We start from the raw sequence: 55980 nt of genomic DNA, 5'->3' as shown, positions 1-55980 counted from the left end.
GTTAACATCATGGGATTCTGTAAGGAATTTAACGCTCGTACAGCAGATCAAGCTGGATTGATCATTCCTGTTGAAATCACGGTATTTGAAGACCGTTCATTTACATTTATTACGAAAACTCCTCCTGCTGCCGTTCTTTTGAAAGTAGCAGCTGGAATTCAGTCTGGTTCAGGCCAGCCTAACCGTAATAAAGTAGCAACAGTAAAGCGTGGTACAGTACGCGAGATTGCGGAACAAAAAATGCCTGACCTTAACGCAGCTAGCGTTGAAGCAGCAATGCGCATGGTTGAAGGTACTGCACGCAGCATGGGTATCGTAATCGAAGATTAATCCATGTGAAACTGGTTGTTTGTAATGAGGGGTTGCGCGTTAATAATACTCGCAGCCCTTATTCGTGGGAGAATTATTCGCTAAAACCACAATTTAGGAGGAAATAAAAATGGCTAAAAAAGGTAAAAAGTACCTAGAAGCTGTAAAGCTTGTAGATCGTACAAAAGCTTACCCAATTGCTGAAGCAGTTGAGCTTGCGAAGCAAACAAACTATGCAAAATTCGATGCAACTCTTGAAGTTGCTTTCCGCTTAGGCGTTGACCCTAAGAAAGCTGACCAGCAAATCCGTGGAGCTGTTGTGCTTCCAAACGGTACTGGTAAAACTCAACGCGTATTAGTATTCGCGAAGGGTGAAAAAGTGAAAGAAGCTGAAGCAGCTGGCGCTGACTATGTAGGCGATGCAGAATACATCAACAAAATCCAACAAGGTTGGTTCGATTTTGATGTAATCGTTGCAACTCCTGACATGATGGGTGAAGTTGGTAAGCTTGGTCGTGTATTAGGACCTAAAGGCTTAATGCCAAACCCTAAGACTGGTACAGTTACATTTGATGTAACAAAAGCCATCAATGAAATCAAAGCAGGTAAAGTTGAATACCGTGTTGACAAAGCTGGAAACATCCACGTGCCAATCGGAAAAGCATCTTTCGAAAACGAAAAGCTAGTTGAAAACTTTACAACTGTATTTGAAACAATGTTAAAAGTTAAACCATCTGCTGCAAAAGGAACATACATGAAGAACGTAACTGTTACTTCAACAATGGGCCCTGGCGTAAAAGTAGATCCTTCTACAGTTGCAGCTAGATAATTTTACCAATTGACAATTAATGCAACATCATATAGAATATATTTTGTTGTTTAATATTATAAACATTTGTACTGTAGACAGCAGGTGCCGCAAGGCTTAATGTCCTGCCGAGGTAGAGCGAATAGATTCAACTGAGTTGTTCAGTTGTTATATGCTGCCTCCATGTCTAAGATTGATATGGAGGCTTTTACTTGCCTGGTATAAATGTAGACATTCTACAGGAGGTGTAAAGATGAGCAGTGCAATCGAAACAAAAAAACATATTGTTGAAGAAATCACCGATAAGTTAAAGAGCAGCGTATCAACAATCGTTGTTGATTACCGCGGACTAACAGTTGCTGAAGTAACTGAACTTCGTAAACAACTTCGTGAAGCTGGAATTGAGTTCAAAGTTTACAAAAACACTATGACTCGCCGTGCTGCAGAAGCTGCTGAGCTTGCTGGTTTAAATGATGCATTAACAGGTCCAAACGCAATCGCGTTCAGTACTGAAGATGTAGTTGCTCCAGCGAAGATCCTAAACGACTTCGCGAAAAAGCATGAAGCACTTGAAATTAAAGCAGGTGTAATCGAAGGTAATGTTGCTACAGTTGAAGAGGTTAAAGCTCTTGCTGAACTTCCTTCGCGCGAAGGCTTGCTATCTATGCTACTCAGCGTACTACAAGCTCCAATCCGCAATCTTGCTCTTGCTGCAAAAGCTGTGGCAGAACAAAAAGAAGAACAAGGCGCGTAAGTTAATCTTAATCGCAAATTAAAATAGTAAACGAAAACTAAGGAGGAAACATTATCATGACTAAAGAACAAATCATTGAAGCAGTTAAAAATATGACTGTTTTAGAACTTAACGATCTAGTAAAAGCAATCGAAGAAGAATTCGGCGTAACTGCTGCTGCTCCTGTAGCAATGGTAGGCGGAGCTGGTGCTGCTGCTGTTGAAGAAAAAACAGAATTCGACGTAATCCTAGCTGGCGCTGGAGACCAAAAAATCAAGGTTATCAAAGTTGTTCGTGAAATCACTGGTCTTGGTCTTAAAGAAGCAAAAGATCTTGTTGACAACACTCCAAAGCCACTTAAAGAAGGTATTGCTAAAGAAGAAGCTGAAGCAATCAAAGCTAAGCTTGATGAAGTTGGAGCAAACGTTGAAGTTAAGTAATTTTGATATAAGAAAGCTCGCTGTATAAGCGGGCTTTTTTCTACTTCCTCAATTTTCTACAATATATACTCCTCTGGAGGTGAGTCTATTGTCAGAACACTACTATTCTCGAACCCAAAAGGTTGAAAGCGATCCGAAATATTGGGATTTCAGCTTAAGAAACCATACCTTCCGTTTTAAAACGGATAATGGTGTTTTTTCTAAAAGAGAAGTAGATTTTGGCTCACGGTTATTAATTGAGTCTTTTGAATTGCCGGCTGTGGAAGGGTTTGTACTGGATGTTGGCTGCGGCTATGGACCGATAGGATTGTCTTTGGCGAAAACCTATCAAGATCGACTTGTACATATGGTTGATGTGAATGAACGGGCGCTTGAATTAGCTAGGGAAAATGCGGAACTCAACCGTATTGACAATGTGAATATTTATGAAAGTGATCGGCTGCAAAATGTGAATGAAAATTCTTTCTCTGCTATTCTTACAAATCCGCCGATTCGAGCTGGAAAAAAGACGGTGCATGATATTTTTGAGCAAAGCTATGAACATCTTGTTGAGCAAGGAGAGCTTTGGGTAGTCATTCAAAAGAAACAAGGTGCACCATCCGCGCTTGAAAAATTAAAAACTTTATTTTCCCATGTAGAAACTATTGACAAATCGAAAGGTTATTTTATCATAAAAGCGATAAAGTAGTTGACTCGGAATTGTCATTGTGGTAGCATTATAAAATGCCATCATAATATTTACCGAATTATTCCTAAAAATACTTATTTTTTTAGTATAAAATCGGAGTAAGAAGGAAATGATGACAAAATAATAGTCAAAATGTGAAAATGTGGTTTTTGAGCAAAAAACCCTTTTTCTTTTTGTCTTATAGAAAGGTCTTCAGTTCCTTCTATAAGATGTAATAGATTTTTTTAAATAACGCTTGATTTGAGGGGTGAATCAGTTGACAGGTCAACTAGTTCAGTATGGACGACACCGCCAACGAAGAAGTTACGCGCGAATCAGTGAAGTTTTAGAATTACCAAATCTAATCGAAATTCAAACCTCTTCCTATCAATGGTTTCTTGATGAGGGGTTACGTGAAATGTTCCAGGATATTTCACCGATTGAAGACTTTACTGGTAACCTATCACTAGAATTTATTGATTACAGTCTTGGCGATCCAAAGTATTCTGTTGAAGAGTCTAAAGAACGGGACGTTACATATTCAGCTCCATTGCGTGTAAAAGTACGTCTTGTAAACAAAGAAACAGGCGAAGTAAAAGATCAGGATGTCTTCATGGGTGATTTCCCGCTCATGACTGAAACAGGCACGTTTGTTATCAATGGTGCAGAACGCGTTATTGTTTCACAATTAGTGCGTTCACCAAGTGTCTACTTCAGTGGCAAACTTGATAAAAACGGAAAAAAAGGTTTTACAGCAACTGTAATTCCGAACCGCGGCGCTTGGCTAGAGTATGAAACTGATGCCAAAGATGTCGTATATGTCAGAATAGATCGTACTCGGAAACTGCCCGTTACGGTTCTTTTGCGTGCCCTTGGGTTCGGCTCTGATCAAGAAATCATCGAATTGATTGGTGACAACGAATATATTCGCAACACGCTTGAAAAGGACAACACGGAAGGTGTAGACAAAGCGTTACTAGAAATCTATGAACGCCTTCGTCCAGGTGAACCGCCTACCGTTGATAACGCTAAAAGCTTATTAGTTTCGCGTTTCTTCGATCCAAAGCGCTATGACCTTGCCAATGTTGGACGTTACAAAATTAATAAGAAGCTTCACATTAAAAACCGTTTATTCAATCAACGTTTAGCAGAATCACTTGCTGATCCTGAGACAGGTGAAATCCTTGCTGAAAAAGGATTATTACTTGATAGAAGAAACCTTGATAGAATTTTACCGGCGCTTGAAAAACATATTAATTTCAAGAACTTTAATCCTGTTGGCGGCGTTGTGGAAGAAGAGATTACCCTTCAGGGCATTAAAATTTATGCGCCTGGAGATGAAAACGAAAAAGTCATTAATGTTCTCGGCAACGCCTATGTTGCGGAACCAATTAAAAATATTACTCCTGCAGATATCATTGCATCAATCAGCTATTTCTTTAACTTGCTGCATGGTGTAGGTGATACAGATGATATCGACCACTTGGGTAACAGACGTCTTCGTTCTGTTGGAGAACTATTGCAGAATCAGTTCCGTATCGGTTTATCCCGTATGGAGCGTGTAGTTCGTGAAAGAATGTCGATTCAAGACACAGCGACGATTACTCCGCAGCAGTTAATTAATATTCGTCCAGTAATAGCGTCAATTAAAGAATTCTTCGGAAGCTCACAATTATCGCAGTTCATGGATCAAACGAATCCGTTAGCTGAATTAACACATAAAAGACGTCTATCTGCATTAGGACCAGGTGGATTAACGCGTGAACGTGCAGGCTTTGAAGTGCGTGACGTTCACTATTCTCACTATGGCCGGATGTGTCCTATTGAAACACCGGAAGGTCCGAACATCGGGTTGATCAACTCCTTATCATCCTATGCGAAGGTAAATCGTTTCGGATTTATTGAAACACCATATCGCAGAGTTGACCCTGATACTGGAAAAGTAACAAGCAGAATCGATTACTTAACAGCAGATGAGGAAGATAACTATGTTACGGCACAGGCGAACTCTCGTCTAGGAGATGATGGTTCTTTCTTGGATGAAGATATCGTAGCCCGTTTCCGTGGTGAAAACACTGTAGTTAAACGTGAACGAATTGACTATATGGATGTATCACCAAAACAGGTTGTTTCTGCGGCGACTGCTTGTATTCCGTTCCTTGAAAACGATGACTCGAACCGTGCCTTAATGGGGGCGAACATGCAGCGTCAAGCAGTGCCACTAATGCAGCCAGAAGCACCAAGGGTAGGAACAGGTATGGAATATGTATCTGGTAAAGACTCCGGTGCAGCTGTTATTTGTAAGCATGAAGGTATTGTTGAGCACGTGGAAGCGCGCGAAGTATGGGTTCGTCGTATTAAAGAGGTAGACGGACAAGAAGTGAAAGGCGATCTTGATAAATATCGCATGTTAAAGTTCATTCGTTCCAACCAAGGAACATGCTATAACCAACGCCCAATTGTGGCTGTTGGAAACCGTGTAACAAAAGGTGAAATTCTCGCTGACGGTCCATCCATGGAACTAGGTGAGTTAGCACTTGGACGTAACGTTCTCGTTGCCTTTATGACATGGGATGGTTACAACTACGAAGACGCGATTATCATGAGTCAGCGTCTAGTAAAAGAAGATGTATACACATCGATCCACATTGAAGAATATGAATCAGAATCTCGCGATACGAAACTTGGACCAGAAGAAATTACCCGTGATATTCCTAACGTAGGGGAAGATGCTCTTCGCAACTTGGATGAGCGCGGTATTATCCGCACTGGTGCTGAAGTAAAAGATGGAGACCTGCTCGTTGGTAAAGTAACCCCTAAGGGTGTAACGGAGCTGACTGCAGAAGAGCGTCTTCTTCATGCGATCTTTGGTGAAAAGGCCCGTGAAGTTCGTGATACATCACTTCGCGTTCCACATGGCGGCGGCGGTATTGTTCTTGATGTTAAAGTCTTTAATCGTGAAGACGGCGATGAACTGCCACCAGGCGTGAATCAGCTTGTCCGCGTATATATCGTTCAGAAACGTAAGATTTCTGAAGGAGATAAAATGGCAGGACGCCACGGAAACAAAGGGGTTATCTCAAGAATTTTACCAGAGGAAGATATGCCATATCTTCCAGACGGTACACCAGTTGATATCATGTTAAACCCATTAGGGGTACCATCTCGAATGAACATCGGACAGGTGCTTGAGCTCCATCTAGGAATGGCAGCTAGAGCCTTAGGTATTCACGTTGCTTCGCCGGTTTTTGACGGTGCCCGTGAGGAAGATGTTTGGGGTACAATCGAAGAAGCTGGAATGGCCCGTGATGCGAAAACTGTTCTGTATGATGGACGTTCTGGTGAACCGTTTGATAATCGTGTATCTGTTGGTGTCATGTATATGATCAAACTGGCACACATGGTAGATGATAAATTGCATGCTCGTTCCACTGGACCTTACTCACTTGTTACGCAGCAGCCACTTGGCGGTAAAGCTCAGTTTGGCGGACAGCGCTTCGGTGAGATGGAGGTTTGGGCACTTGAAGCATACGGTGCTGCATACACACTTCAAGAAATTCTTACCGTTAAATCAGATGACGTGGTTGGCCGTGTGAAAACATATGAAGCCATCGTAAAAGGTGAAAATGTTCCAGAACCTGGCGTCCCTGAGTCCTTTAAAGTATTAATAAAAGAGCTTCAAAGCTTAGGTATGGATGTGAAAATTCTATCTGGCGATGAAAAAGAAATTGAAATGCGTGATACGGAAGATGACGATGAATTACAGCAAGTCGATACGTTAAACATTGTTCCAGAGGCACCAAACCTTGAATCCGAAAAGGTTGGTTCAAAAGAATAGATTTTTACGTTAAAAGCGCACAACCAATGTGTGTGCGCTTTTAACCTTTCTTTACTTCCTAGCTGCAGCGCGCAGCCAGTTTTCATCCCGAATAAGCTACTTGAGTATCTTGCGATAAGCGTTAGCTTTGAGCAGCTCGAGGTCATAAGCCAAAATCCTCCAGAAGGCAAAAACGCCTTCTTGCGGATTTCGTCTTATGCTTGTCGGGGCTAAGACGCGCGCTTCCGCTTTATTATGCACTAAGGGTAGAACCTGGAGAACGAAAGGGAGGTAGGCCCCTTGATAGACGTTAATAATTTTGAGTATATGAAAATTGGTCTTGCTTCACCGGATAAAATCCGTTCATGGTCGTTCGGAGAAGTCAAAAAGCCAGAAACCATTAACTATCGTACGTTAAAGCCAGAAAAGGACGGTTTATTCTGTGAGCGTATCTTCGGTCCGACAAAGGACTGGGAATGTCATTGCGGGAAGTACAAGCGTGTCCGTTATAAAGGTGTAGTCTGTGACCGATGCGGCGTTGAAGTAACGCGTGCGAAAGTTCGCCGTGAACGTATGGGTCATATTGAGCTAGCTGCACCTGTTTCTCATATTTGGTACTTTAAAGGAATCCCAAGCCGGATGGGTCTTGTGTTAGACATGTCCCCAAGGGCGCTCGAGGAAGTTATTTATTTTGCTTCCTATGTCGTAACTGAATCCGGTGATACTGCACTTGATAAAAAGCAACTGCTTTCTGAAAAAGAATATCGGGCTTACCGTGAAAAGTACGGAAACAAATTCCAAGCTGCCATGGGTGCCGAAGCGATTAAAAAGCTTCTTTCTGATATCGATTTAGAAAAAGAAGTAGATAGCTTAAAGGAAGAATTGAAAACTGCTCAAGGCCAGCGCCGTACGCGTGCGATTAAGCGGCTTGAAGTCTTAGAAGCATTCCGTGGTTCAGGCAACGAGCCTTCATGGATGATTCTCGATGTTCTGCCAGTTATCCCGCCAGAATTACGTCCAATGGTTCAATTGGATGGCGGAAGATTTGCAACATCTGACTTAAACGATCTTTACCGTCGAGTGATTAACCGTAACAATCGTCTTAAGCGTTTATTAGATCTTGGTGCACCTAGCATTATCGTTCAAAACGAAAAGCGGATGCTACAAGAAGCAGTTGACGCCTTGATTGATAACGGCCGCCGAGGTCGTCCGGTTACAGGTCCTGGTAACCGTCCGTTGAAGTCACTTTCCCATATGTTAAAAGGAAAGCAAGGACGTTTCCGTCAAAACCTGCTCGGAAAACGTGTTGACTATTCAGGACGTTCTGTTATCGTTGTAGGTCCAAACTTAAAAATGTATCAGTGCGGCCTTCCGAAAGAAATGGCACTTGAACTATTCAAGCCATTTGTGATGAAGGAGCTTGTTGAAAAAGGTTTAGCCCATAATATTAAATCAGCAAAACGTAAAATTGAACGAGTATCTCCAGATGTTTGGGATGTACTTGAAGATGTTATCAGAGAGCATCCGGTTTTATTAAACCGTGCCCCTACACTGCATAGATTAGGGATCCAAGCATTCGAGCCTACACTAGTTGAAGGTAGAGCAATTCGACTTCACCCGCTTGTATGTACAGCATATAACGCGGACTTCGACGGTGACCAAATGGCGGTTCACGTACCGCTTTCATCTGAAGCACAAGCAGAAGCCCGTCTGTTAATGCTTGCAGCCCAAAACATCTTGAACCCTAAAGATGGTAAACCGGTTGTTACTCCGTCTCAAGACATGGTATTAGGGAACTATTACTTGACTCTTGAACGTGAAGGCACAGTCGGTGAGGGTATGATTTTTAAAGATACAAACGAGGCGGTCCTTGCATATCAAAACGGTTATGCCCACTTCCATACTCGTGTCGCTGTACATGCCGGATCATTAGGAAATGAAACTTTTACAGAAGAGCAAAATAATAAGTTATTAATCACGACGGTTGGTAAGCTTATTTTTAATGAAATTCTGCCAAAGTCATTCCCGTATATCAATGAACCAACCCGACACAATTTAGAAGTTGAAACACCTGCCAAATATTTTGTAGAAAAAGGCGAAGATATCTCTGCGAAAATTAAAGATATGCCATTAGTTGATCCGTTCAAGAAGAAAATCCTTGGAAATATCATTGCAGAAGTATTCAAGCGTTTCAAGATTACTGAAACATCAAAAATGCTTGACCGCATGAAAGACTTAGGATTTAAGCATTCAACTAAAGCTGGTATTACTGTTGGTGTGGCAGATATCGTCGTACTAGGCGAAAAACAAGAAATTCTGAAAGAAGCACAAGGTAAAGTAGATAACGTCTTGAAACAGTTCAGACGTGGTTTAATTACCGAAGATGAGCGTTATGACCGTGTAATCGCCATCTGGAGTGCAGCTAAAGATACCATTCAAGGCAAGCTGATGAAATCCTTGAATAAAACGAACCCAATTTTCATGATGTCTGATTCCGGTGCCCGTGGTAACGCCTCAAACTTCACCCAGCTTGCTGGTATGCGCGGATTGATGGCCAACCCGGCTGGACGTATCATCGAGTTGCCGATTAAATCAAGTTTCCGTGAAGGATTAACGGTATTAGAGTACTTTATCTCTACACACGGTGCGCGTAAAGGTCTTGCCGATACCGCTCTTAAAACCGCTGACTCTGGTTACTTGACTCGTCGTCTTGTTGACGTTGCACAGGATGTTATTGTCCGAGAAGACGATTGCGGAACCGATCGCGGCTTTACAATTAGTGCCTTAAAAGACGGTACGGAAATCATTGAAGGATTGGATGAACGCTTAATCGGACGCTATGCACGCAAAGCGATCAAGCATCCTGAAACAAAAGAAGTACTTGTTCCTGAAAATGGTCTGATTACTGAAGATTTAGCGGAAATCATTGTTGGCGCAGGTATTGATACCGTGAAAATTCGCTCTGCCTTTACATGTAATACCCGACATGGAGTATGTAAGAAGTGTTATGGACGTAACTTGGCAACTGGTGAAGAGGTCGAAGTGGGCGAAGCAGTTGGTATTATCGCTGCTCAATCCATCGGTGAACCAGGTACACAGTTAACCATGCGTACATTCCATACGGGTGGTGTTGCCGGAGACGATATCACTCAAGGTTTACCGCGTATCCAAGAGATTTTCGAAGCCCGTAACCCTAAAGGTCAAGCTGTTATTTCTGAAATTGAGGGTGTTGTTGTTGGTATTAATGAGGGCCGTGACCGCCAGCATGAAATCGTTGTTCAAGGCGAGGTTGAATCGCGCACTTATAATGCACCGTATACAGCACGCTTGAAAGTAGCTATCAATGATCATGTTGGCCGCGGACAGGAATTAACAGAGGGCTCTATTGACCCTAAAGAATTAATCAAAGTAAAAGACGTGACATCTGTTCAAGAATACCTATTGCGTGAAGTGCAAAAGGTTTACCGTATGCAAGGGGTAGAAATTGGCGATAAGCACGTTGAAGTAATGGTACGTCAAATGCTGCGTAAAATCCGTGTCAGCGATGCGGGTGAAACAGATGTATTACCAGGTACACTTCTGGATATTCACCAGTTTACGGATGCGAACGAAAAAGCATTACTGTCTGGGAAAATGCCGGCGACAGGCCGTCCTGTTTTACTTGGTATTACAAAAGCATCACTTGAAACCGATTCATTCTTGTCAGCAGCATCGTTCCAAGAAACAACAAGAGTTCTTACTGATGCAGCGATCAAAGGCAAGCGCGATGAATTACTCGGCTTAAAAGAAAATGTTATCATCGGAAAACTTGTACCAGCTGGTACCGGCATGCAGCGCTACCGCAAAGCAGAGCCTGTCCTGAGGGATACGACTTCTGAAGAAACAGTGGCAGTAGATTAAAAATATTTTGTACGGTATCTGCCCAATGGCAGATACCGTATTTTAAGAAAAAAGTTTAATGTATTGTTGACATCTTATTTCGAAGATGTTACTATATCAAAGGTGCTCCTATTCACCTGATACTTTGGAGGATATGATTAATGTCTTATGAAAAAGTATTACAGGCACAAAAGATCATTATAGGAACTAAACAAACAGTGAAAGCCCTAAAGGAAGGGAAAGTTCAAGAAGTTGTCGTCGCAACCGATGCAGAACCAAAGGTTACTGGAAAGATTGTAGAAGAAGCTCTTGGATTCAACGTTCCGGTTCAATACGTTGACTCGATGAAAAAACTCGGGAAAGCGTGCGGAATTGAAGTAGGTGCGGCAGCTGTAGCAATTATCCGTTAAAAACTGTTTTTGTAGATAGAGTAGTCTGCAAAAACTTTGTTTTTGCAAAAAAATGAACCACCTGGATGTGTGGGCTTACAAATAATGAAGGGAGGAAAAATTCATGCCTACTATTAACCAATTAGTGCGCAAGCCTCGTCAATCTAAAGAGGAAAAGTCAAAATCACCTGCGCTAAATAAAGGTTACAACAGCTTCAAGAAATCACAAACTGATGTATCTTCACCACAAAAACGCGGAGTATGTACTCGTGTTGGTACAATGACTCCTAAGAAACCAAACTCAGCGTTACGTAAATATGCACGTGTACGTTTGACAAATGGTATCGAGGTGACTGCATACATTCCTGGTATCGGCCACAACCTTCAAGAACACAGCGTTGTTCTTATTCGTGGAGGACGTGTAAAGGACTTACCGGGGGTACGTTATCACATCGTACGTGGAGCGCTTGATACAGCTGGTGTAAACAACCGTATGCAAGGCCGTTCTAAATATGGTACTAAGAGACCAAAAGCAGCAAAAAAATAATTTGACACTAAATAGAAGCTTCTTTGAAAGGAGGAAAAACAATGCCACGTAAAGGTCCTGTAGCAAAGAGAGACGTGTTACCAGATCCGCTTTACAATTCAAAATTAGTTACTCGTCTAATCAACAAAATGATGATCGACGGTAAAAGAGGTAAATCTCAAGAAATTCTTTACTCTGCATTCAATACTATTCGTGAACGTTCTGGCAAAGAGCCAATGGAAGTATTCGAAGCAGCAATGAAAAACATCATGCCAGTTCTAGAAGTAAGAGCACGCCGTGTTGGTGGTGCTAACTACCAAGTTCCAGTTGAGGTGCGTCCTGACCGCCGTACAACTCTTGGTCTTCGCTGGTTAGTTAACTATTCACGTCTTCGCGGTGAAAAAACGATGGAAGAGCGTTTAGCTAACGAAATCATGGATGCAGCTAACAACTCTGGTGCTTCAGTTAAGAAGCGTGAAGATACACACAAAATGGCAGAAGCAAACAAAGCGTTTGCTCACTATCGTTGGTAATTTAACCTTCAATATAAAAACTTTCATACTAGGAAGGAGAAAGACCCAATGGCAAGAGAGTTCTCCTTAAACAACACTCGTAATATCGGTATCATGGCACATATTGATGCTGGTAAAACGACGACCACTGAGCGTGTCCTTTATTACACTGGTAAGATTCATAAAATCGGTGAAACACATGAAGGTGCATCTCAGATGGACTGGATGGAGCAAGAACAAGAACGCGGAATCACAATCACTTCCGCTGCAACAACTGCACAATGGAAAGGCCACCGTGTTAACATCATCGACACCCCAGGACACGTAGACTTCACAGTTGAAGTTGAACGTTCCCTGCGTGTACTTGATGGTGCGGTAGCTGTCCTAGATGCACAATCAGGCGTTGAGCCGCAAACTGAAACAGTTTGGCGCCAAGCCACAACTTACGGTGTACCACGTGTTGTATTCGTAAACAAGATGGACAAAATCGGAGCTGACTTCCTATATTCTGTAGGAACAATTCATGACCGTCTTCAAGCGAATGCTCATGCAATTCAGTTACCAATCGGTGCTGAAGATCAGTTTGAAGCAATCATTGACCTTGTGGAAATGAATGCTGTATTCTACGGAAACGACTTAGGTACTGATATTGAAGTACGTGAGATTCCTGACGAATTCCGCGCTCAAGCTGAAGAATACCGTGAAAAGCTAGTAGAAGCAGTTGCTGAACTAGATGAAGAGTTAATGGAAAAGTACCTTGGTGGTGAAGAAATCACTAAAGAAGAACTTAAAGCAGGGATTCGTAAAGGTACTGTTAACGTTGAATTCTATCCAGTAATTTGTGGATCTGCATTCAAAAACAAAGGTGTTCAGTTAATGCTAGATGCTGTTATTGATTATCTTCCATCTCCACTTGATGTACCTGCAATCAAAGGTCATGCTGTTGATGATGAAGAAGAAGCAATTGAGCGTCATTCAAGTGATGAAGAGCCATTCTCAGCTCTTGCATTCAAAGTTATGACTGACCCTTATGTTGGTAAATTAACGTTCTTCCGCGTTTACTCTGGTACTTTAGAATCTGGATCATATGTTCAGAACTCAACTAAAGGCAAGCGTGAGCGTATCGGACGTATCCTGCAAATGCACGCAAACAGCCGTCAAGAAATCTCTAAGGTTTATGCCGGTGACATTGCAGCTGCTGTAGGTTTGAAAGATACAACAACTGGTGATACTCTATGTGATGACAAAAACCCTGTTATCCTAGAGTCTATGCAATTCCCTGAACCAGTTATTCAACTTTCTGTTGAACCAAAATCAAAAGCTGACCAAGATAAGATGACAACAGCTCTACAGAAGCTTCAAGAAGAAGATCCGACTTTCCGTGCACATACTGACCAGGAAACTGGACAGGTTATCATCGCTGGTATGGGTGAACTTCACCTAGATATCATCGTTGACCGTATGCGCCGTGAATTTAAGGTCGAGGCTAACGTAGGTGCGCCTCAGGTTGCCTACCGCGAAACTTTCCGTGCTTCTGCACAAGTTGAAGGTAAATTCGCTCGTCAATCTGGTGGTCGTGGACAATACGGTCACGTTTGGATCGAATTCTCACCTAACGAAGAAGGAAAAGGATTCGAATTTGAAAACGGTATTGTCGGTGGTGTTGTTCCTCGTGAATACATCGCTCCAGTTCAAGCAGGACTTGAAGATGCTCTAAATCGTGGTGTTCTTGCTGGATATCCATTAGTTGATATTAAAGCAAGACTATTCGACGGATCATACCATGATGTTGACTCCTCTGAAATGGCGTTTAAGATTGCCGCTTCAATGGCTCTTAAAAATGCTGCTTCTAAGTGTCAGCCTGTAATCCTTGAGCCTATGATGAGAGTTGAAGTTGTTATCCCTGAAGAATATCTTGGTGATATCATGGGACAAATCACTGCTCGTCGTGGACGCGTAGAAGGTATGGAAGCTCGTGGTAATGCACAAGTTGTTCGTTCAATGGTTCCACTTTCAGAAATGTTTGGTTATGCTACAGCTCTTCGTTCAAGTACACAAGGTCGCGGCGTATTCTCTATGCACTTCGATCACTATGAAGAAGTTCCTAAATCAGTTTCTGAAGAAATCATCAAAAAAAATAAAGGTGAATAATTGATTTTCATCTTTAGATAAAGTATAAATACTATTGTTAGATATGGTTTCTATGAAGATAGATTGGCTCTATCTTCATAAACCCATATATATACTTAACTATTTCTTTTAAATTAAAGGAGGATTTCCTAATGGGTAAAGCTAAATTCGACCGTTCAAAGCCACACGTAAATATCGGAACAATTGGTCACGTTGACCACGGTAAAACTACTCTAACTGCTGCAATCACTTCTGTTCTTGCTAAATCTGGTAAAGCAGAAGCTCGCGCATACGATCAAATCGACGGTGCTCCTGAAGAAAGAGAACGTGGTATCACAATCTCTACTGCTCACGTTGAGTATGAAACAGATCTTCGTCACTATGCACACGTAGACTGCCCAGGACACGCTGACTATGTTAAAAACATGATCACTGGTGCTGCGCAAATGGACGGCGGTATCCTAGTTGTTTCTGCAACTGACGGCCCAATGCCACAAACTCGTGAGCACATCCTTCTTTCTCGTCAGGTAGGCGTACCTTACCTTGTTGTATTCATGAACAAGTGTGATATGGTTGACGACGAAGAACTTCTTGAATTAGTAGAAATGGAAATTCGTGATCTATTATCAGAATACGATTTCCCTGGCGATGACACTCCAGTTATCAAAGGTTCTGCTCTAAAAGCATTAGAAGGCGACGCTGCTTGGGAAGAAAAAATCTTTGAACTTATGACTGCTGTTGACGAGTTCATCCCAACTCCTGCTCGTGACACTGACAAGCCTTTCATGATGCCAGTTGAGGATGTATTCTCAATCACTGGTCGTGGAACAGTTGCTACAGGACGTGTTGAGCGTGGTGTAGTTAAAGTTGGTGACGTAGTTGAAATCGTAGGTTTCACTGAAGAGCCAAAATCTACTACTGTAACAGGTGTAGAAATGTTCCGTAAGCTTCTTGACTTTGCTGAAGCTGGTGACAACATTGGTGCCCTTCTTCGTGGTGTTGCTCGTGAAGAAATCGAACGTGGACAAGTTTTGGCTAAGCCAAAATCAATCACTCCACACACAAAGTTCAAAGCACAAGTTTACGTTTTAACAAAAGAAGAAGGTGGACGTCATACTCCATTCTTCACTAACTACCGTCCACAATTCTATTTCCGTACTTCTGATATTACTGGTATTTGTAACCTTCCAGAAGGTACTGAAATGGTTATGCCTGGCGACCACATCGAAATGACTGTTGAGCTAATCGCTCCAGTTGCGATCGAAGAAGGAACTAAGTTCTCTATTCGTGAAGGTGGCCGTACAGTAGGTTCAGGTTCAATCACTGAAATCACTGAGTAATCAATATATGTAAAAGCAGATGGATGACGATCCATCTGCTTTTTTTTATTTGTCAATAAACAAAATCGTCAATAGCTGCCCTTTTTTCTTGTCTTACTTACTATTAATAATAATAATGGGATAAAGAGTCCAAAAGGGAGAGAAAAAGAGGTCCACCATTCAGCTTGTTTATTAGATTCAACTATATTCTTATTTATAATGAGAGAGAGAACAAGCGTAATTAACCCTAATGGAAATGTTAAACATTTATATTCCTTTAGTTCTAGAATTTGACCCATACATATAATGGAGGCATAAAAATAAAGTGTGATTTTAATATATATGGTAATGAACCAAATGAAGGCCATGACGGCCTCTATGCGCTGCCAAAAGCCGCCAATATTGATTTTTAGTGCCAGAGCATAGGTTACGAATTCCATATTCTCAGAAAAATAAGTACCGAGGCACAAAATACTAAGCAAAGTAACGATTGTTAAAACACTTCCACCAATTATTGTTCCAAGCAAAAAGGATTTTTTTGCTTTTATCGATTGGTTTACTGCAGGGAAGACCATTAAGAACAGCACTAATTGCAAATAAGGTGTCCCAAGGGATTTCACAGCAGCACTAATTACGGGTTTCATCCCATTGTCTAATATGGGCTGAAGCTGCTGAAATTGAATCATCGGAAAAATCGATATGATAAAGATAAGAAAAAGTAAAAAAATGATAGGAAAGAAAATTTCTATCGCTCGAGAAAAGGTTTCTAGTCCGTATCGGATGCTCATAATCATTATGACGATTAAAAGAATATGAAGTGGTAAAATTGGCGTATCCGGGAGAATTTGTATGATTACAAAGTCACCGATTTGTCTTATGAATACAGCAAGGCTAAGAAAGAAATAAATGAAATACAACAAGGATACGAATTTTCCAAGCCATTTCCCTAATATTTTTTCGTTATATTCAGCTAGGTTCATCGTCGGAAATCTACTTCCTAGTAAATTGAACAATGACACCAGTAATAGCCCAAGCCCGACGACAATAATATTAGCAAGCCAAGCATCCTGTTTCGCACTATGTACAAGACCTGAGGGGACATACAGAACGCTTCCGCCCACAATAAAACATGCAATCATTATTGTAAATTGATGAGGTGAAATTTTACCATTCTCAAGCATGCTTGTTCCTCACTTTTTCCATAAAACCATATTTAATATGATTGGGAAGATCTATTTATATTTCATTTCATGAAGTGGAGAATTATTGATTGTACCCGTTTGACGAATATTCATATCCACCTTAACGGAAACCGGCATCTGTGAATACAATTGCTCCCATTCCTTTTTATGTTTTTTCCAATAATCAGGTTCAGAGCGATAAAGTGCTTCACCGAAACCGAAAATATCAGTTCGAAAGTCTTTTTGAGTATGTTGTATCGTCGATTTAATAATTTTTGTAATTGCCTTTTCTGATTCCTTTTCTAAATAGGGAATCGATTTTGGATCTGTTAAATCCAAGCTTTGACAATCAACTTCCGCGACATTTCCTTGTATTTTAATGTTAATAGAACCGTGCGGACGGCCCTTAATAATTGCGGAATTTAATTTGGATTTTGTTTTGACCACCTCAAGGACCACTTTTCCGCCTTGCGGACATTTTACAAAGCCTACACTGCTCTTCACCTTGCCCAAGGCATAATGAACCGCTTTACTTTCTCTTTCATTCATCCAGCCAATCAGTTTATCATGTTTAAAGACTGCCAGCCCTTTATATCGCAGTGAGGTTTTAGGACTTGTCTGATCTACATTCTTATTACTTTCACCTGCTTGTACAGGTCCCTTAATTTCTATACCAGTTAATATAGGATTATTTCCTTCACTCACCATGTTAGAAACAAGTTTATCTATTGTTACACCTTCGGTAGGGGACCATGCTTTTGCTGATACCTCGAGCGAAGCAAATAAACTATTAGCTGGTATTTTTTCTAATGGGGTTAATACTTTTAAAACATCAGCTGCCTTTGAATTCTTGGATACTGCTATATAAAAATCATCCCGCACCTCTGAATTCCTAATTAGTGCGTCAATCATTTCGCCAATACCTTCTTTTGCTAAATCTTCACCGAAGACCAGAATTCGTAAATGGGCGAAATAAAGCTTTCTTGGGGCAACAGTGGTTATTTTTCTAACTGCTTCAAATAATGTTTCTCCCTTACTTTGATAAACAATCACAGGCGCTTTTCCACTGCCTCCTTTCTTAGAGGCAATTTCACTTGGATTTACCACTTGAGCCGTGATAATATATTGCTCTTTTTCTTTATCAATCCCCAACCCTAATAAAATGGACAGCTCATTTAATTCTCTTTTGTTCCAGCAGCCAGTGAGGAGGATAACAGAGCTGAATAATATGATCATTAGGATTTTTCGTTTCATTTCAAGCCTCCAATCCGATGCCTTTATTCACGAGTCCATTGATCGTTGAGATAGTAAAGCTGGTTAGTCCTTAATTTTATTGAGAGGGGAGTTTTTAATTTTTCCTAAGTTATGTATTTTTACCTTTACTTCTATTTCTACCGGCAATTTTTCAAAGATTTGCATCCAATCCTTCTTAATCAAATGCCAATAATCAGGGTTGGAACGATGCGCGGCTTCACCAAAACCAAATGGGTCTATTTTAAATTTTCTTTGTGCTGCATTTATAGACTTGTAAATGGTATGTTCAATACTTTGCTTTGTTTTTCTCTCTAAAAAACTTATAGTTTCTGGTTTGGTTAATTCGAGTGTCTTACACTGGACATTTCGAACATTACCTTCTGTGGCAATTTTTATGATTCCTTTTGGCTTATGACCTGATATCTCTGTTTTTAATTCTGATTTTGTATGAATCATTTCAATAGCAGTTATACCTTTTTGAGGGCATGGAATGGTTACAACAGTATTTGTAACATTCCCTAAAGCATAGTTGAGACCTTTGCTTTCTTCTTCTGATAACCAGCCAATAAATTTATCCTTTCTAAATACTCCAATTGAATCATATTTTAGGAATGCATTAGGCTTAGTTTGCTGTGTGTTTTCCAATTTTTCTCCATCTTTAACACTTCCAATTAACTTAATTCCAGTTAATTTGGCACTAATGCCCTCACTAATAATATCGTAAATCAATTGATCCATCGTAATTTGCATGGTTGTTGCCCATGCTTCCTCCGAAGACAGAAGTGATTCAAATACTTGTTGAACAGGTATTCTTTCCATAGTAGTTACAATTTTTAAGATATCGCCTGCTTTTTTATTTTTAGCTACAACAATATAAAAATCAGTTCGCATTTCTGGATCCCTTGATAAAAAGTCTAACGATTTTGCAATTCCTTTTTTGGCAAATTCCTCTCCTAAAAGAAGAAGCCGAAGATGGGAGAAATATAATTTTCGTGGTGAAACCGTGGTAATTCTTCTGATTGCCTCAAACAACGTATTTCCTTTTTCTTGATAAACGACCACGGGTGATTTTCCACCGCCGCCTTGCGATTCCGCTATTTCTCCAGGGTTTACCACTTGTACAGTCACAATAAATTTTCCGTCCTCAATATCAATCCCCATTCCAACCACAATGGCCAATTCGTTTAATTCTTTTCGGTTCCAACATGAAGTCAGAAGGGAAAGAGAGCATATTGAAATGATGATTAAAAGGAATTTTCGGTTCATGCCATTACTCCTTTTAGAATAAAAACTAGTTATATACTCCCCAAAATATGGCTTTTTAAGCAATGAAAAAAGCAATTAAAGTTGTAATTCGTGAAGGTTCGACAAAAATCAGCCGAAGGTAAGAATGGGACTGTAGAGAATTGGATATTTTATCTAGTAATTAAGAAAAGAGAATAGGAAAATTTTGTGATGAAATTTGAATAGAGGGAGCATTTGCAGATGCTGGGTTTTGCAGGAACAGTTGTTGCAGCACTAATAATGATTGCTTTTGAAATTCCTTACTTGAGGAAAAAGAAGTTAACGAAAGAATTATGGGTATTTTCTTTCTTAATGCTGTTTGCTGTAGGATTAGGCATTGCCAAAAGTTTAAATTGGCCCATTCCGAATCCGCTTGATGGAATAAGGACTGTTTTGCAGCCATTTAGTGATTTTATATACGGAATGCTGAAATAGGTATGGTGAAGAATATGCTGAGAACGGTTAAAATTAGTGCACGGCAATTCGCAATATTAGTCATTCTATTTTCTGTAGGTACTACTATATTAGTGATTCCTGGAATTCTTGCACATGAGGTAAAACAAGATGCGTGGATAGCAGCATTACTCGGTACAGTCATTGGTTTATTGATAGTGGCTTTACACATCGCAATAGGGAGGAAGTTCCCGACGATGACTCTGGTTGAAATCATTGAAATACTTCTAGGCAAATGGTTAGGGAAGGCCGTTTCTCTAACCTTTGTTTTCTATTCATTTATCGGCGCAACAGAGTTATTGTATTATGTTGGGTCATTCTTGACCACACAGCTTATTAAGGAAACACCTCCTGCTGCAATCCATATTATATTCGCGGGTATCTTAGTGATGGGAATTCGTCTTGGTCTGGAAACAGTAGCCCGTTCAGCAGAATTGTTATTTCCTTTATTTATTTTTTTCTTTATATTAATAATGGTTTCTGTATTAGTAACTCCTGAATTATGGAAGATTGATAACCTGCAGCCTATATTGAAAACAGGAATAAAACCGATGATACGGGCTGTTTTTCTTTTTTCCAGTGTTTTCGCCTTGCCATTGATTGTTTTTTTAATGGTTTTTCCTATCTCAGTGACTCAACCTAAGGAAGCAGAGAAAAAATTTTTTAGTGCCATTGTGATAGGCGGTGTATGTTTATTTATCCTCATCACTTTAACTATTTTAGTTGTAGGTCCAGAAACTAGTTCCAGACAGTTGTATCCAAGCTATACTTTAGCCAGGAGGTTAAAAGTAGGGGGTTTTTTGCAGCGAATCGAAGCTATATTAGCCATCATGTGGGAAATAACGATCTTTTTTAAGATGACGATTTATTTTTACGCCTCCATAACAGGCTTGGTACAAACCATGAACATAAAAGATTATCGACCGCTTGTAATACCGTTAGGGATGATTATGGTCACCCTTTCTTTGGTTTCACATCCTAATGTTATCCATTCTGCCAAATTTGACTATAATATTTGGCCCATTTACTCTTTAACATATGGACTTGTTCTTCCTTTACTCCTATTAGTTGTCTATGCAATCAGAAAAATAATAAATCTTGATAAAAAACTGTTTGTAAAAAATGAGTAGAAGCTGCCTTTATGGAAAAAAGGCAGCTTCTACTCATTTTATTATCATTAATCCAATTCGTTTTGGGAACTTATTTTGGATCCGGTTTTGGGGCAGGGGTGTCTTCACGTGTTATATTCGTCTGACTAATTAAACGAGGTCGTGAAAACATGGCCCATCTTGGAAAACGGAAAACAGCATCCTTTTGATCATCTTTAATAAAAGGGCCGAACGGAGCCATATAAGGTATACCAAATGAACGTAAACTGCACATATGAAGAATTAACGCAATCAATCCAACAATGATGCCGAATAAACCAAATGATGCAGCAATCCCCATGAAAGGAAAGCGTAACATCCTGATTGAAATGGCTAATTCATAATTACTAACTATAAAACTTGAAATGGCGGTAATGGCGACAACGATTACCATTGCTGCTGACACAAATCCGGCTTCGACAGCTGCTGAGCCAATGACCAGTGTCCCAACGATGGATACCGCCTGGCCAATCGCTTTTGGCATTCTTAGCCCTGCTTCACGTAAGATTTCAAAGCTGACTTCCATCGCAAGGGCTTCAATAAAGGCTGGAAAAGGAACACCTTCCCGCTGGGCAGCAAGAGTAATAAGTAATTGCGTGGGCAGCATTTCTTGATGGAAGGTTGTAATCGCAATATAAAACGAGGGTGCTAACAATGCAATTAAAAAACCGACATATCGCAGGAAACGAAGAAGCGTTGTAATATCTGCCCGGTTATAATAATCCTCTGGGGACTGTAAAAATTGTGCGAATATGACAGGAACTGTAATGACAAAGGGTGTTCCATCAACTAGGATTGCAATGCGGCCCTCTAATAAATCGGCAGCAATGGCATCTGGCCGTTCTGAATGATACATGGTAGGAAAAGGGGACCATTTTGCATCCTGAATTAATTCTTCGATATAACCGGTTTCTAAAATACTGTCAATCTTTATTCGATCGAGTCTTCTACGTACTTCTTCTATAATCTTATCATTTGCAATACCCTTGATATACATAATCGAGACGTTTGTTTTAGATACTTTTCCAATTTTTCTGGATTCAATCCATAGGTTATGGTCTCTAATCTTTCTTCTTAGTAAAGCAGTGTTGACTCGTATATTTTCTGTAAATCCCTCTCGTGGCCCCCTGATAGTCGTTTCTGTTGTAGGCTCCTCAACAGACCGTTCTTTTCCGCCTTTCATCTCAACTGCGAAACCTTGGCAATATCCTTCAAACAAAAGAATTACTTTCCCATTTAGAAGAGAATCGAGCAGATTATTAAAATCACTTATATCCTGAATGTCTCCGACCGTTAAAACCATTTCTTTTAAATAGTGTAAAAGGTTTGAACCAGTGACTGATTCTGATTCTAGATCGGTTGTTCGCCAATCAAACATTAACGATTCCATGATGAAGTTTTGGGCGGATTGACTATCTATCAAACCGTCGGTAAAAATGATACAAGCTCTAATCCTGCCTTCCTTGCCTATTCTGATTTCCCGCATAATAATGTCGTTGCTGTTTCCGAACAAATCTTTAATTCTTTGGAGGTTATAAGTTAAACTCGATTCTAAAGGTTCGCTTTTTTCTTCGGTTAGTTTGGTTTGAATCGTTTGTTCAGAAGCTTTTTTTTGTAAATCTTCCCACATGAATTTAATTGATTTTTTGTTTTTCATTTTGAAAAAATTCAAAGTTTTTCCCTCGTATTCCTGCTATTTTTAAGGTTATTATTTCCACTTAAGACAGGCGTATTCTATAAATACGGGGGCTTTAAATTTATGTATATATAGATGAAATAAAGTGGAGGTTTAATTTACCAGTAAAAAGTTAAAAATATTAAATGAAAATTTTCGTTTTAATGGGAAGGAATTTATATAAATGGAAAATGCGAAAATTGATTCAAAACAATTGTTTTCTCTTATGTTTCTATTTCAATTAGGAACCGGAATTGTGACAAGAATGGGGATGCAAGCGAAACAAGATGCTTGGATATCAATCACGCTTGGCATGCTTGGCGCACTCATTCTTTTTTTCTTTGTATACCTCCAAATATTCAAACGGTATCCAACCCTTCCTTTTACCGGTATTTTAATTAAAGTATTTAGCAAATATATCGGACTTCCATTAGGCATAGTATATATTTGCTATTTTACCTTTGTTGCCGCAGTCAATGCGCGTCATTTAGGAGATACAATGGGGACCTATATTTTACCGGAAACGCCAGTCTCTGTGATTATTTTAATCGGCCTGTTATTGGTTTCTTATGCTTGCTATTTAGGGATAGAAGTGGTGGGGAGGACGGCGGAGATCCTTGTTGATGCAATGGCTGTCTTTGGTGTAATTGGGAATTTAACGGTTATTGCTTCCGGGATTATCAAAATTAAAAACGTACAGCCTGTTTTAGAATTTGGCTGGCTTCCTGTTTTAAAACAGGCTGTACCCCTAACGTTGTTTTTCCCTTTTGGGGAAATTTTTCTTTTTCTCATGATTTTCCCTTACTTAAATAAGCCTGAATTGGTCAAAAGAACGGGCGTACTGTCCATTTTGTTAAGTGGGTTAGGTCTTTCGTGGACCTTTTTATTGATTATTAGTGTAATTGGTATTGGCGCCCAGGCTGTTGAAATCCCTTTGCTTTTGACAGTTGAAAAGATCAACGTTGGCCATATTATCCAGAGGATGGACTCCATTGTTGTTGGGACATTTGCGGTAGGATTTTTTATAAAAATTATTCTCTATGTCTATGCAGTTTTGATTGGGTTATCGGACATTTTCAAATTTAAAAGGTATCAGCCTTGGATTATCCCCGTAATTTCTCTCATTTTTATTTACTCATTGATTGGATCGAAAAATAAGATTGCCTATCAAGAATTTTTTTATTATAAAATGCCCTATTTCGTCGGGTTACCGCTTTTAGTGGGAATACCCTTCATTGCTCTAATAATGATTTTGATTCGAAGCTATTTTAGTAAATCACGAGCAAATATACCAAAGTAGCAAAAAAGCTAGGTAAAAAGAATAAATCATACATGTTTTTAAATTGGTTGCTGTAATTAGCTGCTCCATTGATTGGTTCAATCTTGATATGCGTCTGTTTACTATTATTTGCTCACATGGAGTTGATGCTTTTTTTTTAAACATAAGGTGAATCAGGGATTGAGTTTTATGTTGAAATCAGTTTCTTCTATTATATATGTACGAATTGAATTGATTAAATATTTGGAGTAATAAATTAGGAGAATATTGGAGATTTAATTTAGGGATTGAAATTGAAAATGTCAGCCGCTATAATTAAAAAAGTGTTCAGCACAGAAAGCATAAAAAAAATCGTAATATATGTTGCGTTTGCTTTATGTTTTATGTATAATAGACAATGTTGGTCTTTGACTGCGATGAGGTGGAAGGTTGCTGACACACCCGGCCGCTTTGCCATGGCGAGTGTGTGGGAAATTTTCACTGAGAACTGTCTATTTCGAAAATAGGCGAATAAAGGAGGGAAAATAATGGCAAAACAAAAAATTCGTATCCGCTTAAAAGCATATGATCACAGAATCCTTGATCAATCTGCAGAAAAAATCGTTGAAACAGCAAAACGTTCAGGTGCGGCAGTTTCAGGTCCGATTCCGCTTCCAACTGAAAAATCCGTTTACACAATTCTTCGTGCGGTTCATAAGTACAAAGATTCTCGTGAGCAGTTCGAAATGCGGACACATAAGCGTCTAATCGACATCGTTAACCCAACTCCACAAACAGTTGATGCGTTAATGCGTTTAGATTTACCATCTGGTGTAGATATCGAAATCAAACTTTAATCAAAATAAATGAACAAATTTACAGGAGGTGTGACTTAAATGACCAAAGGAATCTTAGGAAGAAAGATTGGTATGACTCAAGTATTTGCTAGTAACGGCAACTTAATCCCTGTAACTGTAGTTGAGGCAGCTGCTAACGTAGTTCTTCAAAAGAAATCAGTTGAAATTGACGGATATACTGCAGTTCAAGTTGGTTTTGAAGATAAGCGTGAGAAGTTAACTAACAAACCAGAAAAAGGCCATGTTGCTAAAGCAAATACTGCTCCTAAGCGCTTCGTTCGCGAATTCCGCGGAGACGACTTAGCAGCACTTGAAGTTGGTCAAGAAGTCAAAGTTGATATTTTCGCTGCAGGCGATATTGTAGATGTAACAGGAATCTCAAAGGGTAAAGGTTTCCAAGGCTCAATCAAGCGCCACGGACAATCACGCGGCCCAATGGCTCACGGTTCACGTTACCACCGTCGTCCTGGTTCAATGGGACCTGTTGCTCCAAACCGTGTATTCAAAGGTAAATTATTACCTGGACGTATGGGTGGAGAACAAGTTACTGTACAAAACCTTGAAATTGTTAAGGTTGACGTTGAGCGTAACCTATTATTGATCAAAGGTAATGTTCCAGGAGCTAGAAAAGCATTATTAAAAATTAAAGGTGCGGTAAAAGCATAGTCACTTTATAAGAAAGGAGGAACAAAGGAATGCCAAAAGTAGCATTATTAAACCAAAACGGATCACAAGTTGGTGATATCGAGCTTAATGAATCAGTTTTTGGTATTGAGCCTAACCAGCACGTATTATTCGAAGCGATTGTTATGCAACGTGCTTCATTACGTCAAGGTACTCATAAAACTAAAATTCGTTCTGAAGTTGCAGGCGGTGGCCGCAAGCCATGGCGTCAAAAAGGAACTGGCCGTGCTCGTCAAGGGTCAATCCGTTCTCCACAATGGCGCGGAGGTGGTACTGTATTTGGTCCAACACCACGCAGCTACAGCTATAAATTACCTAAGAAGGTTCGTCGCTTAGCAATCAAATCTGCATTATCTTCTAAAGTATTAGAAGAAAATATCTTAGTATTAGAAAGCCTAGCGTTCGAAGCTCCAAAAACAAAAGATTTCAAAGCTGTTTTAAACGGTCTTTCTGTTGAGAAAAAAGCACTTATTGTTACAGCTAACCTAGATGAAAATGTAGCGCTTTCTGCTCGCAACATTCCTGGTGTAACAGTAGTAACAGCTGATGGAATCAACGTATTAGATGTTGTAAACCATGATCAATTAATCATGACTAAAGCAGCGGTTGAAAAAGTAGAGGAGGTGCTTGCATAATGGATGCACGCGATATCATTAAGCGCCCCGTTATCACTGAGCGTTCTACTGACCTAATGGCTGAAAAGAAATATACGTTCGAAGTTGATGTGAGAGCTAACAAAACACAAGTTAAAGATGCTATTGTAGAAATCTTTGGCGTTGATGTTGAGAAAGTTAACATCATGAACTATAAAGGTAAATTCAAGCGTATGGGTAAATTCGGCGGTTACACAAACAAGCGTCGTAAAGCAATCGTAAAATTAACAGCTGACAGCAAAGAAATCGAATTCTTTGAAAGCTAAAAACTAACAAGAAGAGGAGGGAATAAAATGGCGATTAAAAAGTACAAACCTACCTCCAATGGTCGTCGCGGAATGACTAGCTCTGATTTTGCTGAAATCACAACTAGCACTCCAGAAAAATCTCTATTAGCTCCATTAACGAGAAAAGGCGGCCGTAATAACCAAGGTAAGTTAACTGTTCGTCATCAAGGTGGCGGCCATAAGCGTCAATATCGTTTAATCGATTTTAAGCGTAACAAAGATGGCATTCCAGGACGCGTTGCCACAATTGAGTATGATCCAAACCGTTCTGCAAATATTGCATTAATCAATTATGTTGATGGAGAAAAGCGTTATATCTTAGCTCCTAAAAACCTTCAAGTTGGCATGGAAGTAATGTCTGGCCCAGAGGCGGATATTAAAGTGGGTAACGCTCTTCCACTAGCTAACATCCCTGTTGGTACAGTTGTACACAACATCGAATTAAAGCCTGGTAAAGGCGGACAATTAGTTCGTTCTGCTGGAACTAGCGCACAAGTACTTGGTAAAGAAGGCAAGTATGTTCTTGTACGTTTGACTTCTGGGGAAGTTCGTATGATTCTTGCTGAGTGCCGTGCATCTATCGGTCAAGTAGGTAACGAACAACACGAACTTATTAAGATTGGTAAAGCAGGTCGTTCTCGCTGGTTAGGCAAGCGCCCAACTGTACGTGGATCTGTAATGAACCCTAACGATCACCCACACGGTGGTGGTGAAGGACGTTCGCCTATCGGACGTAAGTCACCAATGACTCCATGGGGTAAACCAACTCTTGGATACAAAACTCGTAAGAAGAAAAACAAATCAGATAAATTTATCGTACGTCGTCGCAAAAAATAACGTGTCTCTACTACGGTTCAAAGATAGAACCGTAGAACAGTCACGAAGGGAGGTACCTTCATGGGTCGCAGCTTAAAAAAAGGACCATTCGTTGATGATCATTTAATGGTTAAGGTCGAAAAGTTAAATGAAACTGAGAGCAAACAAGTTGTTAAGACTTGGTCTCGCCGTTCTACGATCTTCCCACAATTTATCGGCCACACAATCGCAGTTTATGATGGTCGCAAACATGTGCCTGTATATGTTACTGAAGACATGGTAGGTCACAAGCTTGGAGAATTCGCTCCAACACGTGCTTACAAAGGGCATGGCAATGATGACAAGAAAACAAGACGTTAAGAGAGGAGGGCATCCAAATGCAAGCTAAAGCTGTTGCAAGAACAGTTCGTATTGCTCCTCGTAAAGCACGTTTAGTCGTTGATTTAATCCGAGGAAAGCAAGTTGGTGAAGCTGTGGCGATTTTAAATCTCACTCCTAAGGCTGCTTCTCCAATCGTTGAAAAAGTTTTAAAATCTGCTATGGCAAACGCTGAGCACAACTATGAAATGGACGTAAACAATCTAGTTGTTGCGCAAGCATTTGTTGACGAAGGACCAACATTAAAACGTTTCCGTCCTCGCGCAATGGGCCGTGCAAGCCAAATTAACAAACGCACAAGCCATATTACAATCGTTTTAACAGAAAAGAAGGAGGGATAAGCTGTGGGTCAAAAAGTAAATCCAGTCGGTTTGCGTATCGGAATCATCCGTGATTGGGAATCTAAGTGGTACGCAGGTAAAGACTTCGCTGATCTTTTACACGAAGACCTTAAAGTTCGTGAGTATATCACGAAGCGTTTAAAAGATGCTTCTGTTTCTAAAGTAGAAATCGAACGTGCTGCTAACCGTGTTAACGTAACAGTTCATACAGCTAAGCCTGGTATGGTTATCGGTAAAGGCGGTACTGAAGTTGAAGCACTTCGTAAAGCATTAAATCAACTTACTGGCAAACGTGTTCACATCAATATCCTTGAAATCAAGAGAGCTGATCTGGATGCGAAATTAGTTGCTGAAAATATTGCTCGTCAATTAGAAAATCGTGTATCTTTCCGTCGTGCACAAAAGCAAGTTATTCAACGTGCAATGCGCGCTGGTGCGAAAGGTATTAAAACAATGGTATCTGGTCGTCTTGGCGGCGCTGATATCGCTCGTTCTGAACATTATAGCGAAGGAACTGTTCCACTTCATACACTTCGCGCTGATATCGACTATGCTACAGCTGAAGCGGATACTACTTACGGTAAGCTAGGCGTAAAAGTATGGATCTATAAGGGAGAAGTCCTTCCTACTAAGAAGAAAAATGCGGAAGGAGGCAAATAATAATGTTATTGCCAAAACGCGTAAAATATCGCCGTCAACACCGTGGTAATATGCGTGGTAACGCAAAAGGCGGCACTGAAGTAACTTTCGGTGAATTCGGTCTACAAGCTATGGAAGCTTCATGGATCACAAACCGTCAAATCGAAGCTGCCCGTATTGCTATGACACGTTACATGAAACGTGGCGGTAAAGTTTGGATTAAAATCTTCCCACATAAGCCTTACACTGCTAAGCCTCTAGAAGTGCGGATGGGTTCCGGTAAAGGTTCTCCTGAAGGATGGGTAGCTGTTGTAAAGCCTGGAAAAATCATGTTCGAAATTGCGGGTGTTTCTGAAGAAATCGCACGTGAAGCACTTCGTCTTGCAATGCACAAGCTTCCAGTAAAATGTAAGTTTGTAAAACGAGAAGAAATTGGTGGTGAATCAAGTGAAAGCTAATGAACTTCGTGACCTTACCACTGCTGAAATTGAACAAAAAGTAAAATCTCTTAAAGAAGAGCTTTTCAACCTACGCTTTCAATTGGCGACAGGACAACTAGAAAACACTGCTCGCATTCGTGAAGTACGCAAAGCGATTGCTCGTATGAAAACTGTTGTTCGTGAAAGAGAAATCAGCGTAAACAAGTAATCATTGAGAGGAGGTTCACTAAATGAGTGAACGTAACCAACGCAAAGTTTACACAGGACGCGTTGTTTCTGACAAGATGGACAAAACCGTTACAGTTCTTGTTGAAACTTACAAAAAGCATCCTTTATACGGTAAACGCGTTAAGTACTCTAAAAAGTATAAAGCTCATGATGAGCAAAACCAGGCAAAAATCGGTGATGTTGTTCGCATTATGGAAACTCGCCCACTTTCAGCTACTAAACGCTTCCGTTTAGTCGAAGTTGTAGAAAAAGCCGTTATTATTTAATTGTTCGGATAAGCTTCAATCCGAAGGGAGGTTACACACATGATTCAACAAGAATCACGTTTAAAAGTTGCTGACAACTCTGGTGCTCGTGAAGTACTTACGATTAAAGTTCTTGGTGGCTCTGGTCGTAAAACTGCTGGTATTGGTGATGTGATCGTTTGTACAGTAAAACAAGCAACACCTGGTGGCGTTGTTAAAAAAGGTGACGTTGTTAAGGCTGTTATCGTTCGTACAAAGAGTGGCGCTCGCCGTCCTGATGGTTCTTACATTCGTTTCGATGAAAACGCATGTGTAATCATTAAAGATGATAAGAGCCCACGTGGAACACGTATCTTCGGACCAGTTGCCCGCGAACTTCGCGATAACAACTTTATGAAAATCGTTTCTCTTGCTCCAGAAGTATTATAATTTTAAAATCAATTGCCTTTAAGGAGGTGCGACAAGATGCATGTAAAAAAAGGTGATAAAGTCAGAGTTATTTCTGGCAAGGATAAAGGCAAAACAGGTGTAATCCTAGCTGCTTATCCTAAAGACAGCCGTGTTCTAGTAGAAGGCGTAAACATCGTAAAAAAGCACTCAAAGCCTTCTCAAGTGAATCCACAAGGCGGAATTATCAGCTTTGAGGCTCCAATTCATGTATCAAACGTAATGCCTATCGATCCTAAATCAGGTAACCCAACTCGTGTAGGTTACAAAACGGTTGATGGCAAAAAAGTACGCGTAGCAAAATCCGGTGAAGTATTAGATAAATAGTTTAAATTAAGAAGGGAGGTACACACATGAACCGCCTAAAAGAAAAGTTTGTTAAAGAAATTACTCCTGCTCTAATGAGCAAGTTCAACTATAATTCAGTTATGCAAGTTCCTAAGATTGAAAAGATCGTTGTAAACATGGGTGTTGGTGATGCAGTTGCAAACGCAAAAGCTCTTGATAACGCTGTTGAAGAATTAGCAACGATCACTGGTCAAAAGCCACTTATCACTCGTGCGAAAAAATCTATCGCTGGCTTCCGTCTTCGTGAAGGTATGCCAATCGGTGCAAAGGTTACTCTTCGTGGTGAGCGCATGTATGAATTCATGGATAAATTAGTTTCTGTTTCTTTACCTCGTGTACGTGACTTCCGTGGTGTTTCTAAGAAAGCTTTCGATGGTCGCGGTAACTATACATTGGGTGTTAAAGAACAATTAATCTTCCCTGAAATTGATTACGATAAAGTAAGCAAAGTTCGTGGTATGGATATCGTTATCGTAACGACTGCTAACACTGATGAAGAATCTCGTGAACTTTTAACTCAATTTGGAATGCCATTCCAAAAGTAATCGCTAAATAAGGGAGGCGAAAACGTGGCTAAAAAGTCAATGATTGCGAAACAAAAACGCACGCCTAAATATGCTGTTCAAGAGTACACTCGCTGCGAACGTTGCGGCCGTCCGCACTCTGTATACCGTAAATTTAAGCTTTGCCGTATTTGTTTCCGTGAATTAGCATACAAAGGACAAATTCCTGGTGTTAAAAAAGCTAGCTGGTAAAACCCAGAGTTGTGGAAGGAGGTAAAAATAATGGTCATGACAGATCCAATTGCAGATTTGCTTACTCGCATTCGTAATGCGAACATGGTACGTCACGAAAAGTTAGAAGTGCCTGCTTCTAATATGAAAAAAGAAATCGCTGAAATTTTAAAGCGTGAAGGTTTCGTACGTGACGTTGAGTTTATCGACGACAACAAACAAGGTATCATCCGTATCTTCTTAAAGTACGGTACAAATAATGAGCGTGTTATTACTGGTCTTAAGCGTATAAGCAAGCCTGGTCTTCGTGTTTATGCAAAATCTAATGAGGTGCCACGTGTTCTTAACGGTCTTGGTATCGCACTAGTATCTACATCACAAGGTGTTATTACAGATAAAGAAGCTCGTGCAAAACAAATCGGTGGAGAAGTTTTAGCATACGTTTGGTAATCGAGTTTTTGAATGAATGGAGGTGCACTAAATGTCTCGCGTAGGAAAAAAACCTATCGAAATTCCAGCAGGAGTTACGGTTACTTTAAATAACAATACAGTTACAGTAAAAGGCCCTAAAGGCGAACTTACTCGTACTTTTAATCCTGAGATTGCGATCACTGTTGAAGAGAACATCGTTACAGTGGCTCGTCCATCTGATGTAAAAGAAATTCGCGCATTACATGGTACTACTCGTGCCGTGATAGCAAACATGGTTGAAGGTGTTTCTAAAGGCTTTGAAAGAGGCTTAGAATTAATCGGGGTTGGTTACCGTGCTCAAAAGCAAGGTACTAAGCTTGTATTAAACGTTGGTTACTCTCATCCAGTTGAAATCGAACCTGAAACAGGTCTTGAAATTGAAGTACCTTCTAATACAAAAGTTATTGTTAAAGGTACTGATAAAGAACGTGTTGGTGCATTAGCAGCCAATATTCGCGGAGTTCGTCCTCCAGAGCCATATAAAGGCAAAGGGATTCGTTACGAAGGCGAATTTGTTCGTCGCAAAGAAGGTAAAACAGGTAAGTAATGCCGCGTAGGTAAACGAAAGGAGTGACGTAAATGATTACGAAGCTTGATAAAAACGCTACTCGCAAGAAAAGACATGCCCGTGTTCGTGCGAAACTTAGCGGAACTTCAACTCGTCCACGTCTAAATGTGTTCCGTTCTAACAAACACATTTATGCTCAAATTATCGATGACATGAATGGAGTAACTTTAGCAAGTGCTTCTACAATAGAAAAAGACTTCGGTCTTGAATCTACAAGCAACCTTGAAGCTGCACAAAAAGTCGGAGAATTAGTTGCTAAACGTGCGGTTGAAAAAGGAGTCTCTGCAGTTGTATTTGACCGTGGAGGATACCTATACCATGGACGTATTCAAGCATTAGCTGATGCTGCCCGTGAAAACGGCCTACAATTTTAATAGACAAAGGAGGGACACTTAAAGATGCGTCGTATTGATCCAAACAAACTTGAACTAGAAGAACGCGTAGTTACGGTTAACCGTGTTGCGAAGGTTGTTAAAGGTGGACGTCGTTTCCGTTTCTCTGCACTTGTCGTAGTGGGAGACAAAAACGGTCATGTCGGCTTCGGTACTGGTAAAGCCCAAGAGGTACCTGATGCAATTCGTAAAGCTATCGAAGATGCAAAGAAAAACTTAGTGGAAGTACCAATGGTTGGAACTACTGTTCCTCACCAAGTAATTGGACGTTTTGGTGCTGGTGAAATTCTTCTGAAACCTGCTTCTGAAGGTACAGGAGTTATCGCTGGTGGTCCAGTTCGTGCGGTACTTGAATTAGCTGGGGTAGCAGATATCCTTTCTAAATCATTAGGCACAAACACTCCAATTAACATGGTACGTGCTACAGTTGATGGTTTAAAACAATTAAAACGTGCTGAAGACGTAGCGAAATTACGTGGTAAATCAGTAGAAGAACTGTTAGGATAAGGGGGGAAATCAAATGGCGAAACTTTTAATTACCCTCAACAAGAGCGTTATAGGTCGCCCTGAGGACCAACGTGCAACAGTTACAGCGCTAGGTTTACGTAAATTAAATCAAACAGTTGAGCATCAAGATAACGCTGCGATTCGCGGTATGATTAACAAAGTTGCTCACCTTGTAACAGTTAAAGAACAATAATCCATTGTTTTCTTTTCATAAGGAGGTGCCAATATGAAACTTCATGAATTAAAACCTGCCGAAGGTTCTCGTAAAGAGCGTAAACGTTTAGGACGTGGTATCGGTTCTGGCCAAGGAAAGACTGCAGGTAAAGGTCATAAAGGTCAAAACGCCCGTTCTGGCGGCGGTGTACGTGTTGGTTTTGAGGGTGGTCAAACACCTTTATTCCGTCGTTTACCAAAACGCGGTTTCACTAACATCAGCCGTAAAGAATACGCAGTTGTGAATCTTGATGCATTAAATCGCTTTGAAGAAGGTACAGAAGTTACTCCAGAACTTCTTATCGAAACAGGCGTTGTAAGTAACGAAAAAGCAGGAATCAAAATTCTTGCTAAAGGGAACGTAGAGAAAAAGCTGACTGTTAAAGCTCACAAATTCTCCTCTGCTGCTAAAGAAGCTATCGAAGCTGCTGGTGGAGCTACTGAGGTGATCTAATGTTCCAGACAATCTCCAATTTTATGCGCGTGGGTGAGATAAGAAAGAAAATTATTTTCACCCTTTTAATGTTAGTCGTTTTTCGACTAGGTACATTTATTCCTGTACCGAATGTAAATGCTGAAGTACTTGCTAATCAAGATAAGCTAAGTGTATTCGGTATTTTAAATACCTTTGGCGGTGGAGCATTGAAACAATTCTCCATCTTTGCAATGGGTATCATGCCTTATATTACTGCTTCGATTATCATACAGCTTTTACAGATGGATGTTGTTCCGAAATTTACGGAATGGTCCAAGCAAGGGGAAGCTGGGCGTCGTAAGATTGCTCAATTCACTCGCTATTTTACTGTTGTGCTTGGATTTATCCAAGCATTAGGTATGTCATATGGCTTTAATAACTTAGCCAGTGGCCAACTAATCGAAAACCCTGGAATCGGAACTTATCTATTGATTGCTACGGTTTTAACTGCTGGTACATCATTCTTGATGTGGTTAGGTGAGCAAATAACCTCGAAGGGTGTCGGAAATGGTATTTCGATCATTATCTTCGCCGGTATTGTTGCTGCCATTCCTAACACGGTTAATCAAATTTATGTTCAACAGTTCGAAAATGCAGGAGAAGCTTTGTTCCTACGTATTGTTACAGTTGCATTAATTGTTCTTGCTGTTATTGCCATTGTTGTTGGAGTTATTTTCATCCAGCAAGCAACACGTAAAATTCCTATTCAATATGCGAAACGCGTTGTAGAAGGACGTAATCCGGTGGGTGGCCAATCCACTCATATGCCGTTAAAGGTTAATGCAGCCGGAGTTATCCCTGTTATCTTTGCCGTTTCATTCATTGTAACGCCAAGAACAGTTGCATCATTCTTTCCAACGAATGATGTCACATTATGGATTACAAAAGTATTTGACTATTCTCATCCAATTGGGATGACACTTTATGCAGCATTAATTATCGCGTTTACTTATTTCTATGCCTTTATCCAAGTTAACCCTGAACAAGCAGCGGAAAACTTACAAAAGCAAAGCGGCTATATTCCGGGAATTCGTCCTGGTAAGAGTACGCAAGAATACTTAACACGCGTCTTATATCGTTTAACTTTTGTTGGTGCGATCTTCTTAGCTCTTATTGCGGTTCTTCCTGTTTTATTTATTAAATTAGCGAACTTGCCGCAATCAGCGCAAATTGGCGGAACAAGCTTGCTCATCGTTGTCGGTGTTGCACTTGAAACGATGAAACAACTTGAAGCTCAACTTGTTAAACGTCACTATAAAGGTTTTATTAAGTAAAAGGTTTTGGGGACCTATGGGCCCCTGAAACCCAAAATAGCACGAGGGGGGAACACGTGTGAATTTAGTATTAATGGGGCTTCCGGGTGCCGGAAAGGGTACTCAGGCTGAAAGAATCGTAGAGCAATACGGCATCCCTCATATCTCAACTGGAGATATGTTCCGTGCAGCTATGAAAGAAGGAACTGAACTAGGATTACAAGCAAAATCCTTCATGGACAAAGGAGAACTTGTTCCTGATGAAGTAACAATCGGCATTGTTCGTGAACGATTAAGCAAAGATGACTGTCAAAAAGGCTTTTTGCTGGATGGCTTTCCTAGAACAGTACCTCAAGCAGAAGCGTTGGAAAACTTACTAGTTGATTTAAATAAAAAAATTGACTATGTAATTAATATTAACGTTGATAAGAGTATTTTAATGGAGCGTTTGACTGGACGCCGGATTTGTAAAGACTGCGGCGCTACGTATCATCTAGTTTTTAATCCTCCTGCCAACGAAGGCAAATGCGACAAGTGTGGCGGCGAGCTTTATCAAAGAGCTGATGATAATGCGGAAACAGTTCAAAACCGTTTAGACGTCAATATCAAACAGCAAGAGCCATTATTAACTTTTTATGAAACAAAAGGCTATCTCCGCACGATTGATGGTCAACAGGATATCCGTAAAGTTTTTGCTGACATCGAGCAATTACTTGAGGATGTACGTTAATGATCATTGGCAACACAAAACGGGCGACTCTCGAACATCTCTTCAAAAGAAAACAAAAGTATGTGGGAGAAAATGGCTTTTCTATTGTACTTAGTATGTAGGACCGAGAGTTGGGCAAGACTTACATGAGGACTGTGAAATTCCTAAAAATGTAGAATTTACTTGCGGACAGATGCTGTACAATATGTTAAAATTTTAAGGTTGCTATGTTGTACCTATATGAAAATTGATTTTACATTTTCGAATACTATTTTTGAATAGAGAAGGGAGACGAGTTGATGGCCAAGGATGATGTAATTGAAATTGAGGGCAAAGTCATTGAAACTTTGCCAAATGCGATGTTTAAGGTAGAATTAGAAAATGGTCATACTGTGCTAGCTCATGTTTCTGGTAAGATTCGCATGCACTTCATCAGGATTCTTCCTGGAGACAAGGTTACTGTTGAGCTTTCTCCATATGACTTGACACGCGGAAGAATTACTTACCGCTTCAAATAATTCGCTTGCACTCCGTACTACTAAGGAGGTTAGGATAATGAAAGTAAGACCATCTGTAAAACCGATCTGCGAAAAGTGCAAAGTTATCCGTAGACGCGGAAAAGTTATGGTTATCTGTGAAAACCCTAAACATAAACAAAAACAAGGTTAATCATTGAAGGAGGTGCGCTCATTATGGCACGTATTGCTGGTGTAGATATTCCACGTGAAAAGCGTGTAGTTATCTCTTTAACTTACATTTATGGTATTGGTAAAAATACTGCACAAAAGGTATTGGCAGAAGCTGGTGTTTCTGAAAATACACGTGTACGTGATTTAACAGAAGACGAATTAAACAAAATCCGTGACATCATCGACAAATTAAAAGTTGAAGGTGATCTTCGCCGTGAAATTTCTCTTAACATTAAGCGTTTAATGGAAATCGGCTGCTACCGCGGATTACGTCATCGTCGTGGTTTACCGGTTCGTGGACAAAATACGAAAAACAACGCTCGTACACGCAAAGGTCCTCGTAAGACTGTTGCGAACAAGAAGAAGTAATCGGCAAAGGAGGTTATTTAAATGGCACGTAAAACTAATACACGTAAGCGTCGTGTTAAAAAGAATATTGAATCAGGTATTGCTCATATCCGTTCAACTTTCAACAACACGATCGTAACAATCACTGATGTTCATGGTAATGCAATTTCTTGGTCAAGTGCTGGTGCGCTTGGATTTAAAGGTTCTCGTAAATCTACTCCATTCGCAGCACAAATGGCAGCTGAAACTGCAGCTAAAACTTCCATTGAACATGGTATGAAAACTTTAGAAGTTACTGTTAAAGGACCTGGTGCAGGCCGTGAAGCTGCAATCCGTGCTCTTCAAGCTGCTGGTCTTGAAGTAACTGCTATTAAAGATGTTACACCAGTTCCTCATAATGGATGCCGTCCACCAAAACGTCGTCGCGTTTAATTTTTCTGTATAGATTTTGTATCATATGTCTATAATGGGATATGATATTAAATTTTGGCAACATACAGAAGATTTATTCCAGTTGTTGTGCACAAAACGGGAACGTAAACATGGGGGAATTTCGGTTAGCTTAATACCTAATCGAGTTTCGACGTTTTGAAGGAGGGTTAATGGATGATCGAAATAGAAAAACCAAAAATCGAAACGGTTGAGATCAACGATGATGCCAAGTATGGCAAGTTCGTCGTAGAACCACTTGAGCGCGGATATGGTACCACTTTGGGTAACTCCTTACGTCGTATCCTATTATCTTCACTCCCAGGTGCCGCTGTTACATCGATTCAAATCGATGGGGTACTTCATGAGTTCTCAACAATTGAAGGCGTCGTAGAGGATGTAACATCCATCATCTTAAACATTAAAAAGCTAGCTTTAAAAATCTACTCTGATGAAGAAAAATCACTTGAAATTGATGTTCAAGGTGAAGGTCCTGTAAAAGCAAGCAACATTACCCATGACAGTGATGTTGAGATCTTAAATCCAGATCTTCATATTGCGACATTAGCATCAAATGGTCATCTTCGCATGCGTTTAACAGCGAAACGTGGTCGTGGTTATACACCGGCTGATCAGAACAAGAGAGAAGATCAACCAATTGGTGTAATTCCAATTGACTCGATTTATACGCCAGTTGCTCGTGTGGCATTCCAGGTAGAAAATACACGTGTTGGCCAAATGTCAAATTATGATAAGCTTACGCTTGATGTTTGGACAGATGGAAGCACTGGGCCAAAAGAAGCGATTGCACTAGGTTCGAAAATTTTGACCGAGCATTTGAACATCTTTGTCGGTTTAACAGATGAAGCACAAAATGCTGAAATCATGATTGAAAAAGAAGAAGACCAAAAAGAAAAGGTTCTAGAAATGACAATTGAAGAACTAGATCTTTCTGTTCGTTCTTATAACTGCTTGAAGCGTGCTGGAATCAACACTGTTCAGGAATTAGCCAATAAGACTGAAGAAGATATGATGAAAGTTCGTAACTTAGGCCGTAAATCACTTGAAGAAGTGAAGGCAAAACTAGAAGAGCTTGGATTAGGCTTACGCAAAGACGACTAGTCAGGCGTTACGATAATCCGTTTTATGACTTCAACAAAGGAGGGAACCCTTCATGGCATACAGAAAGTTAGGACGCACAAGTGCACAGCGTAAAGCTATGCTACGTGATTTAACTACAGATTTAATTATCAACGAGCGCATCGAAACAACTGAAACACGCGCGAAAGAACTTCGTGTGACTGTTGAAAAAATGATCACTTTAGGTAAGCGCGGCGATTTACATGCTCGTCGTCAAGCTTCTTCTTACGTTCGTAACGAAGTTGCTAACGCTGAAAACGGTCAAGATGCTGTACAAAAACTTTTCGCTGATATCGCTCCACGTTACCAAGAGCGTCAAGGTGGATACACTCGTATTATGAAACTTGGACCTCGCCGCGGTGACGGTGCGCCAATGGTTATTATCGAATTAGTTTAATACCTTTTAACAGACAACAAGGGCGCTGGACAGTTTACAAACAAACTTGTTCTTTGCCCTTTTTCTGTAAAATGCAATTCAATATTTTATAGTTTTACCAAGCCAAACGAGTGTTATGATGAGCGTAACTCCACTAAAATGGAGCGATGATTTTTACCCGGAAGGATGCCTTTATTCCTTTTTGCGACTCGTCTAGCTCATGCACCTCCTCCCATTTCTATTATAGAAATCACTTTATTGCAGTCACTGAAGCGCAGTGCTGCCAAGGGACGAGGTGCAGGCTTTTTTTGTATTTTAGCGGAGAATAGTTTAGCCAGGGGAGTATATGACATGAAAAAATCAATTGTTTCTCTTAAGGGTGTATCCTTTCAATACGATTCGCAGGAACGCTATGCTTTAAAAGATGTCTCCTTTGATATTTATGAAGGGGAATGGCTGGCCATTGTCGGGCATAATGGTTCGGGCAAATCTACCATGGCAAAGCTTTTAAATGGCCTGCAATTTCCTAAAGAAGGGGAAATTACGGTTGGTGATTTAAATCTTGACGAAGAGTCGATTTGGGATATCCGTAAACAAATTGGAATGGTATTTCAAAATCCTGATAATCAATTTGTTGGAACAACAGTTCAGGATGATGTGGCTTTTGGTTTAGAAAATAACGGCATACCAAGAGAAGAAATGGTCCAGCGTGTTGAGGATTCTTTGAAAAAAGTCAAAATGGATCAGTTTCTATATCAAGAGCCCCATCATCTTTCAGGCGGCCAAAAGCAAAGGGTTGCCATAGCTGGTGTTCTTGCCCTAAGACCGTCAATCATTATTTTAGATGAAGCTACTTCTATGCTTGACCCTAAAGGAAGGGAAGAAGTGCTGGAGACCGTAAGAGCTTTAAAAGATGAAAAATTACTAACTGTAATTTCTATTACGCATGATCTGGAGGAGGCAGCCAAAGCGGACCGGATCATCGTAATGAATAAAGGAGAAGTTTTTCGTGAAGGAACTCCTGAAGAGATATTCTCTATGGATGAACAATTGATCCAATTAGGTCTTGATATTCCCTTCTCAGTTAAAATGAGTAAAGCTTTCCGTCAAAAAGGAATTGACCTATCCAGGCACTATTTATCGGAAGAAGAGTTGGTGACAGAGCTATGGACATCTCGCTCTCACATGTAGAGTATCGTTATCAAGTAAATACCCCTTTTGAAAGATTGGCTATTCAAGACGTTTCGATTGATATTCCTTCCGGCACCTATTTGGCCTTGATTGGTCATACGGGATCCGGAAAGTCTACTGTGTTACAGCACTTGAATGCTCTTCTGCAGCCAACAGACGGAATGGTGAAAATTGGGGCCCATGAAATAAAGGCAAAGCAAAAGAATAAAAGCCTTAAACCAGTAAGGCAAAAAGTTGGGATTGTCTTTCAGTTTCCAGAGCATCAATTGTTTGAGGAAACAGTTGAAAAAGATATTATTTTTGGACCGCTTAATTTTGGAGTTTCCTTAGAAGAGGCAAAAAGACGTGCCCGTGTTGCACTAAAGCAAGTTGGACTTAGTGAAGAAATTTTAGAAAAGTCACCGTTTGACCTGTCAGGCGGTCAAATGCGCCGCGTAGCCATTGCAGGTGTGCTGGCGATGGAACCAGATTGTCTTGTTTTGGACGAGCCTACCGCAGGTTTAGACCCACGTGGCCGAAAAGAAATTATGGATATGTTCTACCAACTTCATCATGAAAGAGGTCTTTCCACGATCCTTGTAACACATAGTATGGAGGATGCGGCAAGATATGCGGACCAAATTGTGATTATGCAGCAAGGCAAGGTCGCCAAAAAAGGGACACCAGAGGAGATTTTCTCTAACCCTGTGGAATTAGTGCAAATGGGATTGGATGTTCCAGAAGTAGTTCGTTTCCAGCTTAAACTTGAGGAAAAAATGGGCGTGAAATTAGATAAAATTTTTCTTTCCATTGACGAGTTATCTTCTGCAGTTTCAATTCTTTTAAGCCGAGGTGTCCGCTCATGATGGAAAAAATGATATTCGGCCGCTATGTTCCGGCAGATTCGATCCTTCACAAGATGGATCCGCGTTCAAAATTGATTCTTATTTTTTTATTTGTTTGCATCATTTTTCTCGCTAATAATGTTGTAACTTATGCACTTATTGGAATTTATACTTTTTTAATGCTTGGTTTATCGAGGATACCGATCCGCTTTTTATATGGCGGCTTAAAACCTGTGCTGTGGCTTGTTTTATTTACGTTAGTCCTGCAGTTGTTGTTTACAAAACAAGGCGCACTCATTTTTGAATTAGGTCCAGTAAAAATTTATGAGGAAGGCTTACGGCAGGGGATTTTTATTTCCTTACGTTTCTTCTTCTTAATCTTAATGACGTCATTATTGACATTAACGACAACCCCTATTGAGATTACCGATGGACTTGAGACATTGCTGCATCCATTAAAAAAGGTGCGTTTCCCTGTCCATGAAATGGCTTTGATGATGTCGATTTCATTACGGTTTATTCCGACGCTTATGCAAGAAACAGATAAGATTATGAAGGCTCAAATCGCTCGCGGAGTCGAATTTGCCAGCGGTCCTTTTAAAGAACGCATCAAGGCAGTCATTCCGCTGCTCATCCCTTTGTTTGTCAGTTCGTTTAAACGTGCGGAGGAGCTTGCGATTGCGATGGAGGCCAGAGGCTATCGCGGCGGAGAAGGACGGACGAAATACCGTCAATTAAGCTGGCATATGGTAGATTCCATGCAGCTTGTGATTTTGGTCGTTTTATCAGTCTTCTTATTTTTATTACGTTCATAATGGGGCGAATTCATGCAAAGATATAAATGTATCATTTCCTATGACGGTTCGGGTTTTTCCGGTTATCAAGTTCAACCGAATAAGCGGACAGTACAATTAGAGCTCGAAACTGTTTTGGCAAAAATTCATAAGGGTGTGCCTGTAAAGGTATCAGGATCAGGCAGGACGGATGCTGGTGTTCATGCGAAGGGGCAGGTCATTCATTTTGATTCAGCCCTGCAGATTCCGGAACGTAAATGGGAAATGGCATTAAACTCCATGCTGCCGTCAGATATTTCGGTGCTATCTGTAGTGAAAGTGGACGAGTCCTTCCATGCCCGTTTTGATGCCGCAGGAAAGGAATACCGTTATCAGTTATATCTTTCTTCTAAACGTGACCCGTTCCAGCGGAATTTTGCATATCTGTATCCATATGCTTTAGACGTCGATGCCATGAAACAAGCTAGTAAATACCTCCTTGGGTCCCATGACTTTACGAGTTTTTGCGCTGCGAAAACGGAAGTAGTAGATAAAGTCCGGACGATTGAAACCATTGATTTTGTCGCGGATCGCGACTTGCTTGTGATTCGTTTTGTTGGGAACGGGTTTTTGTATAATATGGTTAGGATATTAGTAGGGACATTATTAGAGGTAGGAGCTGGTGAGCGGAAGCCTAGGGATGTGGCTGATATTCTGGCTGGTAAAGACCGTCGTTTAGCGGGGAAAACCGCTCCGGCACATGGATTATATCTTTGGGAAGTTTTTTATAGTTAGGCGCTGTTAGATATGAAGCATCCTAATGCCCATGAAGGGTGAAAAAAGCCTGTGATGGTCATTAAGACAGCTTCAATATGGCTTGTAACTCATTACTATAAGCATGCTTTTATTATTATAAATAATAATTTTTTAAAACAACCTAACCTGGTGTAACATTCCCTTGACATTTTGACCCATACTATTTATTATATTATATGTGCGTGTTTTTAATCCCACGATAAAGCCCCGGAAAGTCTTCATCGTGATTGAAAATATATGATTTTGAAACTTGAGCGCACGCGTGTCTCGGACGTCCATTCCCGGAACAGAATGGAACACACGAAGACGTGGACAGTGCGAAAATAATAACCTTAACGGATTTAATTAGGAGGGAAACTCATGCGTACAACGTTTATGGCAAATGCCAACAATATCGAGCGTAAATGGTACGTAATTGATGCAGAGGGCAAAACTCTTGGTCGTCTTGCTTCCGAAGTTGCATCAATCTTACGTGGTAAAAACAAACCAACTTTTACACCACATGTTGATACTGGTGATCATGTAATCATTCTTAACGCTTCTAAAGTAGAATTAACAGGTAAGAAATTAACTGACAAGATCTACTACCGTCACAGCTTACACCCAGGTGGTTTAAAGCAAAGAACGGCTCTTGAAATGCGTACGAACTATGCTGAGAAAATGATCGAACTTGCTGTTAAAGGCATGCTTCCAAAGAATTCTCTTGGCCGTCAAATGTTCAAAAAATTACACGTATACGCTGGTGCAGAACATCCACACCAAGCACAAAAACCTGAAGTTTACGAACTTCGCGGTTAATTAAGAGGGAGGGAATTAACTTGGCACAAGTTCAATATATTGGTACTGGTCGTCGTAAGAGCTCTGTCGCACGTGTGCGCTTAGTTCCAGGTACAGGTAAAATTGTTGTTAACGGTCGTGAAATCGAAGATTATATCCCATTTGAAGCTTTACGTGTTGTTGTAAGACAACCATTAGTAGCTACTGAAACAGTAGGCAGCTACGATGTTCTTGTAAACGTAAGCGGCGGTGGATACACTGGTCAAGCTGGCGCAATCCGCCACGGTATTGCTCGCGCATTACTACAAGCTGACCCTGAATTCCGTCCAACATTAAAGCGCGCTGGTCTATTAACTCGTGATGCACGTATGAAAGAGCGTAAAAAATACGGTCTTAAAGGTGCTCGTCGTGCGCCTCAGTTCTCAAAGCGTTAATTATCAACGTTTCAAAGACTCTCAACCATTTTGGTTGGGAGTCTTTTTTTATGCTGAAAAGTACTTTTGACATAAGAAGATATTTTAGAAGATAAAAGAGAAGACCAAATAATTGTTGTATATTCCGGAGGAGCAACATCAGGTAGAGCAGCAGGAGTTAATTACGGTGTTAATACAATGGCTAATACAGTCACTTTTGTTCCTGGATTCCAGGGTGCTCCAGCTATAGCACCTGTAGCGTTCATTCCACTTAACCAAATTACCGCAAATCTTGATGATATTTCCGGATTCCCAACTACCGAGTGAAGCAACAGCAGTAAAATCACGGAGATAGACCGCCTATATTTTTAGGCGGTCTATCCTTCTTTACAAATTCATTAAAATTACTGAAACCATAAAGGAGTGGAATTATCATCCCGTTTGTTATTGTGATTAATGGAGATTTCTTCACCAGCGGAAATATCTTTAATCGCATAAAAGTTAATTGAAAAGTAATCTTTATTATACTCAAATTTCGCATTGGGATTGTATGAGTGATTATATATTGAGCCGTATCCCAGAGCAAGCGCATACTGTTTTTCACCCCAATCGAAGAGGAAATCAACAAGTGCGAGGTTCTTTAAAAAATATCTGTCTGTTCGAGGGAAGACAATAATTGGTGCTTGCTCAATGAGTTCCCCGTTTTTTATCTCACGTACAGCAAACACTCCTCTTACATACTTGTCGGATTTTTTTACACATATAGGGCCCAAAGTAAAACCCCTTTCACATATTTTGATCAGTAAAAACGTTTCATGTTAATTAATTTCGAAGTAACAGTCAACTAGTTATAGGTCTAAATAAACGAGTCGCCTTTTCAAATAGGCTGCTCTGTCACGTATGAATTGAAAAATCACTTCCGCTTCTTCATCAAATTTATCGATATCCTTGTTTTTATATGGATCTTGAAGGATATGAGACCTTAAAGCTTGATGTAATGAAGTAACCTTATTTTCTAAATATTGAACGGTGAACTTGGTTTCCAAAATTTCCTCCAATATTTCTCTGTAAAGTTTACGAAATTCAGGTGTTTGCAGAAGTAGAAAAGAAAGATGGTTGTTTTTTTTTCCGCCAATAGGAACATAATTATATCTCATGTTACTGCCGTTTATTTTTCGTCCCCAGGTAGCATCATAATCCCAAGGAATAATCTCAAAAAGACCTGTTTCACTGTTACGGTAAAGGGCATAGTTACGTGTAAATCCATCATTATTCATGGTACAGACAGCGCCTGCCATCCAACGTGCGTAGTTACTAATATCAATGTACTGGGAGATGGTTTGAGGAAAATTGGAGTGGTGGATTGTATTAATTTGCTTTATCAGTTCAATGAGGTATTCATCATCTGAAATGTTCCCAAACGCTCTTCTGTAGCCAGAAGTAAGTGAACTTTTCGGCTTTCCCTTATTATTTTGGGAAAAATTAGCCCTATCGCTTACGGCATAATAAATCGGACCTAAAGGGAGTCCTCTTTTTCTCAAAAACATTTCATCTACAGATTCCAATCGCAAATAGACCCCTTTTAATGAGCCATTCCTTATTAAATCGACATGTTGACTTTCTGGAGAAAGGACACCAATGTCCTGGAAAAAATCGAGGGAAAGTTTGTTACGGATGAGTGAGGGATCCTTATATTCGGCATTAAGATGAATGACATTGGCACCGGAGAATGCTCTTGGTTGAATGAACTCAATCATATATGATTTTTTACGGAATTTCCGGGTATATGCACCTCGGTAGCAAATATCAACCTCATAGTCGGTATCTCCCACTTGTAAACAGGCTGGAACCGTAGTATCGCTTCGAATATCACTTCTTAGATCTTGTAAATCCGCTTCTTCAATAACTAAAAAATAAGTTTGAATTTGATAGGACATTTGTTCATTCCCTTCTTTATTTTTAAGATTGTCCTGTATGAATTGAGTTCTCCTTTCTTTCACCCAAAAAAACACCTCCTTAATCAACTTAATCCATTTTATTTAAGGCACTTATAAATTGAATAAACTGATAGCCCAATCATGGCTAATTTTATAATTTCATTATGTTTTCAGCTTGCATACTTAACCACATTATCTATACAAAATCAAAGACTCCCTTCCATGGCTGGGAGTCTTTTTTATGGTTCATAAACGTTTTGGATAGCATTTGGGAAGAAAGAATCGTTTTTTGTATCGCTTGGCGATATATATTGCAAATATGCATAAAAACCTTCATATTTAATAGTAAAGGGGGGTCCGATATGCGACGTGATATTCAACCAAATGAACGAGCTTTTTCTACCAAGGAAGCGGCAGAAGAAGTGGGCATTGCAACACCAACTGTTCGAAAATATGGCCAAATCTTAGAGCGGAATGGATATGAGTTTTTGAAAGATGGCGATCGGCGCATCTTTGTTCAATCTGACATTGGGGTGCTTATAGCGTTACGCGATACGGACAAGCCCCTGGACGATACAGCGAAAGACATTGTTAATCAACAAATGGAAAGATTAAAAGGGGCCACTGAAACAGAGATTGCGGTTTCCTCTCCATACGAAAATTTACCACAAGACCCCAATCAATTAAAAGAAATTTTAATGTTTTTAGTCAATGAAGTTGCGGCTACACGGGAAATGAATGCCCAACTAACAAATGATTTGTCTCATCTTAAAACGCATGTATCCCGTCTTCAGCAGGATCATCATGTAATAAGTTCTAATATTGCTAATTCGGCTCAAAAAACCATTGCTAAGATTGAAAAGCTATCTGAACAACAAAATGCCCATTACGAAACGTTACTACAACAAGAAAAGGAAAAAAGTGAATTCTTACAAATAGAAATACAGAATTTGCGAGACGAGCAGAATAAAGAATGGATTTCACAAAATGAATTTAATAAACGTTTAGAAGTAGCGATACAAAAACCTAAAGAAAAATGGGGAGGGCTTTTCTCCATTTTTCGAAAATAAAGTGCCTATTTAAGGCATTTTTTGTTTTGTATCGCTTGGCGATATAACTAGTAATTTTCGACTTTTAGAGGTCCCTATTTTCAAATTCCAACAAATTCCCGGGAAATATCTACAAAATCTGAAGTGAAATTCGACAAAATTTTATTTTTATTATTAATTACTCAATTACCCCAGATTCCGTAATCATTACATTCGCTTTGATATTTACATTTAAATGGGGATAATCTGTTTTCCACTTTTCAAAATTGAATTTTCTTGTTTTGCTTTTTACAAAATGGCCATAACCGACGGGATCGATATTTTTACTCTGAAACCTTTTGGTTAATAAAGTACATTCCTTTTCAATATTTTTTTGCAGTATTTTTTCGATTTCCTTAATTTCCTTATGGGTAACACGTTTGCCTGAATATTCATTTAAAATAGCATTAACCTTAAGCTTTACATTTACAGTTAATGGCTTTCTAGATGAAAGCTGCATTTTGTACTTGGAACGAATGCTTTCCATGGCCGCTCTTTCTTTTTTATGGGTGACCTTTAACGTTCCACGACTATATTTGTCCACCAGCAGCTTAAAGTAAAACATTTTCGAAGCGGGAATCGTATCGACAACATGTCCGTATCTAAAAAAGCTAATACCGCTTATTTCAATCTGGTCCTTGCTAAGTTTTCTTAATTCTGGAAGATATGGTGTCTTTCCTAACTGATTAAAATCAAATAAAAAACGATGAAGGTTTGTTTTCGGTATATCTTTGTTTTTCATATTATGGCGGATGAGGTTCGATAAATAAATCGCATTTCCTCTTTTTCCATACTGACCTTCAAGGATATTATGTGCTTCACCCTTTGTTGTTGCAAGATATAATCCTGCGCCAATACTAGGGTCACGCTGAAACGAATCAATCAAATCTAATATTCCATTTTCTTTCGCAAGATTTTCACCAAAGAGAACAACTTTAAGGCTTCCAGTGACTAGTGGATCTGATGATTGACGTTGTACATCCCTTAAAAAGTCTCTACTTAAATCAGAAGAAGCAGAAAAAGTTTTATTCTCTACCTCTTTATTCGGCAAATATACAGGTACTAAAGCCGTACCTCGTATTTTGCCGCCAACATAATCATAAGCACTCCCAGATTCTAGATTGACATCATCCAAAATCTCTTTTTGTACACATCCTATCAAAATAGTTAAGACCATAAAAATCATAAATCCATTTTTTATCATTTTTTCTTCACCTTCTTCACTATCAACACAAGAAAAAAGAGCAGTGGAATGTAGACAAAGTTAATATAGAATGAAATTTTACCCGTATAGTCGATGAGCGTGTTGATCTGTTCACGAGATTTAAATAAATTAATCGTGATTAAAACAACTAATGATATTAGAAGGACTCCATACTTTTGTTTTATTTTCGTTACTCTTTTTAAAATCCTGCTGGCACACCAAAGGGCAATACAAAAATTGGGGAGAATGATGATATTCCAATTGGCAATACCGATGTATTCAAACCTTTCCACAAAAGGCATCTCAACAATTTTCCACATTGTTAAAGTGGACCAAATACTCTTCTGAAGCTGCCCTTCTGAAAAATAGGCAAAAGTTAACAATGTTAGAGCTGTATAAAGAAAGGTGGTAAAAAGCACACCCAGATGGGCCCACTTCTTTGATTTTTGTGGATCTTTAATATATGGATAAAAAAATAACAATATCTCATAGCCAAGATAGGTAAGGGACATCTGATAGGATGCCATGACTAAATCCTTTATGGAATGGTCCAAGATCGGCTGTAAATTTTTAATATCCGCATAAGGGATAGTGAAGAAAAAAGAGAATATTAAATATGCCGGAAGAACGACGCCAAAGAATGCCACGCCTGTTACTGCCCTGAATCCTCCGAAAATGATATAGATAGCTAACACACAAAAGGCTAAAGAATACCAAAACGTACTCATATCCTGAAACATCCATACTTGGATGACCTCAATATATGTCCTCAGCACTGTAACAGCGATAAGTAAAAAATAAATCACAAATGGAAAGGATAAGAGTTTGCCTATTTTATTACCAAAAACGAAAGAATGAGCGGTAATAATATCCCCCTCTGCTGTTTCAAGAATTTTATACATCATCCATACGATAATATGGATGCTTAACCCGGCTAAGATGACTGATATCCATGCGTCATACCCCGCAGTCATGGCAATAATTCGCTGAAAGCCAAGCACACCGATTCCGAACTGCATCGTGTGAACGAGAAAAAAAACTAAAAAAGGCGATATTTTTGCTTTTTCAGGCACTAATTGTTCCATTGCTCAATATCAGCCTCCTATTCGTCAATATCACTTTTTTTACTTTTTTTACCTGGAGGAGAAAAACGAACAGGATTTTGGGTTCTTAAGGTTTGCGGCCTTCTAGATTGTTTGCTAAAAGGCAGTCTAATAAGAGAATCCTTTAGGTCTGTTAGTCTTGGTGGATAAATTGGTTCTAAAAAAGGCCTATTAAGGGAAGTAAGCCTTAGTAAGTGTGTCATTAGGAGACAAAAACAAAAAACAATTCCAAGCAGCCCCCAGAGCTCAGCGAAAAATAAAAATGGAAACCGTAATAAACGGATGGCATTGCCCATTTTATAAACAGGTGTTGTAAAAGATGCAAGTGCGGCAAGTGCCACGATAATAAGAAGTACGTTACTTGTTAGTCCTGCTTCAACAGAGGCAGTTCCAATCACGATACCGCCCACGATACCGATTGTCTGGCCTACTTTTGTCGGAAGACGGGCACCAGCCTCGCGGAGCAATTCAATGGTCAGCTCCAAAAAAAGTGCTTCCAAAATTGGAGGGAGCGGAATTTCCCGACGGGACGTTACTAACGTATTCATTAAATCTTTTGGAATGAGCTCGTAATGGTAAGATAATGTTGCTACATAGACCGGTGTAATCAAAATAGAAAAGGCAACAGCGAAAAGCCGGATGAGTCGGAAAAAAGAGGACAACATCCAATTTAAAAAATAATCCTCAAAAGAACCAAAAAATTCAACTAGCGTTGTCGGAGTAATCAGTGCATGTGGCGACCCGTCAACAAATATGGCGATTTTACCCTCTGCCAAAATGGCCGTAACCCGGTCTGGACGCTCCGAATCGAGAAGCTGCGGGAAAGGTGAATTTTTATTATCACAAATTAATTGAACAATATAGGAACTATCCGTAATCGCATCAAAGTCAATATTCTTCAGCCGCTCTATAACCGTTTTGACGTTTTCAGGGTCGACAATGCCATCCAGGTATAGAATGGAAACCTTCGTTTTTGAAAGGGATCCAATTGTTAGTTCCTCCGAAATCAGTTCTTTCACTGGAAGCCGTTTGCGAATAAGGTTTACATTTTGATTAATCGATTCGACAAAGGCTTCTTTTGGACCGATTACGCTAAATTCCACCTCTGGGGTTGTTACACTTCTGACAATTTCTTTTTGGACTGCCAGAAAGGCAAAATGTTTTTGATCTGATTCAAGTGTTAAAAGAGCATAGCCATTAAACAACTTTTGCTCAATTACACTTGGGTCATCACTGATTTGCACATCCGTCATTGCAACAAGTTTCTTTAAGTCCTCGATTTTTTCGAATGGTTTTTCAAGCAAATATGGGAGAGCATTATTTTGTAAAATGCTCTCGTCTATGAGCGTGGAAATAAATGAAAATGTAAACCGGTTGTTTGTTGGTTGATTAGTATAAGAAACCTTTTTATAGTCCTTGGAACGCATCAGGTATTGTTCTAGTGATTCTCTATCAACTTGTTGCTCGTGTTTTTTTGAAAACCAACCCATTAGTCGAATCACCTCCGTATTCAGCATTACTTTTATCTTTTCCTTTAGTGGAAAGATTATGAATTCAAAAGAAAATCCCCCATTAAGGGGGAATAATAATATCTTAAAATACCTCAAACCATACGGGAGATTGGTCATCAGGGTCTCCATTATAATTAACCAATATTTCTTCGCCTGCTTTAATATCGGTATAAGCATAAAAATTAATCGTATCCGTTTTCCTTTTAAATTTATATTTAGCATTCGGTGTGTAGGAATGGTTAAATAACGAACCGTACCCTAATGCGACAGCTCGGGTTTTATCATTTTCCCCCCACCAAAATACGTAGTTTGTCAGCACTGTTTTTTTCAAATATTTATACTCTTCATGAGGAACGACAATGATGGGCGAAGCATCTAAAAGCTCACCTTTTTGGATATCCCTGGTCGCAAAAACACCTCTTCCGTACTTCGATTCTTTTACTTCCAGCACAGGTTCTTGGCCTCCGTTTATTTATAGTCCTTATAAAAATATTCATGACGAAAGTAAGTTGTTAATTTTTAAAAATAAAAATTGGAAATATCGTCTTTGCATTTCTTATGAACGAGGGATAAAGAATAGTTCTAAGAGGTGAAAACGAAGTGACTGTTATAACTACCTTTAAAGAAAAACGACGTGAAAAACAAATAAAATACGAGCGTTCCGTCCTGCGGGAGTTATCGATTAATACACTGAAAGAAAGAGTAAGACAGTATTTTGGTTCAACGAATATTGCTTCAAGCATGATCATGAATACGGGAATAGAGGAAGCCTGCTATGATGTTGCCCTTGAAGCTTTTTTATTAGGGGCGAAATTCAGCAAATTTGGCTACCATGGAGAGAGTATGGAAGACGTAAGGATGCGCTGCTTCCGTGAAGAACAACATTTGATTGATACCTTATATAATTTTTTACTATACTGGGGAAATGGCCAAGAAGGCGCCATGAGTGAATCCCTTTATTATTTATGTGAACAATACATCCATGTTTGGTGGAGAGAGGGCTACGAAAAAGGCCAAAGACGACATAAGCTTCGACTTCATTAAAATTGTCCAGCTTCAGCGCCTAAGGGCTCTATGGTCTACAGCCCCTGGCCAAGGCGCTTTCGCTTTTCGTTGTAATATTTTTCCCCCTTGTCCCATATAGTTTATTGAACAGGGACGAGCGGGAAGGAATGATTTGGTTGTCAAAGCGCAGATTGAAAATAATTGGTTTTTCAGTGGGTTTACTGGTATTATTCCTCATCTTACAGCACGATTTTTCGGAAAATAACTCATGGAAATCCTGGAATCTTCCTTTATCGGGGAAAATCATCTTGCTTGACCCAGGCCATGGCGGTCCTGATGGGGGGGCTGGAACTGGGAAAACACTCGAGAAAGATATTGCTTTAGATATTACGTTAAAAGTCCGGGATCTTCTGCAGCAGCAGGGTGCTCTTGTGGTGATGACAAGAGATACCGATACGGATTTAGCCGATGATGATACAAGGGGCTATAGCCGCAGAAAAGTAGAGGACCTGAAGCAAAGATTAAAAATGATTAATGATTCCGATAATGACTTTTTTGTTAGTATCCATTTAAATGCGATTCCTTCCTCAAGATGGAGCGGTGCCCAAACCTTTTATGCTCCGCACCACAAAGAAAATGCAAAAGCGGCTAAATTTATCCAAGAGGAGCTTCGCGAAAATTTAGGGAATACCAACCGTAAGGCGAAACCAATAAACCAAGTGTATATTTTAAAAAATGCAAAAAAGCCAGGGGTGTTGGTTGAGGTAGGCTTTCTTTCAAATCCAGCTGAAAAGGAAAATTTGAAAAAGAAAACGTACCAGGAGAAAATAGCGGAATCCATATACCGTGGGGTCATTCGTTATTTCACGAATGAAAAAGAATTAAAAGAAACAGATTAAGGGGAAGGTGGGAAACACCTTCCATTTATTATGGCTTTTTTGTCTTGATTATTGTTACCCTGTGATTCAATTAACTGATTCTTTGGACATGTATGATATACTGAAAGATGGAAACGAATTCAATTGGTGAGGTGTTTACTCAATGTTAACAGAAGCAAGAATCCGTGAGGCAATTAGCAGCCTCAAAGAGCCATTTTTACATAAAAGCTTAGCTGAATTGAATGCAATCGAGGAAATTAAGATTAAAGAAGAAAAAAATCATGTGAGTGTGAAGGTAGGTATCGCCCGGACGGGAACGAGCGAGCAATTGCAGCTGCAAACACAAATCGTTAATTTATTAAAAGAAGCTGGGGCAGCAACCGTAGGTATTCGCTTTAGCGAATTACCGGAAGAAATTTTAGCGGCACACCGACATGCAGAGCCTGAAAAAGAGAAAAACCTTCTCAATTCGGCAGATACTACGTTCATTGCTATTGCCAGCGGTAAAGGCGGCGTAGGGAAATCTACAGTATCCGTCAACCTTGCTGTTGCTTTAGCGCGCTTAGGTAAAAAGGTAGGCCTTATTGACGCTGATATTTACGGCTTCAGCGTACCAGATATGATGGGAATTACGAAGCGCCCTGTTGTTCGAGGAGAAAAGATTATTCCAGTTGAGCGCTTTGGCGTTCAAGTCATTTCAATGGGCTTTTTTGTGGAAGACAATTCCCCAATCATTTGGCGTGGCCCGATGCTTGGTAAGATGTTAAACAGCTTTTTCAATGAAGTAGAGTGGGGCGAAATTGATTATTTACTTTTAGATCTGCCGCCAGGAACAGGAGATGTCGCTCTTGATGTTCACACTATGCTTCCTGCGTGTAAAGAAATTATTGTGACCACTCCACATCCAACAGCAGCTTTCGTTGCTGCACGCGCTGGGGCGATGGCTCTTCGTACTGAGCATGAGGTCTTAGGGGTCATTGAAAACATGGCTTATTTTGAAAGCAAATTAACCGGTGAAAAAGAGTATGTGTTCGGTCAGGGAGGCGGCGATAAGCTTGCCGAAGAATTAAATACCGAGGTTCTTGGCCGCCTGCCGCTTAACCAGCCAGACTGGAATGATGAAGACTTTGCTCCTTCTATCTATCAAGTAGATCATCAAATCGGAAAAATTTATCTGGAAATTGCTGATAAAGTAGTAAGCCTTCTTAAAAAATAAAGTTAAAGAAGCCCCTTCGGATTAACGAAGAGGCTTCTTTTTTGATATAGGCCTTTTTAAGAGCCGCCCTGACCGCTCTGACCGCCGCTGGATTTTTCAGTTGACCCGCTTTTACTGCTGGCTTTCGTATTGGCTTCTTCAGCGGCCTTTAGAAGCAATTCTTGAATTTTAGCCTTAAACAATGGACTATCTACTGTTTCGGTAATGACTTTTTGAAGGTGCTCGCGATATTCTTTACTTTTTAAAGCATCTGCCATTTCTTTTTGAATTTCGGGCTCTTTAAAAACTTCAATCATCATGCCTCTATACTCTGGATCATTCATTAAGTCCTTTAAAAGTTTTTCATTTTCGGATCTCATGTTTTTGGCAACGCCTTTAGCAAATTTTGGATCACTGAAGGTTTTTTTCCAAAATTCAGTCGCTTTATCGGAAGTAAGTGTTTGCGAAATGGTGTCAGAAACCACTTTTTGATCCATTACTAATTTCTCTTTTATGCCATCTTTGGACATAACTTCTTCAATAGCCTTCTTGCCATCATCGGTTTTTAGAATATCCACGACCATCTTTTTTGTTTCGTCGTAGTCAACTTGCCCTCCGCTGCTTGTATCACTAGAAGAACAGCTTGTCAGCATCACCATAATGGGTAGGAGGAGCAACATCTTTTTCGCTTTCATATTCAAGCTCCTTTCACATAAGAATCCTTAATTTTATAATGAAGAAAACTCGGGAAGATTATTCGTTAGAACTTTAAAATATGGATTTTTCACATGTTGATTGGTACAATCAGTATGGAATTTATTTTGTACGTTGGAGGTCTATAAGGTGACAAGCCGTAATTTGGTAAGATTGTTTATGACCACTTTAGTAGTTGGCGGGCTCACGACTGCTATTGTGGGATTGATTGTCCGCTGGAATGAAATGCAGCCATTTTTTGTTGGATTTAAAATTGGCGATATTTTATCGGCGTTAATCTGGTTTATTGTCATGGGGTTTTTATTTAGTGCTATCAGCCAAATGGGCTTTTTTGCATATTTAACGATTCACCGGTTTGGAATAGGAATATTTAAATCTGTTTCACTCTGGAATGCTGTTCAGATTGTCCTAATATTATTTGCTTTGTTTGATTTGGTTTATTTGCGTTATGGAAATTTTGCTAAATCCGGACAATCGATTCTTCCATTTTTCGTACCGGCTATAATCCTGTTAGTCGTTGGTGCAGTGGCGGCATGGTATAAAATGAAACAGACCAATAAGCAGGCATTTATCCCGGCACTGTTCTTTATGGTTGTGGTAACGATTGTAGAGTGGGTTCCTGTTCTAAGAACAAACTCTAAAAACTGGCTTTTTCTGATGATGTTTGCATTGATGGCTTGTAATGCCTATCAATTATTAATTCTCCACAAATTGAATACACAATCAGAAAAGGAAAGACAGGAAAGACTCAAACGAAAAGCAAATAGCCCTAAAAAATTAACAAAAAAACCGTCCGTATAAAACGGACGGTTCTGTTTAATTGATAATCTTCGACTGAACTTCCCCGTTAGTAATCATCTCAGATACAGAGACAAGCTTTAAGCCTTTTTGACGAATATCCTGAAGAATAAGCGGCAAGGCTTTGGCAGTTTGTTTAGCCGAGTCAGAAGCATGAAGGAGAACAATATCTCCCTTATCGGCTTTTTTTACGTTTGCGACGATTTTTCCGACACCAGGGTTGGTCCAATCCTTTGAATCAACATGCCAATGAACCATGGTGTATCCATATCTTTTAGCGATTTTTAAAGCCCGCTCGTCAAAATGTCCTGTCGGCGCACGTAATAATTTAATATCCTTCACATTTAATTTTGCAAAGACTTCCTGGGCTTTGGCAATATCTTTTCCAATCTTTACGTCCTCTAAATCCCGATAGTCCACATAATCATACCCGAGAATACCAATCTCAAACCCATCTTTGACAATCCTGCTGACAAGATCAGGATGTCTTTCAGCCCATGATCCAGACAAAAAGAAAGTAGCTGATTTCACATTTTCCTTTTTTAATGTATCTAGAATAGGCTCTGCCTTTTCATCACCCCAGCCAATATTAAAGGTTAGGGCAAGGTCTTTTTCTCCGCGATAAACGGCTTTCGGACCCTCCTTTGTTGAAAAGACAGGTATTTGTGCAAGATTCTCCATATAGAGGAACCATGCAGTAAAAAATGCTGCGATTAAAATGAGGGCAACACTCTTTAAGGCCTTTCCGTTTAGCACAACAAAGAAATTCATCATGATCACCTCGTCCAATACCATCCTTGTCTTCAGCCTATGCTTGTTTTTTTGATAATATGATTAAAGAATTTTTATTATAAAATCTCAATAATTGGAAAAGACTACAATAACTAGAAATTTCACTGGAGGTAATTCAATGTTTGGGCTTCTCATCAATGAAAAAGAAGTAAAAGAGATGGAATACCTTATTAAAAGAGAAATGGATGAAATATTATTTGATTTAAGAGATGAACGGATTGATCATATAGTAAAAAGAGCTATGGAAGAACGATACAAGGTACTCTTTACTTTATTTAGAAGAGTAGCATCACCAAACGATTGTTTAAGATATGTGAGAAGAGGTAAGAGGGACAGAAAAAAAGGATAATTTTTTTTGAAATTCCGTTGACAACTTTAAACTATCTTGGTATATTAATAAACGTCGCTGCTGACCTGGTAAAACAATTTATAAAAAAGTTGTTGACTTTACCAAGTGCAGATGATATATTTAAAAAGTCGCTTTTGAGCGATTGATTGTTCTTTGAAAACTA

Annotated in this window: 69 protein-coding genes and 1 other annotated feature (1 of these 70 only partly in view); of the genes, 56 read left to right on the top strand and 13 right to left on the bottom strand. The window is 39.7% G+C overall.

The annotated features are described in order from the left end of the window. From rplK to tuf, 12 genes are all read left to right on the top strand, one after another. Window positions 1-330 carry the 3' portion of a 50S ribosomal protein L11 gene (gene rplK, locus ACIFOT_RS21830; protein ID WP_223595882.1) on the top strand. It extends 96 nt beyond the left edge of the window, so only the last 330 of its 426 coding nucleotides appear in the window; the start codon falls outside the window, past its left edge; the stop codon is at window positions 328-330. A 109-nt stretch (window positions 331-439) separates the two neighbouring features. After that, the gene (rplA, locus tag ACIFOT_RS21825; RefSeq protein ID WP_430067745.1) at window positions 440-1138 is read left to right on the top strand and encodes a 50S ribosomal protein L1; all 699 of its coding nucleotides are present in this window, start codon (window positions 440-442) and stop codon (window positions 1136-1138) included. A gap of 53 nt (window positions 1139-1191) precedes the next feature. After that, window positions 1192-1337, top strand: a sequence feature (ribosomal protein L10 leader region). A 33-nt stretch (window positions 1338-1370) separates the two neighbouring features. Then, window positions 1371-1871 (top strand): 50S ribosomal protein L10, encoded by a 501-nt coding sequence (gene rplJ / locus ACIFOT_RS21820; RefSeq protein WP_430067742.1) that lies wholly within the window; start codon window positions 1371-1373, stop codon window positions 1869-1871. Window positions 1872-1927: 56 nt separating this feature from the next. Further along, a complete protein-coding gene (gene rplL / locus ACIFOT_RS21815; RefSeq protein ID WP_335513393.1) occupies window positions 1928-2290 on the top strand; it encodes a 50S ribosomal protein L7/L12 in 363 nt (120 codons plus the stop codon). 88 nt (window positions 2291-2378) lie between these two features. Beyond that, entirely contained in the window at window positions 2379-2978 is a 600-nt protein-coding gene (locus tag ACIFOT_RS21810) for a class I SAM-dependent methyltransferase (RefSeq protein ID WP_430067739.1), read from the top strand. 256 nt (window positions 2979-3234) lie between these two features. Continuing rightward, window positions 3235-6795 carry a DNA-directed RNA polymerase subunit beta gene (gene rpoB, locus ACIFOT_RS21805; RefSeq protein WP_430067735.1) on the top strand — a complete coding sequence of 1187 codons (3561 nt, stop codon included), beginning with the start codon at window positions 3235-3237 and terminating at the stop codon, window positions 6793-6795. A 279-nt stretch (window positions 6796-7074) separates the two neighbouring features. After that, window positions 7075-10674: a DNA-directed RNA polymerase subunit beta' gene (gene rpoC / locus ACIFOT_RS21800; protein ID WP_430067732.1), complete on the top strand. Its 3600-nt coding sequence runs from the start codon at window positions 7075-7077 to the stop codon at window positions 10672-10674. A gap of 140 nt (window positions 10675-10814) precedes the next feature. Further along, window positions 10815-11063, top strand: coding sequence for a 50S ribosomal protein L7ae-like protein (locus tag ACIFOT_RS21795; RefSeq protein ID WP_430067729.1), 249 nt, complete (start codon window positions 10815-10817; stop codon window positions 11061-11063). Window positions 11064-11166: 103 nt separating this feature from the next. Next, window positions 11167-11589: a 30S ribosomal protein S12 gene (rpsL, locus tag ACIFOT_RS21790; RefSeq protein ID WP_101645931.1), complete on the top strand. Its 423-nt coding sequence runs from the start codon at window positions 11167-11169 to the stop codon at window positions 11587-11589. 41 nt (window positions 11590-11630) lie between these two features. Further along, on the top strand, window positions 11631-12101 hold the full coding sequence (rpsG, locus tag ACIFOT_RS21785; protein WP_289989297.1) for a 30S ribosomal protein S7: 471 nt from the start codon (window positions 11631-11633) through the stop codon (window positions 12099-12101). A 48-nt stretch (window positions 12102-12149) separates the two neighbouring features. Next, window positions 12150-14231, top strand: a complete 2082-nt coding sequence (gene fusA, locus ACIFOT_RS21780; RefSeq protein WP_430067725.1) for an elongation factor G — start codon at window positions 12150-12152, stop codon at window positions 14229-14231. Between the two features lie 131 nt (window positions 14232-14362). Continuing rightward, entirely contained in the window at window positions 14363-15550 is a 1188-nt protein-coding gene (tuf, locus tag ACIFOT_RS21775) for an elongation factor Tu (RefSeq protein WP_430067722.1), read from the top strand. A gap of 68 nt (window positions 15551-15618) precedes the next feature. Here tuf and ACIFOT_RS21770 read toward each other — a convergent pair whose 3' ends face one another. The 3 genes from ACIFOT_RS21770 to ACIFOT_RS21760 all read right to left on the bottom strand — a co-directional run bounded on the left by ACIFOT_RS21770 (window position 15619) and on the right by ACIFOT_RS21760 (window position 19230). Further along, complete coding sequence (locus tag ACIFOT_RS21770) at window positions 15619-16710, bottom strand: GerAB/ArcD/ProY family transporter (protein WP_430067719.1); 1092 nt, start codon at window positions 16708-16710, stop codon at window positions 15619-15621. 51 nt (window positions 16711-16761) lie between these two features. Continuing rightward, entirely contained in the window at window positions 16762-17964 is a 1203-nt protein-coding gene (locus ACIFOT_RS21765) for a Ger(x)C family spore germination protein (RefSeq protein WP_430067716.1), read from the bottom strand. 63 nt (window positions 17965-18027) lie between these two features. Beyond that, the gene (locus ACIFOT_RS21760) at window positions 18028-19230 is read right to left on the bottom strand and encodes a Ger(x)C family spore germination protein (RefSeq protein ID WP_430067714.1); all 1203 of its coding nucleotides are present in this window, start codon (window positions 19228-19230) and stop codon (window positions 18028-18030) included. A gap of 219 nt (window positions 19231-19449) precedes the next feature. On the opposite strand from ACIFOT_RS21760, the gene ACIFOT_RS21755 reads away from it, so the two are divergent. Next, window positions 19450-19683, top strand: coding sequence for a hypothetical protein (locus tag ACIFOT_RS21755; protein ID WP_430067712.1), 234 nt, complete (start codon window positions 19450-19452; stop codon window positions 19681-19683). A gap of 14 nt (window positions 19684-19697) precedes the next feature. After that, window positions 19698-20831 (top strand): GerAB/ArcD/ProY family transporter, encoded by a 1134-nt coding sequence (locus tag ACIFOT_RS21750; protein WP_430067709.1) that lies wholly within the window; start codon window positions 19698-19700, stop codon window positions 20829-20831. 70 nt (window positions 20832-20901) lie between these two features. Here ACIFOT_RS21750 and ACIFOT_RS21745 read toward each other — a convergent pair whose 3' ends face one another. After that, window positions 20902-22479, bottom strand: a complete 1578-nt coding sequence (locus ACIFOT_RS21745) for a spore germination protein (RefSeq protein WP_430067803.1) — start codon at window positions 22477-22479, stop codon at window positions 20902-20904. A 229-nt stretch (window positions 22480-22708) separates the two neighbouring features. Here ACIFOT_RS21745 and ACIFOT_RS21740 point away from each other — a divergent pair, with 229 nt between their 5' ends. From ACIFOT_RS21740 to rpsI, 36 genes are all read left to right on the top strand, one after another. Then, entirely contained in the window at window positions 22709-23824 is a 1116-nt protein-coding gene (locus ACIFOT_RS21740) for a GerAB/ArcD/ProY family transporter (protein ID WP_430067707.1), read from the top strand. A gap of 506 nt (window positions 23825-24330) precedes the next feature. Then, window positions 24331-24639, top strand: a complete 309-nt coding sequence (gene rpsJ / locus ACIFOT_RS21735) for a 30S ribosomal protein S10 (RefSeq protein ID WP_007085291.1) — start codon at window positions 24331-24333, stop codon at window positions 24637-24639. A 39-nt stretch (window positions 24640-24678) separates the two neighbouring features. Then, window positions 24679-25305 (top strand): 50S ribosomal protein L3, encoded by a 627-nt coding sequence (gene rplC / locus ACIFOT_RS21730; RefSeq protein WP_430067704.1) that lies wholly within the window; start codon window positions 24679-24681, stop codon window positions 25303-25305. Window positions 25306-25334: 29 nt separating this feature from the next. Continuing rightward, window positions 25335-25958 (top strand): 50S ribosomal protein L4, encoded by a 624-nt coding sequence (gene rplD, locus ACIFOT_RS21725; RefSeq protein WP_430067701.1) that lies wholly within the window; start codon window positions 25335-25337, stop codon window positions 25956-25958. After that, on the top strand, window positions 25958-26242 hold the full coding sequence (gene rplW, locus ACIFOT_RS21720; protein WP_430067699.1) for a 50S ribosomal protein L23: 285 nt from the start codon (window positions 25958-25960) through the stop codon (window positions 26240-26242). The genes rplD and rplW overlap by 1 nt, the downstream gene beginning before the upstream one ends. A gap of 27 nt (window positions 26243-26269) precedes the next feature. Continuing rightward, complete coding sequence (gene rplB / locus ACIFOT_RS21715) at window positions 26270-27100, top strand: 50S ribosomal protein L2 (RefSeq protein WP_430067696.1); 831 nt, start codon at window positions 26270-26272, stop codon at window positions 27098-27100. Window positions 27101-27160: 60 nt separating this feature from the next. Next, a complete protein-coding gene (gene rpsS, locus ACIFOT_RS21710) occupies window positions 27161-27439 on the top strand; it encodes a 30S ribosomal protein S19 (RefSeq protein WP_040203241.1) in 279 nt (92 codons plus the stop codon). 17 nt (window positions 27440-27456) lie between these two features. After that, on the top strand, window positions 27457-27798 hold the full coding sequence (gene rplV / locus ACIFOT_RS21705) for a 50S ribosomal protein L22 (protein WP_098533214.1): 342 nt from the start codon (window positions 27457-27459) through the stop codon (window positions 27796-27798). 3 nt (window positions 27799-27801) lie between these two features. Next, window positions 27802-28458 carry a 30S ribosomal protein S3 gene (rpsC, locus tag ACIFOT_RS21700; protein ID WP_289989307.1) on the top strand — a complete coding sequence of 219 codons (657 nt, stop codon included), beginning with the start codon at window positions 27802-27804 and terminating at the stop codon, window positions 28456-28458. 2 nt (window positions 28459-28460) lie between these two features. After that, window positions 28461-28895 carry a 50S ribosomal protein L16 gene (gene rplP, locus ACIFOT_RS21695; protein ID WP_430067691.1) on the top strand — a complete coding sequence of 145 codons (435 nt, stop codon included), beginning with the start codon at window positions 28461-28463 and terminating at the stop codon, window positions 28893-28895. Then, on the top strand, window positions 28885-29085 hold the full coding sequence (gene rpmC, locus ACIFOT_RS21690) for a 50S ribosomal protein L29 (RefSeq protein ID WP_007085282.1): 201 nt from the start codon (window positions 28885-28887) through the stop codon (window positions 29083-29085). Before rplP ends, rpmC begins: the two co-directional genes overlap by 11 nt. Before the next feature lie 22 nt (window positions 29086-29107). Continuing rightward, window positions 29108-29371 carry a 30S ribosomal protein S17 gene (rpsQ, locus tag ACIFOT_RS21685; protein ID WP_019157093.1) on the top strand — a complete coding sequence of 88 codons (264 nt, stop codon included), beginning with the start codon at window positions 29108-29110 and terminating at the stop codon, window positions 29369-29371. Window positions 29372-29410: 39 nt separating this feature from the next. Further along, window positions 29411-29779, top strand: coding sequence for a 50S ribosomal protein L14 (gene rplN, locus ACIFOT_RS21680; protein ID WP_034676100.1), 369 nt, complete (start codon window positions 29411-29413; stop codon window positions 29777-29779). A gap of 36 nt (window positions 29780-29815) precedes the next feature. Beyond that, entirely contained in the window at window positions 29816-30124 is a 309-nt protein-coding gene (gene rplX, locus ACIFOT_RS21675; RefSeq protein ID WP_223595853.1) for a 50S ribosomal protein L24, read from the top strand. 26 nt (window positions 30125-30150) lie between these two features. Continuing rightward, window positions 30151-30690 carry a 50S ribosomal protein L5 gene (gene rplE / locus ACIFOT_RS21670; RefSeq protein ID WP_430067686.1) on the top strand — a complete coding sequence of 180 codons (540 nt, stop codon included), beginning with the start codon at window positions 30151-30153 and terminating at the stop codon, window positions 30688-30690. A gap of 24 nt (window positions 30691-30714) precedes the next feature. Next, on the top strand, window positions 30715-30900 hold the full coding sequence (locus ACIFOT_RS21665) for a type Z 30S ribosomal protein S14 (protein ID WP_034676107.1): 186 nt from the start codon (window positions 30715-30717) through the stop codon (window positions 30898-30900). A gap of 30 nt (window positions 30901-30930) precedes the next feature. Next, on the top strand, window positions 30931-31329 hold the full coding sequence (gene rpsH, locus ACIFOT_RS21660) for a 30S ribosomal protein S8 (protein WP_430067683.1): 399 nt from the start codon (window positions 30931-30933) through the stop codon (window positions 31327-31329). 31 nt (window positions 31330-31360) lie between these two features. After that, window positions 31361-31897, top strand: a complete 537-nt coding sequence (gene rplF / locus ACIFOT_RS21655) for a 50S ribosomal protein L6 (protein WP_430067680.1) — start codon at window positions 31361-31363, stop codon at window positions 31895-31897. A gap of 32 nt (window positions 31898-31929) precedes the next feature. Continuing rightward, complete coding sequence (rplR, locus tag ACIFOT_RS21650; RefSeq protein ID WP_430067677.1) at window positions 31930-32292, top strand: 50S ribosomal protein L18; 363 nt, start codon at window positions 31930-31932, stop codon at window positions 32290-32292. 24 nt (window positions 32293-32316) lie between these two features. Beyond that, window positions 32317-32817, top strand: a complete 501-nt coding sequence (gene rpsE / locus ACIFOT_RS21645; RefSeq protein ID WP_223595843.1) for a 30S ribosomal protein S5 — start codon at window positions 32317-32319, stop codon at window positions 32815-32817. Between the two features lie 13 nt (window positions 32818-32830). Continuing rightward, the gene (rpmD, locus tag ACIFOT_RS21640) at window positions 32831-33010 is read left to right on the top strand and encodes a 50S ribosomal protein L30 (protein WP_223595841.1); all 180 of its coding nucleotides are present in this window, start codon (window positions 32831-32833) and stop codon (window positions 33008-33010) included. A 33-nt stretch (window positions 33011-33043) separates the two neighbouring features. Further along, a complete protein-coding gene (gene rplO, locus ACIFOT_RS21635; protein ID WP_430067673.1) occupies window positions 33044-33484 on the top strand; it encodes a 50S ribosomal protein L15 in 441 nt (146 codons plus the stop codon). Beyond that, on the top strand, window positions 33484-34779 hold the full coding sequence (gene secY, locus ACIFOT_RS21630) for a preprotein translocase subunit SecY (protein ID WP_430067670.1): 1296 nt from the start codon (window positions 33484-33486) through the stop codon (window positions 34777-34779). Before rplO ends, secY begins: the two co-directional genes overlap by 1 nt. 58 nt (window positions 34780-34837) lie before the next feature. Beyond that, window positions 34838-35488, top strand: coding sequence for an adenylate kinase (locus ACIFOT_RS21625; protein ID WP_430067668.1), 651 nt, complete (start codon window positions 34838-34840; stop codon window positions 35486-35488). Between the two features lie 278 nt (window positions 35489-35766). Further along, window positions 35767-35985, top strand: a complete 219-nt coding sequence (gene infA / locus ACIFOT_RS21620) for a translation initiation factor IF-1 (protein ID WP_007085268.1) — start codon at window positions 35767-35769, stop codon at window positions 35983-35985. A gap of 37 nt (window positions 35986-36022) precedes the next feature. Then, on the top strand, window positions 36023-36136 hold the full coding sequence (rpmJ, locus tag ACIFOT_RS21615) for a 50S ribosomal protein L36 (protein WP_000868344.1): 114 nt from the start codon (window positions 36023-36025) through the stop codon (window positions 36134-36136). Between the two features lie 23 nt (window positions 36137-36159). Continuing rightward, entirely contained in the window at window positions 36160-36525 is a 366-nt protein-coding gene (gene rpsM, locus ACIFOT_RS21610) for a 30S ribosomal protein S13 (RefSeq protein ID WP_166243776.1), read from the top strand. 21 nt (window positions 36526-36546) lie between these two features. After that, window positions 36547-36936, top strand: coding sequence for a 30S ribosomal protein S11 (gene rpsK, locus ACIFOT_RS21605; RefSeq protein WP_026574109.1), 390 nt, complete (start codon window positions 36547-36549; stop codon window positions 36934-36936). A gap of 174 nt (window positions 36937-37110) precedes the next feature. Next, window positions 37111-38055, top strand: coding sequence for a DNA-directed RNA polymerase subunit alpha (locus tag ACIFOT_RS21600; RefSeq protein ID WP_223595916.1), 945 nt, complete (start codon window positions 37111-37113; stop codon window positions 38053-38055). Window positions 38056-38107: 52 nt separating this feature from the next. Next, a complete protein-coding gene (gene rplQ, locus ACIFOT_RS21595; protein ID WP_289989314.1) occupies window positions 38108-38470 on the top strand; it encodes a 50S ribosomal protein L17 in 363 nt (120 codons plus the stop codon). A 330-nt stretch (window positions 38471-38800) separates the two neighbouring features. Then, window positions 38801-39640: an energy-coupling factor ABC transporter ATP-binding protein gene (locus ACIFOT_RS21590; RefSeq protein WP_430067662.1), complete on the top strand. Its 840-nt coding sequence runs from the start codon at window positions 38801-38803 to the stop codon at window positions 39638-39640. Then, a complete protein-coding gene (locus ACIFOT_RS21585; protein ID WP_430067659.1) occupies window positions 39616-40485 on the top strand; it encodes an energy-coupling factor ABC transporter ATP-binding protein in 870 nt (289 codons plus the stop codon). The genes ACIFOT_RS21590 and ACIFOT_RS21585 overlap by 25 nt, the downstream gene beginning before the upstream one ends. Beyond that, the gene (locus ACIFOT_RS21580; protein ID WP_430067656.1) at window positions 40482-41279 is read left to right on the top strand and encodes an energy-coupling factor transporter transmembrane component T family protein; all 798 of its coding nucleotides are present in this window, start codon (window positions 40482-40484) and stop codon (window positions 41277-41279) included. Before ACIFOT_RS21585 ends, ACIFOT_RS21580 begins: the two co-directional genes overlap by 4 nt. 12 nt (window positions 41280-41291) lie before the next feature. Next, the gene (truA, locus tag ACIFOT_RS21575; RefSeq protein ID WP_430067653.1) at window positions 41292-42032 is read left to right on the top strand and encodes a tRNA pseudouridine(38-40) synthase TruA; all 741 of its coding nucleotides are present in this window, start codon (window positions 41292-41294) and stop codon (window positions 42030-42032) included. A gap of 381 nt (window positions 42033-42413) precedes the next feature. Beyond that, complete coding sequence (rplM, locus tag ACIFOT_RS21570; RefSeq protein ID WP_223595827.1) at window positions 42414-42851, top strand: 50S ribosomal protein L13; 438 nt, start codon at window positions 42414-42416, stop codon at window positions 42849-42851. Between the two features lie 20 nt (window positions 42852-42871). Further along, a complete protein-coding gene (rpsI, locus tag ACIFOT_RS21565; protein WP_098533175.1) occupies window positions 42872-43264 on the top strand; it encodes a 30S ribosomal protein S9 in 393 nt (130 codons plus the stop codon). A 161-nt stretch (window positions 43265-43425) separates the two neighbouring features. On the opposite strand, the gene ACIFOT_RS21560 is transcribed toward rpsI, so the two are convergent. The 3 genes from ACIFOT_RS21560 to ACIFOT_RS21550 all read right to left on the bottom strand — a co-directional run bounded on the left by ACIFOT_RS21560 (window position 43426) and on the right by ACIFOT_RS21550 (window position 45180). After that, window positions 43426-43590, bottom strand: a complete 165-nt coding sequence (locus ACIFOT_RS21560) for a hypothetical protein (RefSeq protein WP_430067648.1) — start codon at window positions 43588-43590, stop codon at window positions 43426-43428. A gap of 57 nt (window positions 43591-43647) precedes the next feature. After that, on the bottom strand, window positions 43648-44016 hold the full coding sequence (locus ACIFOT_RS21555; RefSeq protein ID WP_430067645.1) for an SET domain-containing protein: 369 nt from the start codon (window positions 44014-44016) through the stop codon (window positions 43648-43650). Between the two features lie 75 nt (window positions 44017-44091). Next, the gene (locus ACIFOT_RS21550) at window positions 44092-45180 is read right to left on the bottom strand and encodes a CotH kinase family protein (RefSeq protein ID WP_430067800.1); all 1089 of its coding nucleotides are present in this window, start codon (window positions 45178-45180) and stop codon (window positions 44092-44094) included. A 362-nt stretch (window positions 45181-45542) separates the two neighbouring features. On the opposite strand from ACIFOT_RS21550, the gene ACIFOT_RS21545 reads away from it, so the two are divergent. Beyond that, on the top strand, window positions 45543-46250 hold the full coding sequence (locus tag ACIFOT_RS21545; protein WP_430067642.1) for a hypothetical protein: 708 nt from the start codon (window positions 45543-45545) through the stop codon (window positions 46248-46250). A gap of 157 nt (window positions 46251-46407) precedes the next feature. Here the strand turns inward: ACIFOT_RS21545 and ACIFOT_RS21540 are convergent, their stop codons facing one another. The 4 genes from ACIFOT_RS21540 to ACIFOT_RS21525 all read right to left on the bottom strand — a co-directional run bounded on the left by ACIFOT_RS21540 (window position 46408) and on the right by ACIFOT_RS21525 (window position 50537). Then, entirely contained in the window at window positions 46408-47472 is a 1065-nt protein-coding gene (locus tag ACIFOT_RS21540; protein ID WP_430067639.1) for a Ger(x)C family spore germination protein, read from the bottom strand. Then, a complete protein-coding gene (locus ACIFOT_RS21535; RefSeq protein ID WP_430067636.1) occupies window positions 47469-48557 on the bottom strand; it encodes a GerAB/ArcD/ProY family transporter in 1089 nt (362 codons plus the stop codon). Before ACIFOT_RS21535 ends, ACIFOT_RS21540 begins: the two co-directional genes overlap by 4 nt. Window positions 48558-48574: 17 nt before the next feature. Next, window positions 48575-50065 (bottom strand): spore germination protein, encoded by a 1491-nt coding sequence (locus ACIFOT_RS21530; protein WP_430067633.1) that lies wholly within the window; start codon window positions 50063-50065, stop codon window positions 48575-48577. A 103-nt stretch (window positions 50066-50168) separates the two neighbouring features. After that, a complete protein-coding gene (locus tag ACIFOT_RS21525; protein WP_430067630.1) occupies window positions 50169-50537 on the bottom strand; it encodes an SET domain-containing protein in 369 nt (122 codons plus the stop codon). Between the two features lie 149 nt (window positions 50538-50686). Between ACIFOT_RS21525 and ACIFOT_RS21520 the strand changes: the two genes are divergently transcribed. From ACIFOT_RS21520 to ACIFOT_RS21510, 3 genes are all read left to right on the top strand, one after another. Beyond that, window positions 50687-51130: a YbaK family protein gene (locus ACIFOT_RS21520; RefSeq protein ID WP_430067627.1), complete on the top strand. Its 444-nt coding sequence runs from the start codon at window positions 50687-50689 to the stop codon at window positions 51128-51130. A 128-nt stretch (window positions 51131-51258) separates the two neighbouring features. Next, on the top strand, window positions 51259-51990 hold the full coding sequence (cwlD, locus tag ACIFOT_RS21515) for an N-acetylmuramoyl-L-alanine amidase CwlD (protein ID WP_430067625.1): 732 nt from the start codon (window positions 51259-51261) through the stop codon (window positions 51988-51990). Between the two features lie 142 nt (window positions 51991-52132). After that, window positions 52133-53185 (top strand): Mrp/NBP35 family ATP-binding protein, encoded by a 1053-nt coding sequence (locus ACIFOT_RS21510; protein WP_430067622.1) that lies wholly within the window; start codon window positions 52133-52135, stop codon window positions 53183-53185. A 56-nt stretch (window positions 53186-53241) separates the two neighbouring features. Here ACIFOT_RS21510 and gerD read toward each other — a convergent pair whose 3' ends face one another. After that, complete coding sequence (gene gerD / locus ACIFOT_RS21505; RefSeq protein WP_430067618.1) at window positions 53242-53859, bottom strand: spore germination lipoprotein GerD; 618 nt, start codon at window positions 53857-53859, stop codon at window positions 53242-53244. A 148-nt stretch (window positions 53860-54007) separates the two neighbouring features. On the opposite strand from gerD, the gene ACIFOT_RS21500 reads away from it, so the two are divergent. Then, entirely contained in the window at window positions 54008-54679 is a 672-nt protein-coding gene (locus ACIFOT_RS21500; protein WP_430067615.1) for a KinB-signaling pathway activation protein, read from the top strand. Window positions 54680-54694: 15 nt separating this feature from the next. Here the strand turns inward: ACIFOT_RS21500 and pdaB are convergent, their stop codons facing one another. Beyond that, complete coding sequence (gene pdaB, locus ACIFOT_RS21495) at window positions 54695-55447, bottom strand: polysaccharide deacetylase family sporulation protein PdaB (RefSeq protein WP_430067797.1); 753 nt, start codon at window positions 55445-55447, stop codon at window positions 54695-54697. A 139-nt stretch (window positions 55448-55586) separates the two neighbouring features. Between pdaB and ACIFOT_RS21490 the strand changes: the two genes are divergently transcribed. Next, window positions 55587-55817, top strand: coding sequence for a hypothetical protein (locus ACIFOT_RS21490; RefSeq protein ID WP_430067612.1), 231 nt, complete (start codon window positions 55587-55589; stop codon window positions 55815-55817). Window positions 55818-55980: the final 163 nt, after the last annotated feature.

This window comes from Neobacillus sp. NRS-1170, assembly GCF_050468025.1.
The sequence above is the reverse complement of the archived record's forward strand: the minus strand, read 5'-3'. Positions and strand labels throughout refer to the sequence as shown.

Bases quoted from the DNA above. Each gene is read 5' to 3' on its own strand.
- rplA (WP_430067745.1), top strand. From the start codon at position 440: ATGGCTAAAAAAGGTAAAAAGTACCTAGAAGCTGTAAAGCTTGTAGAT.
- rplJ (WP_430067742.1), top strand. From the start codon at position 1,371: ATGAGCAGTGCAATCGAAACAAAAAAACATATTGTTGAAGAAATCACC.
- rplL (WP_335513393.1), top strand. From the start codon at position 1,928: ATGACTAAAGAACAAATCATTGAAGCAGTTAAAAATATGACTGTTTTA.
- ACIFOT_RS21795 (WP_430067729.1), top strand. From the start codon at position 10,815: ATGTCTTATGAAAAAGTATTACAGGCACAAAAGATCATTATAGGAACT.
- rpsL (WP_101645931.1), top strand. From the start codon at position 11,167: ATGCCTACTATTAACCAATTAGTGCGCAAGCCTCGTCAATCTAAAGAG.
- rpsG (WP_289989297.1), top strand. From the start codon at position 11,631: ATGCCACGTAAAGGTCCTGTAGCAAAGAGAGACGTGTTACCAGATCCG.
- fusA (WP_430067725.1), top strand. From the start codon at position 12,150: ATGGCAAGAGAGTTCTCCTTAAACAACACTCGTAATATCGGTATCATG.
- tuf (WP_430067722.1), top strand. From the start codon at position 14,363: ATGGGTAAAGCTAAATTCGACCGTTCAAAGCCACACGTAAATATCGGA.
- ACIFOT_RS21770 (WP_430067719.1), bottom strand. From the start codon at position 16,710: ATGCTTGAGAATGGTAAAATTTCACCTCATCAATTTACAATAATGATT.
- ACIFOT_RS21765 (WP_430067716.1), bottom strand. From the start codon at position 17,964: ATGAAACGAAAAATCCTAATGATCATATTATTCAGCTCTGTTATCCTC.
- ACIFOT_RS21760 (WP_430067714.1), bottom strand. From the start codon at position 19,230: ATGAACCGAAAATTCCTTTTAATCATCATTTCAATATGCTCTCTTTCC.
- ACIFOT_RS21755 (WP_430067712.1), top strand. From the start codon at position 19,450: ATGCTGGGTTTTGCAGGAACAGTTGTTGCAGCACTAATAATGATTGCT.
- ACIFOT_RS21750 (WP_430067709.1), top strand. From the start codon at position 19,698: ATGCTGAGAACGGTTAAAATTAGTGCACGGCAATTCGCAATATTAGTC.
- ACIFOT_RS21745 (WP_430067803.1), bottom strand. From the start codon at position 22,479: ATGTGGGAAGATTTACAAAAAAAAGCTTCTGAACAAACGATTCAAACC.
- ACIFOT_RS21740 (WP_430067707.1), top strand. From the start codon at position 22,709: ATGGAAAATGCGAAAATTGATTCAAAACAATTGTTTTCTCTTATGTTT.
- rpsJ (WP_007085291.1), top strand. From the start codon at position 24,331: ATGGCAAAACAAAAAATTCGTATCCGCTTAAAAGCATATGATCACAGA.
- rplC (WP_430067704.1), top strand. From the start codon at position 24,679: ATGACCAAAGGAATCTTAGGAAGAAAGATTGGTATGACTCAAGTATTT.
- rplD (WP_430067701.1), top strand. From the start codon at position 25,335: ATGCCAAAAGTAGCATTATTAAACCAAAACGGATCACAAGTTGGTGAT.
- rplW (WP_430067699.1), top strand. From the start codon at position 25,958: ATGGATGCACGCGATATCATTAAGCGCCCCGTTATCACTGAGCGTTCT.
- rplB (WP_430067696.1), top strand. From the start codon at position 26,270: ATGGCGATTAAAAAGTACAAACCTACCTCCAATGGTCGTCGCGGAATG.
- rpsS (WP_040203241.1), top strand. From the start codon at position 27,161: ATGGGTCGCAGCTTAAAAAAAGGACCATTCGTTGATGATCATTTAATG.
- rplV (WP_098533214.1), top strand. From the start codon at position 27,457: ATGCAAGCTAAAGCTGTTGCAAGAACAGTTCGTATTGCTCCTCGTAAA.
- rplP (WP_430067691.1), top strand. From the start codon at position 28,461: ATGTTATTGCCAAAACGCGTAAAATATCGCCGTCAACACCGTGGTAAT.
- rpsQ (WP_019157093.1), top strand. From the start codon at position 29,108: ATGAGTGAACGTAACCAACGCAAAGTTTACACAGGACGCGTTGTTTCT.
- rplN (WP_034676100.1), top strand. From the start codon at position 29,411: ATGATTCAACAAGAATCACGTTTAAAAGTTGCTGACAACTCTGGTGCT.
- rplX (WP_223595853.1), top strand. From the start codon at position 29,816: ATGCATGTAAAAAAAGGTGATAAAGTCAGAGTTATTTCTGGCAAGGAT.
- rplE (WP_430067686.1), top strand. From the start codon at position 30,151: ATGAACCGCCTAAAAGAAAAGTTTGTTAAAGAAATTACTCCTGCTCTA.
- rpsH (WP_430067683.1), top strand. From the start codon at position 30,931: ATGGTCATGACAGATCCAATTGCAGATTTGCTTACTCGCATTCGTAAT.
- rplF (WP_430067680.1), top strand. From the start codon at position 31,361: ATGTCTCGCGTAGGAAAAAAACCTATCGAAATTCCAGCAGGAGTTACG.
- rplR (WP_430067677.1), top strand. From the start codon at position 31,930: ATGATTACGAAGCTTGATAAAAACGCTACTCGCAAGAAAAGACATGCC.
- rpsE (WP_223595843.1), top strand. From the start codon at position 32,317: ATGCGTCGTATTGATCCAAACAAACTTGAACTAGAAGAACGCGTAGTT.
- rpmD (WP_223595841.1), top strand. From the start codon at position 32,831: ATGGCGAAACTTTTAATTACCCTCAACAAGAGCGTTATAGGTCGCCCT.
- rplO (WP_430067673.1), top strand. From the start codon at position 33,044: ATGAAACTTCATGAATTAAAACCTGCCGAAGGTTCTCGTAAAGAGCGT.
- secY (WP_430067670.1), top strand. From the start codon at position 33,484: ATGTTCCAGACAATCTCCAATTTTATGCGCGTGGGTGAGATAAGAAAG.
- infA (WP_007085268.1), top strand. From the start codon at position 35,767: ATGGCCAAGGATGATGTAATTGAAATTGAGGGCAAAGTCATTGAAACT.
- rpmJ (WP_000868344.1), top strand. From the start codon at position 36,023: ATGAAAGTAAGACCATCTGTAAAACCGATCTGCGAAAAGTGCAAAGTT.
- rpsM (WP_166243776.1), top strand. From the start codon at position 36,160: ATGGCACGTATTGCTGGTGTAGATATTCCACGTGAAAAGCGTGTAGTT.
- rpsK (WP_026574109.1), top strand. From the start codon at position 36,547: ATGGCACGTAAAACTAATACACGTAAGCGTCGTGTTAAAAAGAATATT.
- ACIFOT_RS21600 (WP_223595916.1), top strand. From the start codon at position 37,111: ATGATCGAAATAGAAAAACCAAAAATCGAAACGGTTGAGATCAACGAT.
- rplQ (WP_289989314.1), top strand. From the start codon at position 38,108: ATGGCATACAGAAAGTTAGGACGCACAAGTGCACAGCGTAAAGCTATG.
- ACIFOT_RS21590 (WP_430067662.1), top strand. From the start codon at position 38,801: ATGAAAAAATCAATTGTTTCTCTTAAGGGTGTATCCTTTCAATACGAT.
- ACIFOT_RS21585 (WP_430067659.1), top strand. From the start codon at position 39,616: ATGGACATCTCGCTCTCACATGTAGAGTATCGTTATCAAGTAAATACC.
- ACIFOT_RS21580 (WP_430067656.1), top strand. From the start codon at position 40,482: ATGATGGAAAAAATGATATTCGGCCGCTATGTTCCGGCAGATTCGATC.
- truA (WP_430067653.1), top strand. From the start codon at position 41,292: ATGCAAAGATATAAATGTATCATTTCCTATGACGGTTCGGGTTTTTCC.
- rplM (WP_223595827.1), top strand. From the start codon at position 42,414: ATGCGTACAACGTTTATGGCAAATGCCAACAATATCGAGCGTAAATGG.
- ACIFOT_RS21550 (WP_430067800.1), bottom strand. From the start codon at position 45,180: ATGTCCTATCAAATTCAAACTTATTTTTTAGTTATTGAAGAAGCGGAT.
- ACIFOT_RS21545 (WP_430067642.1), top strand. From the start codon at position 45,543: ATGCGACGTGATATTCAACCAAATGAACGAGCTTTTTCTACCAAGGAA.
- ACIFOT_RS21540 (WP_430067639.1), bottom strand. From the start codon at position 47,472: ATGATAAAAAATGGATTTATGATTTTTATGGTCTTAACTATTTTGATA.
- ACIFOT_RS21535 (WP_430067636.1), bottom strand. From the start codon at position 48,557: ATGGAACAATTAGTGCCTGAAAAAGCAAAAATATCGCCTTTTTTAGTT.
- ACIFOT_RS21530 (WP_430067633.1), bottom strand. From the start codon at position 50,065: ATGGGTTGGTTTTCAAAAAAACACGAGCAACAAGTTGATAGAGAATCA.
- cwlD (WP_430067625.1), top strand. From the start codon at position 51,259: ATGATTTGGTTGTCAAAGCGCAGATTGAAAATAATTGGTTTTTCAGTG.
- ACIFOT_RS21510 (WP_430067622.1), top strand. From the start codon at position 52,133: ATGTTAACAGAAGCAAGAATCCGTGAGGCAATTAGCAGCCTCAAAGAG.
- gerD (WP_430067618.1), bottom strand. From the start codon at position 53,859: ATGAAAGCGAAAAAGATGTTGCTCCTCCTACCCATTATGGTGATGCTG.
- pdaB (WP_430067797.1), bottom strand. From the start codon at position 55,447: ATGAATTTCTTTGTTGTGCTAAACGGAAAGGCCTTAAAGAGTGTTGCC.
- ACIFOT_RS21490 (WP_430067612.1), top strand. From the start codon at position 55,587: ATGTTTGGGCTTCTCATCAATGAAAAAGAAGTAAAAGAGATGGAATAC.